The 57011-nt window shown below is 66.7% G+C and carries 51 protein-coding genes and 1 rRNA gene (1 of these 52 running past the window's edge); 18 read left to right on the top strand and 34 right to left on the bottom strand.

Annotation, left to right across the window (positions count from 1 at the left end):
• The 21 genes from ABIE24_RS09310 to rpoB all read right to left on the bottom strand — a co-directional run.
• On the bottom strand, positions 1–3358 hold the 5' portion of the coding sequence (locus tag ABIE24_RS09310; protein ID WP_354498985.1) for a type VII secretion EssC family protein. It extends 1145 nt beyond the left edge of the window; 3358 of the gene's 4503 nt are visible here — the first part of the coding sequence; the start codon lies at positions 3356–3358; the stop codon falls past the left edge of the window.
• A 55-nt stretch (positions 3359–3413) separates the two neighbouring features.
• On the bottom strand, positions 3414–3851 hold the full coding sequence (locus ABIE24_RS09305; RefSeq protein WP_354498983.1) for a hypothetical protein: 438 nt from the start codon (positions 3849–3851) through the stop codon (positions 3414–3416).
• 1 nt (position 3852) lies between these two features.
• Positions 3853–4986, bottom strand: coding sequence for a hypothetical protein (locus tag ABIE24_RS09300; RefSeq protein WP_354498982.1), 1134 nt, complete (start codon positions 4984–4986; stop codon positions 3853–3855).
• A 110-nt stretch (positions 4987–5096) separates the two neighbouring features.
• Positions 5097–5885, bottom strand: coding sequence for an amino acid ABC transporter ATP-binding protein (locus tag ABIE24_RS09295; protein ID WP_354498980.1), 789 nt, complete (start codon positions 5883–5885; stop codon positions 5097–5099).
• Positions 5872–6612: an amino acid ABC transporter permease gene (locus tag ABIE24_RS09290; protein ID WP_354498978.1), complete on the bottom strand. Its 741-nt coding sequence runs from the start codon at positions 6610–6612 to the stop codon at positions 5872–5874. Before ABIE24_RS09290 ends, ABIE24_RS09295 begins: the two co-directional genes overlap by 14 nt.
• 25 nt (positions 6613–6637) lie before the next feature.
• Complete coding sequence (locus ABIE24_RS09285; protein ID WP_354498976.1) at positions 6638–7477, bottom strand: amino acid ABC transporter substrate-binding protein; 840 nt, start codon at positions 7475–7477, stop codon at positions 6638–6640.
• A 376-nt stretch (positions 7478–7853) separates the two neighbouring features.
• On the bottom strand, positions 7854–9680 hold the full coding sequence (locus tag ABIE24_RS09280) for a DUF222 domain-containing protein (protein ID WP_354498975.1): 1827 nt from the start codon (positions 9678–9680) through the stop codon (positions 7854–7856).
• 196 nt (positions 9681–9876) lie between these two features.
• Positions 9877–10545, bottom strand: coding sequence for a hypothetical protein (locus ABIE24_RS09275; protein WP_354498973.1), 669 nt, complete (start codon positions 10543–10545; stop codon positions 9877–9879).
• A gap of 2 nt (positions 10546–10547) precedes the next feature.
• Entirely contained in the window at positions 10548–11267 is a 720-nt protein-coding gene (locus tag ABIE24_RS09270; protein ID WP_354498971.1) for a hypothetical protein, read from the bottom strand.
• Positions 11264–12313 (bottom strand): type IV pilus assembly protein PilM, encoded by a 1050-nt coding sequence (pilM, locus tag ABIE24_RS09265; protein WP_354498969.1) that lies wholly within the window; start codon positions 12311–12313, stop codon positions 11264–11266. The genes ABIE24_RS09270 and pilM overlap by 4 nt, the downstream gene beginning before the upstream one ends.
• A gap of 22 nt (positions 12314–12335) precedes the next feature.
• Positions 12336–13187 carry a prepilin peptidase gene (locus tag ABIE24_RS09260; RefSeq protein WP_354498967.1) on the bottom strand — a complete coding sequence of 284 codons (852 nt, stop codon included), beginning with the start codon at positions 13185–13187 and terminating at the stop codon, positions 12336–12338.
• An 8-nt stretch (positions 13188–13195) separates the two neighbouring features.
• On the bottom strand, positions 13196–15124 hold the full coding sequence (locus ABIE24_RS09255) for a hypothetical protein (RefSeq protein ID WP_354498965.1): 1929 nt from the start codon (positions 15122–15124) through the stop codon (positions 13196–13198).
• Complete coding sequence (locus ABIE24_RS09250; RefSeq protein ID WP_354498963.1) at positions 15115–15738, bottom strand: PilW family protein; 624 nt, start codon at positions 15736–15738, stop codon at positions 15115–15117. Before ABIE24_RS09250 ends, ABIE24_RS09255 begins: the two co-directional genes overlap by 10 nt.
• A complete protein-coding gene (locus ABIE24_RS09245; RefSeq protein WP_354498961.1) occupies positions 15735–16181 on the bottom strand; it encodes a type IV pilus modification PilV family protein in 447 nt (148 codons plus the stop codon). Before ABIE24_RS09245 ends, ABIE24_RS09250 begins: the two co-directional genes overlap by 4 nt.
• 112 nt (positions 16182–16293) lie before the next feature.
• The gene (locus ABIE24_RS09240) at positions 16294–16770 is read right to left on the bottom strand and encodes a type II secretion system protein (protein WP_354498959.1); all 477 of its coding nucleotides are present in this window, start codon (positions 16768–16770) and stop codon (positions 16294–16296) included.
• 174 nt (positions 16771–16944) lie between these two features.
• Entirely contained in the window at positions 16945–18174 is a 1230-nt protein-coding gene (locus tag ABIE24_RS09235; protein WP_354498956.1) for a type II secretion system F family protein, read from the bottom strand.
• Positions 18174–19838 (bottom strand): type IV pilus twitching motility protein PilT, encoded by a 1665-nt coding sequence (locus tag ABIE24_RS09230; RefSeq protein WP_354498954.1) that lies wholly within the window; start codon positions 19836–19838, stop codon positions 18174–18176. The genes ABIE24_RS09235 and ABIE24_RS09230 overlap by 1 nt, the downstream gene beginning before the upstream one ends.
• A gap of 60 nt (positions 19839–19898) precedes the next feature.
• Positions 19899–21569, bottom strand: a complete 1671-nt coding sequence (locus tag ABIE24_RS09225) for a GspE/PulE family protein (protein WP_354498952.1) — start codon at positions 21567–21569, stop codon at positions 19899–19901.
• Positions 21570–21779: 210 nt separating this feature from the next.
• The gene (locus ABIE24_RS09220; RefSeq protein ID WP_354498950.1) at positions 21780–22424 is read right to left on the bottom strand and encodes a hypothetical protein; all 645 of its coding nucleotides are present in this window, start codon (positions 22422–22424) and stop codon (positions 21780–21782) included.
• A 254-nt stretch (positions 22425–22678) separates the two neighbouring features.
• A complete protein-coding gene (locus tag ABIE24_RS09215; protein WP_354498948.1) occupies positions 22679–26560 on the bottom strand; it encodes a DNA-directed RNA polymerase subunit beta' in 3882 nt (1293 codons plus the stop codon).
• A gap of 46 nt (positions 26561–26606) precedes the next feature.
• Entirely contained in the window at positions 26607–30098 is a 3492-nt protein-coding gene (gene rpoB / locus ABIE24_RS09210; RefSeq protein WP_354498946.1) for a DNA-directed RNA polymerase subunit beta, read from the bottom strand.
• 403 nt (positions 30099–30501) lie between these two features.
• On the opposite strand from rpoB, the gene ABIE24_RS09205 reads away from it, so the two are divergent.
• On the top strand, positions 30502–31464 hold the full coding sequence (locus ABIE24_RS09205; RefSeq protein ID WP_354498944.1) for an endonuclease domain-containing protein: 963 nt from the start codon (positions 30502–30504) through the stop codon (positions 31462–31464).
• A 74-nt stretch (positions 31465–31538) separates the two neighbouring features.
• On the opposite strand, the gene ABIE24_RS09200 is transcribed toward ABIE24_RS09205, so the two are convergent.
• Genes ABIE24_RS09200 through ABIE24_RS09190 form a run of 3 tightly spaced genes read right to left on the bottom strand, consistent with a single transcriptional unit; the run spans position 31539 to position 33774 of the window.
• Positions 31539–32408, bottom strand: coding sequence for a 5-oxoprolinase subunit C family protein (locus ABIE24_RS09200; protein WP_354498942.1), 870 nt, complete (start codon positions 32406–32408; stop codon positions 31539–31541).
• On the bottom strand, positions 32405–33022 hold the full coding sequence (locus ABIE24_RS09195; protein WP_354498940.1) for a 5-oxoprolinase subunit B family protein: 618 nt from the start codon (positions 33020–33022) through the stop codon (positions 32405–32407). Before ABIE24_RS09195 ends, ABIE24_RS09200 begins: the two co-directional genes overlap by 4 nt.
• On the bottom strand, positions 33019–33774 hold the full coding sequence (locus ABIE24_RS09190; RefSeq protein WP_354498938.1) for a LamB/YcsF family protein: 756 nt from the start codon (positions 33772–33774) through the stop codon (positions 33019–33021). The genes ABIE24_RS09195 and ABIE24_RS09190 overlap by 4 nt, the downstream gene beginning before the upstream one ends.
• Before the next feature lie 142 nt (positions 33775–33916).
• Between ABIE24_RS09190 and ABIE24_RS09185 the strand changes: the two genes are divergently transcribed.
• From ABIE24_RS09185 to ABIE24_RS09160, 6 genes are all read left to right on the top strand, one after another.
• Positions 33917–34792, top strand: a complete 876-nt coding sequence (locus tag ABIE24_RS09185; protein ID WP_354498936.1) for a spermidine synthase — start codon at positions 33917–33919, stop codon at positions 34790–34792.
• Position 34793: 1 nt separating this feature from the next.
• On the top strand, positions 34794–35987 hold the full coding sequence (locus ABIE24_RS09180) for a PQQ-dependent sugar dehydrogenase (RefSeq protein ID WP_354498935.1): 1194 nt from the start codon (positions 34794–34796) through the stop codon (positions 35985–35987).
• Positions 35988–36062: 75 nt separating this feature from the next.
• Positions 36063–36587: a hypothetical protein gene (locus ABIE24_RS09175; RefSeq protein ID WP_354498933.1), complete on the top strand. Its 525-nt coding sequence runs from the start codon at positions 36063–36065 to the stop codon at positions 36585–36587.
• A 43-nt stretch (positions 36588–36630) separates the two neighbouring features.
• Positions 36631–37125 carry a SprT-like domain-containing protein gene (locus ABIE24_RS09170; protein ID WP_354498931.1) on the top strand — a complete coding sequence of 165 codons (495 nt, stop codon included), beginning with the start codon at positions 36631–36633 and terminating at the stop codon, positions 37123–37125.
• The gene (locus ABIE24_RS09165; protein ID WP_354498929.1) at positions 37122–37667 is read left to right on the top strand and encodes a DUF1697 domain-containing protein; all 546 of its coding nucleotides are present in this window, start codon (positions 37122–37124) and stop codon (positions 37665–37667) included. Before ABIE24_RS09170 ends, ABIE24_RS09165 begins: the two co-directional genes overlap by 4 nt.
• Positions 37668–37758: 91 nt before the next feature.
• Positions 37759–38379 carry a CGNR zinc finger domain-containing protein gene (locus tag ABIE24_RS09160; RefSeq protein ID WP_354498927.1) on the top strand — a complete coding sequence of 207 codons (621 nt, stop codon included), beginning with the start codon at positions 37759–37761 and terminating at the stop codon, positions 38377–38379.
• Between the two features lie 6 nt (positions 38380–38385).
• On the opposite strand, the gene ABIE24_RS09155 is transcribed toward ABIE24_RS09160, so the two are convergent.
• Genes ABIE24_RS09155 through ABIE24_RS09145 form a run of 3 tightly spaced genes read right to left on the bottom strand, consistent with a single transcriptional unit; the run spans position 38386 to position 39787 of the window.
• On the bottom strand, positions 38386–38688 hold the full coding sequence (locus ABIE24_RS09155) for a DUF427 domain-containing protein (protein ID WP_354498925.1): 303 nt from the start codon (positions 38686–38688) through the stop codon (positions 38386–38388).
• 54 nt (positions 38689–38742) lie between these two features.
• The gene (locus tag ABIE24_RS09150; RefSeq protein WP_354498923.1) at positions 38743–39285 is read right to left on the bottom strand and encodes a 2-phosphosulfolactate phosphatase; all 543 of its coding nucleotides are present in this window, start codon (positions 39283–39285) and stop codon (positions 38743–38745) included.
• A 40-nt stretch (positions 39286–39325) separates the two neighbouring features.
• Positions 39326–39787 (bottom strand): EVE domain-containing protein, encoded by a 462-nt coding sequence (locus ABIE24_RS09145; RefSeq protein WP_354498921.1) that lies wholly within the window; start codon positions 39785–39787, stop codon positions 39326–39328.
• A gap of 141 nt (positions 39788–39928) precedes the next feature.
• Here ABIE24_RS09145 and ABIE24_RS09140 point away from each other — a divergent pair, with 141 nt between their 5' ends.
• The gene (locus tag ABIE24_RS09140; RefSeq protein WP_354498919.1) at positions 39929–40432 is read left to right on the top strand and encodes a hypothetical protein; all 504 of its coding nucleotides are present in this window, start codon (positions 39929–39931) and stop codon (positions 40430–40432) included.
• Between the two features lie 8 nt (positions 40433–40440).
• On the opposite strand, the gene ABIE24_RS09135 is transcribed toward ABIE24_RS09140, so the two are convergent.
• Complete coding sequence (locus ABIE24_RS09135) at positions 40441–41061, bottom strand: TetR/AcrR family transcriptional regulator C-terminal domain-containing protein (RefSeq protein ID WP_354498917.1); 621 nt, start codon at positions 41059–41061, stop codon at positions 40441–40443.
• A 69-nt stretch (positions 41062–41130) separates the two neighbouring features.
• Between ABIE24_RS09135 and ABIE24_RS09130 the strand changes: the two genes are divergently transcribed.
• The 7 genes from ABIE24_RS09130 (at position 41131) to ABIE24_RS09100 (ending at position 46295) form a co-directional block, all read left to right on the top strand.
• Entirely contained in the window at positions 41131–41757 is a 627-nt protein-coding gene (locus tag ABIE24_RS09130) for a biotin transporter BioY (RefSeq protein ID WP_354498915.1), read from the top strand.
• 40 nt (positions 41758–41797) lie between these two features.
• Positions 41798–42484 (top strand): energy-coupling factor ABC transporter ATP-binding protein, encoded by a 687-nt coding sequence (locus ABIE24_RS09125; protein ID WP_354498913.1) that lies wholly within the window; start codon positions 41798–41800, stop codon positions 42482–42484.
• Complete coding sequence (locus tag ABIE24_RS09120; protein ID WP_354498911.1) at positions 42478–43074, top strand: CbiQ family ECF transporter T component; 597 nt, start codon at positions 42478–42480, stop codon at positions 43072–43074. Before ABIE24_RS09125 ends, ABIE24_RS09120 begins: the two co-directional genes overlap by 7 nt.
• Positions 43071–43394 (top strand): CHY zinc finger protein, encoded by a 324-nt coding sequence (locus ABIE24_RS09115; RefSeq protein WP_354498909.1) that lies wholly within the window; start codon positions 43071–43073, stop codon positions 43392–43394. The genes ABIE24_RS09120 and ABIE24_RS09115 overlap by 4 nt, the downstream gene beginning before the upstream one ends.
• Before the next feature lie 273 nt (positions 43395–43667).
• Positions 43668–45152: a DEAD/DEAH box helicase gene (locus ABIE24_RS09110; protein WP_354498907.1), complete on the top strand. Its 1485-nt coding sequence runs from the start codon at positions 43668–43670 to the stop codon at positions 45150–45152.
• 103 nt (positions 45153–45255) lie between these two features.
• Entirely contained in the window at positions 45256–45717 is a 462-nt protein-coding gene (locus ABIE24_RS09105) for a DUF3052 domain-containing protein (RefSeq protein WP_354498905.1), read from the top strand.
• A 62-nt stretch (positions 45718–45779) separates the two neighbouring features.
• Positions 45780–46295 (top strand): GNAT family N-acetyltransferase, encoded by a 516-nt coding sequence (locus ABIE24_RS09100; protein ID WP_354498903.1) that lies wholly within the window; start codon positions 45780–45782, stop codon positions 46293–46295.
• 115 nt (positions 46296–46410) lie between these two features.
• Here the strand turns inward: ABIE24_RS09100 and ABIE24_RS09095 are convergent, their stop codons facing one another.
• A complete protein-coding gene (locus ABIE24_RS09095) occupies positions 46411–46980 on the bottom strand; it encodes an NUDIX hydrolase family protein (RefSeq protein WP_354498902.1) in 570 nt (189 codons plus the stop codon).
• Positions 46981–47080: 100 nt separating this feature from the next.
• Here ABIE24_RS09095 and ABIE24_RS09090 point away from each other — a divergent pair, with 100 nt between their 5' ends.
• The 3 genes from ABIE24_RS09090 to ABIE24_RS09080 all read left to right on the top strand — a co-directional run bounded on the left by ABIE24_RS09090 (position 47081) and on the right by ABIE24_RS09080 (position 53162).
• On the top strand, positions 47081–47716 hold the full coding sequence (locus tag ABIE24_RS09090; RefSeq protein ID WP_354498900.1) for an alpha/beta hydrolase: 636 nt from the start codon (positions 47081–47083) through the stop codon (positions 47714–47716).
• Positions 47717–47779: 63 nt separating this feature from the next.
• Complete coding sequence (locus ABIE24_RS09085; RefSeq protein ID WP_354498898.1) at positions 47780–52393, top strand: ATP-dependent helicase; 4614 nt, start codon at positions 47780–47782, stop codon at positions 52391–52393.
• On the top strand, positions 52386–53162 hold the full coding sequence (locus ABIE24_RS09080) for a DNA-formamidopyrimidine glycosylase family protein (RefSeq protein ID WP_354498896.1): 777 nt from the start codon (positions 52386–52388) through the stop codon (positions 53160–53162). Before ABIE24_RS09085 ends, ABIE24_RS09080 begins: the two co-directional genes overlap by 8 nt.
• A 4-nt stretch (positions 53163–53166) precedes the next feature.
• On the opposite strand, the gene ABIE24_RS09075 is transcribed toward ABIE24_RS09080, so the two are convergent.
• From ABIE24_RS09075 to rrf, 5 genes are all read right to left on the bottom strand, one after another.
• Positions 53167–53664, bottom strand: a complete 498-nt coding sequence (locus ABIE24_RS09075; RefSeq protein WP_354498894.1) for an FBP domain-containing protein — start codon at positions 53662–53664, stop codon at positions 53167–53169.
• A gap of 63 nt (positions 53665–53727) precedes the next feature.
• A complete protein-coding gene (locus tag ABIE24_RS09070) occupies positions 53728–55107 on the bottom strand; it encodes an NAD(P)(+) transhydrogenase (Re/Si-specific) subunit beta (protein WP_354498892.1) in 1380 nt (459 codons plus the stop codon).
• Positions 55104–55412, bottom strand: a complete 309-nt coding sequence (locus ABIE24_RS09065; RefSeq protein ID WP_354498890.1) for an NAD(P) transhydrogenase subunit alpha part 2 — start codon at positions 55410–55412, stop codon at positions 55104–55106. The genes ABIE24_RS09070 and ABIE24_RS09065 overlap by 4 nt, the downstream gene beginning before the upstream one ends.
• Positions 55412–56560, bottom strand: coding sequence for an NAD(P) transhydrogenase subunit alpha (locus ABIE24_RS09060; RefSeq protein ID WP_354498888.1), 1149 nt, complete (start codon positions 56558–56560; stop codon positions 55412–55414). The genes ABIE24_RS09065 and ABIE24_RS09060 overlap by 1 nt, the downstream gene beginning before the upstream one ends.
• A 102-nt stretch (positions 56561–56662) precedes the next feature.
• Positions 56663–56779: ribosomal RNA gene (rrf, locus tag ABIE24_RS09055) — 5S ribosomal RNA — on the bottom strand.
• Positions 56780–57011 lie beyond the last annotated feature (232 nt).

The following is a 57011-nucleotide window of genomic DNA, read 5'->3' as shown; positions in this document are numbered from 1 at the left end:
ACGCGTTGGCTTCGGCGTAGCGGGGTCCGCGGCTCTCGAGCTCCTGCTTGAGCTGCCGCATCAGGCGGATCACCCGCTCGGAGTCGTCACCGTGGATGATGGCTCCGACGTGCGGGAGGTCCTGCAGCATCCGCAGGCTTCCGCCGCCGAAGTCGAGACCGTACACCTCGACCGGGCCGCCGCGGGGGGTGATCGCCGCCGCGGTGGCGAGGGTACGCAGGACGGTGCTCTTGCCGGAACCGCCGGTGCCGTAGATGACGAGGTGACCGTCGACATCCGGGTTGAAGTACACCGGCAGCTGCAGTTGCTGCTCGGGCAGGTCGGACACCCCGAGCAGAAGCTGGGCGTCGGTTCGCTGCCGCAGCTTTCCGAGGTCGTACGCGGGCGCGAGCTCGTCCTGCCAGGGCCGGCGCGGTGCCGGGATGTGCACCGAATCGGATGCCGCAATGATGGATGCCACGAGGCGCTGCTGGTCGGTCGGGCCGAGATCGCGCGACTCGTCGACGCCGGCGCGGCCGGGCTCCTCCCAGCGGGCTTCGGCCCCGAACCGCAGTTCGGTGACCTCGATGCCCGGGCGGTCGGGCTCACGGGAGGTCCAGCCGCCGGCGTAGGCGGACTGGAAGGTCTGGAGCCGGCCCGGGCCGGTCTTCGCGAGCCCGCGACCGGGGATGGCCGGGTCGAAATGTGCCGCGTCCTTGACGCCCACGACGTCGAGGCTGTCGCTCTCGTCGGCCATCCGCAGCGCGATCCGCAGGTTCGTGTTCGCGCGCAGGTTGTCCTTGATCACGCCGGCGGGTCGCTGGGTCGCCATGATCAGGTGGATGCCGAGCGACCGGCCTCGCTGGGCGATGTCGACGACACCGTCGACGAACTCCGGCACCTCACTGGCGAGTGCGGCGAACTCGTCGATGACGAGCACGAGCGCCGGCGGGCTGTCGGGGTCGCCGCGCTTCTCCAGTTCGAGCAGGTCCTTGGCCTTCTTGCGGTTGAGCAGGTGCTCCCGGAAGTGCAGTTCGGCGCGGAGGCTGGTGAGCGCACGGCGTACGAGGTGCGGGCTGAGGTCGGTGACGAGGCCGACGCAGTGCGGCAGGTTCACGCAGTCGGCGAACGCCGAGCCGCCCTTGTAGTCGACGAAGAGGAACGTAACCCGGTCGGGGCTGTACTCCGCGGCCATGCCGAGCACCCAGGCCTGCAGGAACTCGCTCTTGCCCGAGCCGGTGGTTCCGCCGACGAGGGCGTGCGGGCCCTGGGTCCGGAGGTCGAGGTGCATGGCGTCGACCCCGGCGGATCCGACGGTGGCACGCAGTTTGCCTGCGCGCCGCTTCTTCGGCGGGATGCCGGGGGTGCGGTCGTGGATGGACGTGTTCTGTCGCCAGCGGTCGACGACGGCGTCGCTGTGCTCGACGAGGTCATGGCCGAGGAGCGCCACCATGGAGACGGAGCGGGGAAGGTCGCTGGAGTCAGACACGAGGGCGCCGGCGTCGATCACCGGCGCCATCCGGCGGGCGTAGTCGAGGGCGGTCTGCGGGTCGATCAGTTCGGTCACGACGTCGGTGATGGTCTCACCGATGCGCACGTACCCGACCGACGCGAAGCCGTCGTCGTCGGGCACAGACAGCCAGGTGCGGCAGACGGCGGGGAGCGCGGGAACGTCGCGGGCCATCCAGATCGGGTAGACGCCGGCATCCGCTGCCATCTCGGCGAGCTGAACGAGCCGGGCCCGGTCGACCGAGACGTCGTCGGCGATGAGGACGACGATCGCGGGCAGCGGCGCCTGGAAGCCTTCATCCTGCTTGTCGCCGACGACAGCGCCCCGCTCGAGGGCGGCGTTCTTCTGCTTCATGGCACCGCGACGCTGGGCTTTCGCTTTCTGGGTGGCGATGCGGGTCTCGATGATGTCCTCGAGGGACGACATCAGGTTCGCCGAACTGGCGGCGCTGTCGGCGAGGTGCACGCCGTCGATCGGCGAGTGCGGTGACGACGTGTGCGGGATCCACTTGAGCCAGGCGAGCTCGTCTGACCACTGCGGTGTGACCATGGCGGCGACGGCCAGCTCTGCCGGGGAGTGGAGGGCGGTGAGCTGCACGAGGATCGAGTTGAGGGAGCCGATGGCCGCCGACGGGGAGCCGGCGATGCCGAGGGCTCCGGAGTCGTGGAGGTTGTCGATGATCGGCACGCCGGCGACGTAGGCGTTCTTCTCGATCAGGGCTTCGAGGCGTTCCTGGAACTTGGGCAGGAGGTCGCCGTGTTCGCTCGTCTTGACGGTGTTGCGGGTGGTCATCGAGCCGACGCCGAGTCGCACGTTGAGGAAGGACCAGTGCTCGGGCCGCCGGGTCCAGAGGAGCGGCCCCCGTCGCATCGCCCCGTCGAGCGCTTCGGCGGTGGAGGGTGCCTCGGCGAGCCGCAGGTCGTGTTCGGTGACGCTCTCTTTCTGCAGCCGTTCGTCGAGGTCGGCGAGACGGGTGTCGAACTTCGCGATCGCCTTCTTGAGTGCCCGCTTCTCGCGGCGTTTGCCGGTGATGTAGTTGCCGATGAGCATCATCGGGGTCATCGCGATGAACAGCAGCGACATCGGGTTCTGGGTGAGCATGAACAACGCACCGCCCATGAGCATGGGGGTGAGCATGGCGAGCAGCGGGAACGGCTGGGGTTCCTTCTCGGCGGGAACCTCGGGTGCCGTGAACTCCTGCCCGGAGTACCGCTGTTCGACCTTCGGTGACCGGTTGAAGAAGATCGGGCCCGCCTTGGGGGCGACGCCCGCTTCGGCGACCGACTCGTGCAGGGCGATCCTCAGGTCGGTGTCGCCCAGCCGGACCGTCTCGGTTTCAGTGATGTGCAGCCGGGCGACGATGCCTCCGTCGACCTCCACGCCGTTGGCGGAGCCGAGGTCGACGACGTCGACGCCGTTGGCGACCTCCAGCCGCGCGTGCTTCTTCGAGACCAGTTTGTCGTCGACGACGATGTCGCACGAGCTGTCCCGTCCGACGGTGTAGCTTCCGGCGGTGAGCGGGATGCTGCGACCCACCTCGGGCCCGCTGAGCACGGTGATCGTCGCGAGAGTGGGTGCGTGCCCTGTCTTCGCCTGCGAGAAGTAGCGGCCGGCGTCGGAGAGGTGCACGGTGGCGCCTGAGCCGATCCACGCTTCTCCGACCGGGGCGTCCGGCGGCAGGGCGAGCCACTCGGTATGGCCGGGCAGCGCGGCCTGCAGCGTGTAGTTGCCGTCCGGCGCAACCGACTGGGTCGGGTCGACCCGTGCGATCGTCGACGCGACTTCGGTGATGGTGGCACCGGCATCCGTCGTGATGATGATGTCGTCGCGACTGCCCGAAGGGCGGGCCAGGGTCAGTTTGAGGCGCATGTCCGTCCTTCGTCACAGGTCGGTCCCGGCGAAGAACTTCGCCAGGACCGTCGCTCTAACCTACCGGGCGGTCAACCCTGTCGCGATGTGGAGAAGTCCCCATCCGGAATGCCACCGCCGCGGCGAGGCCGAGCGCCGCCACCGCCCAGACGCCGGGGTACCCGAACTGAGCGAGGGCGAATGCGGGTCCTTTCAGGGGCTCGCCGCCGCCGAGGCCGTAGAGCACTCCCCCGGCGAGCAGGAAGCCTGCGCACGCGGCGGCGGTCGGCAGGACGATCCCGGTCGGCGCCGGCGTCGCATCGGTCAGCCGGAGCAGCGCGGCGAGGAAGCCTGCCGCAGCGGCGACGATCATGGCGCCGGCGAGCCAGCCGGAGGCATCCGGACCGGCAAACGGTGCGACCGGCCAGAACAGATAACAGGCGACGCCGAGGGCGACTCCGAGGCCGAGCGTCGTGAGCAGGGCGACCCGGAGCCGTCGCGGAACGGGCGCCACCTCAGGAGAGGACGGGGCCCTGGTCGAGGACGCGCTGGTACTCGGCACGTGCCTCGCGGTTGCGCTCGGTGACCTTGCGGCCGCGCGAGGCAGCCCAGGCGCCGAACCAGATCGGCACCTCGCGGGCGAGAACGAAGGCGACGACCGCGGCCGGTGACAGCAGGGCGCGCTGGACCACTCCGCCGACCTCGCTCGGGCTGATGTTCGCGGCCTGCTCGATCAGGAGGCCACCGAGGTAGGAGCCGTAGACCAGTGCGGCGACGACGAAGCCGCCGAGGACGTATGCCCACCAGCCGCCACGGTTGACGATGGTGACGAGGAGCACCATGCCGATGAAGAAGAAGATGACCGGGACCCAGAACGGCGCCTTCACGAGCACGTCGGTCACGGTGTTGACGGAGCCGTCGTTGATGACGAGCAGCAGGGCGAGGACGGCAGCGTAGAGGACGGCGAACGTCACGGTCGCCAGCAGGGAGACGAGGATGCCGAAGCCACGGTTGCTCTTGGGCTTGGGTTCGCTCGGGGCCTGGACGTAGACCGGCTGGCGCACCGGGGCGGGAGCGACGGGCTCCGTCCGCTCCTGAGCCGGGGCCGGAACGACCGGGGCGGTCGTGTCGGTGTAGACCCCACTGCGGTCTGCGGAGGACTCTTCGGCGAGGACCTTGTCGGCCTCGAGGTCAGCCTGGGTCAGAACGGTGGGCTCGGATGAGGAGAGCACGTGGGTGTCGACCGGCCCGGCGTAGGCCTGATCGGCGATCTCGGGAGTGTGGTGGTGCACCGGTGCGGCCGGTTCAGCGGGAGTGCGGTCGGAATGCGGAGCGACGGATTCGGCCGACTCGTTGTGCGACTCGTCGAGAGGAACGGAGTCGCGGAAGGCGTTCGGGTCGAATTCCTCGGAGACGGCTGCGGCGGCATCCTCGTGCTCGCTCCGCCGTGCGGAGTCGTCATCGGCCGGAACCGCCGGGGTGAGCGGCGCGTCGTACTCGCGGGTCTCGGTGATGTCTTCGTTGCGGGCCTCTTCGACGCGGTGTTCGTCGTCGCGGGGAGCGGCCTCGTTCGCGGCTGGCGCGGAATCGGCGGGCGGTTCAGTACCGTCGCGGTTCGCGTCGCTGAAACCGGGGGTGGTGTTGCTCATGGGGTGCACTCCTCGTCGCACGGGGCCTGATCTGCCCTGTGCGAGTCACTTTACCGGCGCGACGGGGCGTTTCCGCGGAACCGCGCGGGTCATCGCCCCAGTTGCCGCCCTCAGTCGAGCGGAAAGAGGATCCGGTGCAGAAACTGCTTCGTGCGTTCCTGCTTCGGGGCAGTGAAGATGTCTCGGGGTGCACCGCGCTCGACGATCACGCCGCCGTCCATGAAGAGCACCTCGTCGGCGACCTGGCGGGCGAAGGCGAGTTCGTGGGTGACGACGACCATCGTCCAGCCTTCGTCGGCGAGTTCCTTCATGACGGCGAGGACCTCCCCCACGAGTTCCGGGTCGAGGGCGCTCGTCGGCTCGTCGAAGAGGAGCAGCTGCGGCTTCAGCGCGAGAGCGCGGACGATGCCGACCCGCTGGGCCTGTCCACCCGAGAGCTGGAACGGGTACACGTCACGCTTCTCGGCCAGGCCGACCCGGTCGAGCAGGGCGACGGCCTCCGCCGTGGCGACGGCCCTGCTCACCTTCTTCACCTGCACCGGACCCTCGATGATGTTCTCGAGCACGGTCATGTGCGGGAACAGGTTGTTGTGCTGGAACACCATGGCGGTGCGGTCCCGCATCGCGAGGATGTCTTTCCGGGGCGGCTTGGCGGCATAATCGACGCGGATGCCGTCCGGCGCGGTGACGACACCGGCATCCGGAATTTCGAGGCCGTTGATCGACCGCAACACCGTGGTTTTGCCGGAGCCGGAGGGTCCGATGAGCACGAGGACCTTGCCCCGGCGGACGGACAGGTCGATGCCGCGGAGCACTTCGTGTGCGCCGAACGCTTTGTGCAGGCCGGTGACGGTGAGGAGGGCGCCGGGGTCGGCCGCGGTGGGGTCAGTGGGCGACATAGCGGTCCAGCCTCTTCTCGATCACGCTCTGGCCCGACGACAGCACGAGGCAGATCACCCAGTAGATCAGGGCGGCTTCGATGTAGACGAGCATGAATTCCTGGCTGAATGCCGCGATCCGCTGGGCCACGCGGAACATCTCCGTGACCAGGATGACCGACGCCAGCGACGTGTCTTTGACGAGGCTGATGAAGGTGTTCGACAGCGGGGGCACCGAGACCCGGGCGGCCTGCGGCAGGATGATCCGGCGGAGGGCGCGGGTGCGCGACATGCCGATCGTGTACGCCGCCTCCCACTGGCCTTTGTGCACGGAGAGGATCGCCGCGCGGATCACTTCGGCGGCATACCCGCCGACGTTGAGTGAGAACGCGATGATGGCGCTCGGCCAGGGGTCGATCGTGAGGCCGATCGAGGGCAGGCCGTAGAAGATGATGAACAGCTGGACCAACAAGGGCGTGCCGCGGATCACCGAGATGTAGCCGCGCGCGATCGACGAGACGACCTTGTGGCGTGACAGGCGCATCAGGGCGACGAGAAGCGCAATGACGAGCCCCAGCGCGAACGAGATCAGCGCGAGCGGGATCGTTCCGGTGATGGCCCCGGAGACGAGCGGCCAGAGTGAGCTCAGAAAGAGGTCCCACGCGGCGCCCGAGTCGTCGACGGCGGTCGGTGCGCTCGCCACCGCATTCGCTGGTGGCGAGCCGGCAAGCAGGTGCCACTCAGTCATGAGGGCAGTATCGCAGGTACCGCTCCTACTTGCTCACGTCTTCGCCGAAGTACTTCTCCGAGAGCTCGGCAAGCGTGCCGTCTTCGCTGAGTTCGGCAAGCGCCTTGTTGATCTCCTCGACCAGGTCATCGCTGCCCTTCTTCAGGGCGAAAGCGCTGTGGGATGCGTCTTCGGTTTCGGCGACGACCTTGATGCCGGCATCCGGCTTGGTCTTGAGGTAGTCGAGGTAGGTGAGCTTGTCGTTGACGGTGGCGTCGATGCGGCCCTGTTCGAGAAGCTCGACGGCCTGCGCCCAGCCCTCAACGGCTTCGACGGTGGCGCCTGCTTCTTCGGCGACGGCGTACCAGTTGCTCGTGTTGGACTGCGCGGTGGTCTTGCCCTCGAGGTCGTCGAGCGACGTGATGTCGGTGTTGTCCTTGGCGACGATGAGCACACCGGGTGAGACCGTGTACGGCTCGCTCAGGGTGTACTTCTCTTCGCGCTCTTCGTTGATGGAGACCTGGTTGGCGATGATGTCGAACCGGCCGGCTTCGAGGCCGGCGAAGATGCCGTCCCACTGGGTCTCTTCGAATTTGACGTCGAGGTCGAGCTTCTCGGCGACGGCGGTGACGACGTCGATGTCGTAGCCGGTGAGGTCGCCTGCTCCGCCTTCGTGGTAGCTGAACGGCTTGTAGGTGCCTTCGGTTCCGACGACGAGGACGCCCGCTTCGGTGACGCGGTCGAGCGCGCTGTCGGTTGCGCTCTCTGCGCCGCTTTCTGGGGCGCTCCCTCCCCCGGATGCCGTGGCGCAGCCCACGAGGGTCACGGCGAGGCCTGCTGCAACGGTGGCAGCGGCGATCCTTGAGAAGACGGAGCGTGAAGACATAGTGGTGGGTTTCCCTTTTTCGAAGTGGATCTGGCATCCGGGTCTGTGCAAACCTCGCGGACGCCTCAGCAGCGAGCGTAAACCTGTGTCGCCCCCAACCAAAGTCGGGTGACGCACGGTTACGGGTGGGGTAACGCACTGTGTCGCCCGTTTATGCCCGCCGCGCTCTATAAGCTCGCCATGCCCCACTCGCCATACCCCACTCGCCCCACGCCGCTCGCCCTGTTCGCCCCCGCCCCGCCCGCCCCGTTCGCCCCCGCCCCACGCGGAACGAGCGCCGCGTATCGAAACCTTCCATTCTTCGGTGGTCGAGTAGCGACCGAGCGAAGCGAGGCCGCGTATCGAGACCAAGCACCGACAAGCGCCCACTCGACACTCACGGCGGGCCGGCAGAGCTCTCCCCCAGCGCCGGTTCGTCCGGTTCCCGGAGGCCTTCTCCGGCGGCATCCGCGAGAGCTCGTGCCGCGGCGTCTCCGGCGGCATCCCGCGTCTCAATCGCCCGGAGGCGCAACCGTTCCTTCTCCAACGGAGACTTCGACGGCATCGGGATCGGTATTCGTTCACCGTCGACACCCGGCGGCGGGATCAAGAAGTAGTCGCCTTCGATCCGCACGACCCGATAACCCAGATTGTGCACGAGATGGTGGTGGTACGGGCAGAGCAATATCCCGTCGGCCAGGTCGGTGCACCCGTCGTGCGCTACCCACTCATCGATGTGATGCGCTTCACACTGCGACGGTGGCACATCGCAGCCGTCGATGCGGCAGCCTCCGTCGCGGACAGCCATCGCTATTCGTGCTTTCGTCCCGAACAGCCGCTCCTCCCGGCCCACGTCGAGCGCGGTGCCCGAAGCGTCCATCAGGACAGGACGGATGCCGCTGACGCAGATCTGCTTTTCGACCATCCCGCGAGGAACTGCGTCTTTGCTGTCCTCGAGATATCCCGTGCCGGTGGAGGGTCCGTCGCCACTCTCGCCTGTCAGTTGCTCCTGGGTGATGATCAGTCGCACTCCCGGCTGCCTCGACCCATATGTTTCAGTCGGGTCAGCTTGCACTCCTGTGCGCATAGCGCCCATCAGCACGTCATAAACGATCTGGTCGTTCGTCCGCGGATCGAGCCGAAGCTTCTCGGCCCGTTCCGCCTCAGCGGGGTCCACCATTCTGGGACCTCCCCGACGGGCGCGCATGGCAGCCCCGACGATGGATTCCATCCACGCCGCTCCTTCATCTTCGAAGGTGACGTATGCGGTCTTTGTGCCGTCTTCGGAACGGCCAAACCGCCACTTCCGGTTCTCGTAACGTTCGTTCCACCTCAGTTGCACGCCGGCTGGATCGATCCGGTCGCGGATCTGACGCGCACGAAACCCGAGCTCGTCGGCGTTGACTCCGGCCGCATCCTGAACGATCTCCTCGGCTGCCGACCGCAACATCTCCGTATCCACGCGGTCGTTCGGGGCGCCGAGCCCGCGCATGATGATCGTCACAGCCTCGGATCTAATGAGGCCGTCACGCGCCGCCCGCGTCAGCGGCTCATGCCAGGGGATCACCGGCGCGGGACGCATGGCCTCCACGACGTTCCTGGGCTGGCCTTCTGGCTTGTCCGGATCGGGACCGATCTCGAGCAACCCGTCTGGGTCGATCACGGGATCATTGCCCGGAGTTGACGGAGGGAATGCAACCGGGTGAGTCGCAGCATCCGCTTCGCCCATCGCCTCACCCAGCCGCACTTGCCGGAAGGCCTCGTTTTTCGTCGACCCGGTCAGCCGCGCAATGAGGTTGACGGCCGTGCGATCACCCGTGGACTGTGCCCACCCGGCGTAGCCGAGGTCGCGCGTAGAACGCTTCGCCGCAACACCGGCACCCGCCGCGATCACCTCGTCGAACTCAGACTTCGCACGGGCTGCGTCGCGCAGCAACGCTTCGAGATCGACGTTGGACGCCTGATCCAGCACCATCGATAACGGCGCAATGCCAGCGGGCTGGATGGTGCATGTTTCAACCGGCGTTAACGACGAACCGGCACCGCTGGAATCAGCGATACCGGTGGGAGAAGCCTCAGGAGACTCATGGGCCGGCTCCGGCCCGGCAGCCGCTCCGGCTGAATCAGCAGCGGCGGCAGCGGCGGCGATGGCATCTTCGTACCGAGCGAGTTGGTCGACCACCCGAAGGGCGACCTCTCGAATCTGCTCGGATACTTTAGCCATGCTTCATTCTACCAAAACGTTCGAATCTCGTGAGAGTTATCCACAGTCTCAATAGAACACTTCTTCACCGGCGCCCGGGAATCAGCAAGTGTTCCCCGCCCATAGATCGCTGCCTTGTTCATGCCTCAAGTCAACACCTGACCACCGACATTCAGTCGCCCGTGCGAGCGACCCCACCCAAGGCAGCGATTCGGACCTAATCCTTCAGCAGCACGTAGACATACCCCGAGACGGTGGCTGTGAACTCGACTCCATCGTCACCCACCGGCCCGGTCGAAACCTGTGTCGCCATGAAGAGCCGCGGACCGTGCTGAAGCTTGTCAAGAAAGCTGCGCGTGCCCGCCTTGTCTCCGTTCACCGTGACGGTGATCGGGATGGCGATGAAATTTGCGGATGTGATCCGGCTGTCGGTGATAACACTGGGAGTCTCTGGCTCAGCCTCGACCGGCGCGGGAGCAGGAGCTTCTGAATCTGGAGCCGGTTCAGCCGCTGGCGGTTCCTCCACTGCGGTGGAGGGCGCCGTGTACTCGATGGCCTCAGAGACGCTCAGCGACTTCACGGTGGTGTTGCTCTCGCGGGCGAGCGTGTCGAGCTGGGTGAGGAACGCCGGCATGCTTCCGGCGGCCGGTACGGATGTGCGCAACTCGACGAGTTCCGCCTTGAGTGCGTCGATGTTCTCGAAGTCACCCTTAAGCCGCGCGATGGCGAGTTGCGTGGCCTCGTTCTGGGCTTCCACAGACACCCGTTGCTCCTCGGTTGCCGCCCGAGCCTTGAGCAGAGGATCGATACCCGCGAACCAGCCGAGGGCGAGCACACCGATCATGACGATCACGGAGGCCAGGCTCCAGATTTTGTTCTTGTCCATGATCAGTCCACCTCCTTCGTGGGGACTGCGTCATCCTCTTCTTCCGGTTCAGCCTCAGTCTTTTCGTCTTCAGGCACGAACCGCTCAGACCAGGCGTCTTCGCCGATGTGCATCGTGACCAAGGTCAGGTACGTCCCCGTCTCTTCGTCGATTGCGACGGAGTCAGGGTTGGCGTCGGTGAAACCGGGAAGATCGGCGAGCGCCACCAGCCAGGCATCCGTGTCGGGGAGTGTCTCAGTGGTGGCACTGAACGTGAGCGTCGCGACGCGAAGGCCCTGCAACGGAGCGCTTGGCTGGGCGTAGTCGATCAGTGGCGATGCTCCTTCGACCTCGACGTTTCCGAGGACAGCTCCGCCCGGCAGGCTGGCCTCGACTCTGTCGATGTACGCCTTCCAGTCGATCTCGGTTCCGGCACCAACCTTCTGAGCTGCTTCGACGTCGGCCAATTCGTCCTGAACGACCCGAACCTCGCTGTACTTCTGTTGCTCGATCAACAGTTCATTGGTGCGATTCTGCGCTGCCAGCAGCGACAGCTGCGAGGTGAAGGCGAAGTAGTAGCTTGCCCCGGTTCCGATGAAGACCAGGACGACGACCGCGACGACGCCCCAGAGGAGATTGGTACGAGTCTTGCGGCCCTTGTGTTCTCGCCGGATTTCAAGGGGCAAGAGGTCAGCGCGAGGCACCCCGCCGACAGCTGCGAACTCCGCTGGCTTCTTGCTCATGATGCCGCTCCCATCGCCAGCCCGAGCGCGACCAGCATCGACGACGAGTCGTTGTGGGCGCTCTCGGGTTTGAAGCCCCGTGGGAGTTCGATGCCCGAAAAAGTCTCCGGAGCGAATACCGGCGTGCGGGTCAATTCCGCAAGAGCTTCAGGCAGTCCGGTCAGATGGGCTCCCCCACCCGTTAGAAGGATCCGCTCCACCGGCGCGTCGGGACGCGACTGGCTGAAGTAATCGAGGGTGTTGCGTGCACTGCCGAGAAGCTCACTGATCACCTCATGGATGATCGTCATGGGTCGCTCGAACTGCGGGTCGTCGACCCGGGTGCGAAGGCCGATCCCCCGTTTGAGACCCTCGGCTTCGACGGCGTCGATCTCGAGCCGTTGTGCTAGCGCCGTGGTGAGGTCATCGCCTCCCGCCGGGATGATGCGAAGGAATTGGGGAACCCCGTTGCTGGCAATCACCACGGTTGTCGCGGTCGCCCCGATGTCGACAATGGCAACCGTGCCCGTCCCGTGCTCGCCTCGGAGAAGCGCTCTTGCGAGGGCGAACGGGATGAGGTCGACGCCTGCGGCCCTCAAGCCTGACTTCTCGACAGCCCTCACGTTCCCGAGCACCGCCTCCTTGATCGCGGCGATCAACAGTCCATGCAGCATCGGGCCGCTGTCGGTCACCGATTCCGAAACCGGGTAGAAGTCCAGCATCGCCTCAGTTACAGGCACGGGAAGCATCTCCTGCACCTGGTAGGGCAGCGTCTCCCGGATTCTCGCCTGCGACATCCGCGGCATCGTGAGGTCGCGCGCAAGTACTCGCTGGTTGCCCATTCCGATTACGACGTTCTTGTTTTTGAAGCCGCCGGTCGACCACAGCCGCTTCAGAACGGACGAGACGGTGTTCGGCTCGATCACCTCGCCGCGGCTGACGGCGCCGGGAGGAAGCGGGAGCGCGCTGTACCGCACCAGCGTCGGTTTCGCCTTGTCACCATCCCGAAGTTCAACCGCCCGGATCGCGGCACTGCCGATATCGATTCCCACAACACTCGTTGACATGCTTTCCCCCTACTTCCTGAACTTAGGCCACGCCGAGCAGCGACAGGTACGAAGTGAACAGTGTGTTGCCCGCGAAGATGCCCGTCCAGGCGCCCACAAGCATCCAGGGGCCGAACGGGATGCCACCCTTCCGATTCACCTTTTTCAGTACGAGGAGAACGATGGCGAAGAGACCGCCGAGAAAAAACGCGGCAAAAGCGCCCACGACGAGGGCATCCCAGCCGACGAAGCCAAGGTAGAGGCCGAGCACACCAGCGAGCTTGACGTCGCCGAAACCCATCCCGCCCGGGTACAGCATCGCGAGCAGGAAGTATGCAGTCCACAGAGCGGCCATTCCGATCCCGGCACGAATCAGCGCGTCGAGGTCCCCGTTCAGGATGCCGGCGGTCGCCAGCAAAGCACCGCCGACGACGTAGCTCGGCAGGACGATCGCGTTGGGAAGCTTGTGGGTGTCGAGATCGATGAGGGCGAGCGAAACGCTGATCCCGGCCAGCCAAAGAAACGCGAGGAGCACCAGGACGCTCGCCAGAATCTCGCCACGGTCGATGCTCGAGTCGGCCGCCAGCGGCCGCATCGAGGTGACCCACCACCAGACTCCGACGACCCCGAAGAATACGGCGACGCCCGCCTCGACGAGGGGGTACCGGGCGGAGATCGGTTCGCGGCACGACCGGCACTTACCGCCCAGTACGAGCCACGACAGCACAGGAACGTTGTCGTACGCCTTGATTCCAGAACCACAGCCGGGGCACGCGCTCGGAGGCGACACGACGGACATTCCGTTGGGAACGCGGTACACAACGACATTGAGAAACGAGCCAACGAGGAGACCGAACGCACCCAGAGCGACTGCGGCGACGAGAATAGGAGTCATGGCATCCATCAGCCACCACCCCGCACGTCGAATCGAGCGGTGGGGGTGACATCGACGAGCGACGTGGACGTCGGGGCCGCGGTTGCGCCCGGTACTTCCAGTTTTGCGAACTCGAAAACGCTCTCGCTCGGAAGTTTGGTGACGCCGGCATACATCTGGCCCTTGAACCCCGTCAGGTGAGTCGACATAGCGATCTCGCACGGCGTGTAGATGAACCATTTGGTATCGACGAGATTCAGTTTTGTGCTGATGCTGACGTTGCCGAAGGAGCCGCCAGCGTTGCAGGTCGGCTTCGTGTAGTCGGGATCGGTGAGGAAGGGCGCCGTCCAGGTGGCGAGATCGGTTCCGGCAGGAAGCTTCGCGTCGGACGGCACGATCCACATCATGGTGTGTTCGACTCCGGCAGTTGACGACTTCACCTGCACGTCGGCTTGAGTGTCAAAGCCCGAGGGATTCATGATGGCAAGATCGCCGGGCAGGACGATCGGGCTCTCGCCGGGCGTCGACGTCTTCCATTGGATCGGCGCGATGCACCCGTCAGCGATGAGGAGGAGCTTGCCGGTCCACCCAGCAGCAATCGTGCTCTTGACGGCATCGCAGGCAACATGCTGGATCGTCCAGCCGGGCCATTTCGATGCGAGGCCGGCATCCGGGTACATGTTGACGCGAGGCAGGCTCTCGCGAGGTGGCGCCACGACACGGGTATTGGTGGGAAAGTTGAGTTCCGACGGAACATGCGCGATGGGAAAGACCGGGTTGCTCGGGTTGCAGAGTGAGAATCCCGACGAGGCAGCGCACGACGACGACGGGTTGCCGATGTTCGATTTGGGGATGCTCGATGCCCCGTTCACGGCAACGAATCCGCCAATTCCGGTTGCGATGCCGTTTCTCAATGTCCCGCTCAGGCCACCGTGCGAAGAGACGATGCTGCCGCCGATGGCTCGGTCTGTCTCCGCTTTCCCGATGTCGATGTTGCCGCGAGCGTAGATCCCGCCTCCGACGACGGTGCCGTCGTTGAGGCTCACCGTCCCGTCGATCGAGATGATCGATCCGCAGACACGCGCGGCCGAACCGCTCAATGCGCAGCGACCTTGGTTGTCCTTGGTGGTGGTCGTGACGTTCCCATTGGCGACGACCGTTCCGCCGATGAACACCTTGCCGATGGCGATTCCCGTCGGCGACGGGCCGGTGCCCCCAGCTGAGAACACGTCTCCGGTGATGCTGACATCACTACTGACGTTGACGCTGCCACCGACCCACACGCTGCCATCGATGCTGCACGTGTTCAGCCCATTGAAGTCACCCTGGGCGAGGATCCAGCCCTCGACTGTCGGCACCCTCGCACCGCACGAAACACTGCCGTTGCTATAGATGTTGGCGTTCGAGTGTCCGCTGAGGTCCAGGACGTCGAATGCGTTCGTCAGGGCGAAGCTGCCATCGCTGAAGACGGCGTCATCCAGTTTGAAGTCGCCCGGATCCACAACAATGTCGAAAAGAGCGGCGACCGTGCGCTGGCTTCCGTCTGCGCCGCTCGAGATTCCGGCGTGCTCGGCCGTGCCAACGGATGTCACGACGGCTCTGACCGGCGTGCCCGCCAGACTGGATGTTCCGGTGCAGGCTATTGGGCCCGCCGCGTCGAAGTATTCGACCGTCGTTTCATAGGTCAATCCGTCTGCCTGCGGGACGGTGCAGAAGAAGGTTCCTTTTGTCATCCCAGCCCAGGCCGCGTCTATGCCGGCATCTGCCGCTGCGCGAGCTTGAACGTTCCCGCGGGTTCCGGAAGTGAATGTTGCCGACGAAATCGCCGCAGTGGCTATGGACAGAGCCACGACAGCGAGCACTGCCATGATCCCGATGACAGCAATGAGCGCGACACCCTCGTCGTCACCGCCGCGAAGCATCCGTTTGATCGTCAACCGCCGGAGTGTCAGAAACATGTGGCCGGCCCCGTTCCGCCGGTGGCCGGCAATCGTCGAACAACCGTGTTCGGGATGAGCACAAGGTCAGTGCCTTTGGATGAAACTTTGAATCGCAGCACGACGCGCCCGCTGTTGCCGGCCGTCTCGCCGACCCAGCCGAAGAACGCGCTCTCCCCGTCTGCGCGGTGAATGCCCTTGCCGAGGAACGTCCAGGGCGAGGATTTGAGGTCGTTCAGACTGGTGGGTGCGGCGATTGCACCCGAGTCGTCGCGTGCCGAGTAGAACGAACCGGTCGATGGCGCGAAGTACCACGCCTGGCACTCCCATTTCACCGCACCGGCTGAGGCGCCGATCGCCACTCGTGCTCGCAAAAGTTCGCCGTTGACGTCGCTTTCATTTGGCGGGTCGATGCTCGACGCGTTCCGGATGCCTTCCTCCACAGAGCGCGAGACAAGCTGTCCGAGAGACGTTGCCTCAGAGAGGCTTCGCACCTGCTGCTCCGAGCGGAGCGCCGCGGTCAGGACCGAGCCGACCAGCGTAAGAACCACGATTGACAGCACGGAGTAGACGAGAAGTTCGACCAAGCTCATGCCGCTTTCGCGGTCGCTGTCCGCCGGTTTGATCGCGATCATGGCGCGACCGTCCCGAGTTTGCTTTCGACGAAGACTCGGGTCGTCGCCTGGGAGAGCACATCGTTGGAGCCCTGAACAGTGACGGAAGTAGTGAAAATCACGGTGCCTGGATACGTCGGTGGGCAGATAACCGACTCCATGTGTATCTCGAGCACGGTTCCACGCGGATCCTCAACGAGGTTTCCGAGCGTGCCGCTGGCGAGTTCCTGGATCGCGGCGCACGACGGCTTGAGGCTGCGGGCCTTGTCCATCTGGGCGTTGACGAGCTGGGTCGCCGTAGCGCTGGTGACATTCTTCGATGCGAGCCTCAGCGACGTCTGGAGGAGCGGGAGAAAGGCAATGGCGATGAGGCCGAGGAGGAACATGGCAATGACGACCTCGATGATCCCGAAACCGGATTCGCGCGACGGCGACTCAACGGTTCTCGGGGTCCGGTCGGTCATTGCTGGCCTCTCCAATCAGGAGCGGAGTCGTGCAGGTATGCGGGATGTGTGCGGCGAGCCGGGTCATTGTCCACTGGCGTGGACAATGACCCGGCCGCTTCTATCTGGAGTGCTACGGCGTTTCTGGCCGGGCTCCGGCCGTAAAGACACCATCGCCGGGGCAATAGCCCTCTGCCACACCGCCCTGATCGCTTGCACCAAATTCCTTCGTCGTCACGCTCGTTGCACAGATCGCAAAAGCGGAGTCGTCATCACTGAAGGTAATCGCGGGCAGACCAGTCGCTCCATAGTTGCCCGTGCTGGCTGTCGGCTCTGTATAGCCATAGTCCTCAAGATCGCCGAGTCCTTCAGGGAGCTCCCCCTCCTCGGCCTGGTACGCAATAACTGCAGTCTTGGCGTTGGCAATGTCCGACTTCACTCCGCTGTCCTTGGCGTTGTTCTGGACACCGAGGTAGACGGGGATCGCGATGGCGGCGAGGACGCCGATGATGATGACGACAACGAGAAGCTCGATCAGGGTGAAGCCCTTTTCTTTCTCCTGGATCGCCTTGTAACGAGCTGCGATTGCAGCGGTGATGCGAGAGACCATGGGGTGTCCATTTCGTGATTGTGATTCTGACCAATGCCCGGGTGACCGGGACCCCGGTCGGCTATTTGACTCTATGGCCAATCCTGAGATTCAAAGACACACCTATGGGGGTAAATTGAGCAGAAATTAACCCCCAGAGTAGGGCAGATCAGCAATTTGCTGAGCTTCTCTCAGCTATTCCATCAAAGTGGCGATGTTGAACACCGGGAGATAGAGCGCGACGATCATTCCGCCGACCACGATGCCGAGGAACGCGATGAGCAGCGGCTCGATCAGGGACGTGAGCTGGTCGGTCATGGTCTTCACCTCTTGGTCGTAGAAGTCGGCGATCTTGTCGAGCATCTGCTGCAGCGCTCCGGAGTCCTCACCGACTGCGACCATCTGGATGACCATGGGCGGGAACACCGACTCTTCTGCGAGCGGTGCGGCGATCGACTTGCCCTGCCGGACCGAGTCGGCGACCTTCTTGAGCGCCTCCTCAATGACATAGTTGCCAGAGGTCTCCCCCACGATGTGGAGCGCCTGGAGGATGGGCACACCTGCGCCGATCATGTCGGCGAAGTTGCGGGAGAAACGGGCGACGGCAAGCTTGGTCATCAGCATGCCGAACACAGGCAGCTTCAGCTTGAGCGGGTCGACGGCCTTGCGGACCTGCTGGGTGTTCTTGTTCTTCTTCCACCAGATCCGCCCGACGATCGAACCGATCAAAAGAAGCGGCCCGAGCCACACCATCTGCTCTGACATGGTGACGAGGATCTGCGTCGGGATCGGCAGGGTGCCGCCCATGCCCTCGAACATGCTCTTGAACACCGGAACGATGAAGATCAGCATGCCAGCGACAGCCAGCACCACCATTCCGACGACGACGATCGGGTAGGTCATCGCGCTCTTGATGGTGTTGGTGAGTTCCGCTTCCTTCTCGAAGTTCTTCGCCACCGTGTCGAGTGCCTTGTCGAGGAATCCACCGGTCTCGCCCGCCTTGACCATGTTGATCATGATCGGCGGGAAGTCCTTCTCGTGCTTGCGCATGGCCTCTGAAAGCGACGTCCCGGTTTCTACGTCATCGCGCACGACGACGAGGATCTTCGCAAGCGCCTTGGACTCGGTCTGCTCAGCGAGGATCGACAGCGTCCGCATGAGCGACAGCCCGGCGCTGGTCATGGTCGACATCTGCCGGCTCATGATCGCCAGGTCCTTGAGACCGACGCCCTTCGAGAACCCCGGGATCGTGATTTCTTTGCTCAGGCCGGTGCCGTCCGGCGCAGCATCGATTGATACCGGCGACAGTCCCATCGTGCGGAGGCGCGCAGCAACGGCGCCTTCCGAGGTGGCATCCACTTTGCCCTTGACGATTTTGCCCGCTGCGTCACGGCCCTTGTAGGTGTAGCCGACGGTTCCCGCCATCAGCGGTCCAGCCTCGAAGAGTACGAGTCGCCGTAGTCGATGTCGGACGCCTGCATGGCGCGGGCCGCCGCCTCAGTGGGCGATTGGGAGCCGTGCAGCATCCGCTGGAAGCCCTCGGGGTCGTGCGACTTCGCTTTTGCCGCCTGTGCGGTGATCTTGCCCGAGTTCACCAGTTCGGCGAGGTGCTGGTCCATGGTGTGCATGCCGAGGTCGCGGCCGGCCTGCATCGCCGACAGGATCTGGTAGGTCTTGCCCTCACGGATGAGGTTCGACAGTGCCGGTGTGATCACCATGACCTCGGTCGCCACGACACGGCCGGAGCCACTCGCCTTCGGCACGAGGGTCTGGCTGACGACTCCCTGCAACGTGCCGGCCAGCTGTGTACGCACCTGGTCCTGCTGGTGCGACGGGAACACGTCGATGACACGGTCGATCGTCTGCGCGGCATCCTGCGTGTGCAGGGTGGCGAAGACGAGGTGCCCGGTCTCCGCGGCGGTGAGGGCGACGGAGATCGTCTCCAGGTCACGGAGCTCACCGATGAGGATGACGTCCGGGTCCTGCCGCAGCACATGCTTGAGCGCGTTCGCAAAGCTGTGCGTGTCTGCACCGACCTCGCGCTGGTTGACGATCGACTTCTGGTTCTTGTGCATGAACTCGATCGGGTCCTCGACCGTCACGATGTGGTCAGCACGGGTCCGGTTCACGAGGTCGATCAGGCCGGCCAACGTCGTCGACTTGCCGGAACCGGTCGGGCCGGTGACGAGCACGAGTCCACGCGGCAGGGTGGCGAAGTGGCTGACCGACTCCGGCACACCGAGGTCGCTCAGCCGCTTGATCTCGGTCGGAATGAGACGGAAGGCCGCGCCGATCGCCCCGCGCTGCAGGTAGTAGTTCACACGGAAGCGGCTCTCCTCCGTCAGCGTGTGCGCGAAGTCGAGCTCGAGGTTGTCCTCGAACATGGCCAGCTGCCGGTCGTTCGCGATGGCCCGCAGCTCGGCGTTGATCTTCTCGCGCGACCACGCCGACGCACCCTCGATCGCCCTCAGTCCGCCGTTCACGCGGATCATGGGCGGAGCATCCGCCGTCACGTGGAGGTCGGACGCTTTGAGCGCTACAACGGTGTGCAGCGCGTCGGCGAGGCTGATCTCACGCAGCACGACGGGCTCCGGTTCGGCATCGGCCTGGGCGTAGCCGAAGTGGCCAGCGGCTGCTGCCGCCTCCTGCATCGCGCGGACCAGTTCGCTCTGCCCGGATGCTGGACCGGCGGGCGCCGGGTAGGTCGCGCTCTGATATGACGGCGGAGCCTGCTGCGTGAAGTACGACTCGGCCGGCTGCTCCGCCGGGTAGGACGCGGAGGCCGCGGTCGGCGCCTCAGCGGGCGCGGAGTACAGGGGTGAAGTGGATGCCGTCAGAGACTCGTACGCCCCCGCACGCCGGTCCTCAGGCTCAGCGGGTGCCGGTTCGGCGCTCAGGGACGACCCGAAGCCATACTGCTCAGACGGATCGTAAGACGACTCGGAACGACGACCCTGCTCAGATTCCGACGGGAGGCCCGAGCCGTCGACGGAGCTCTCCCCCCGGCTCCGACGACGGATCCCCGGTGTCCAGCCGTCGACATTCGCTCCCGGCGGCAGAACCGGAATCTCGTAGATTGGGTCGCTCAAGCGTCACTCCCTCTGTGTGCTTTTTGCATGTATGCAGTGCTATTGAAATACAGAAAATGGCTAAACGACGACCCGGAGGATCTCTTCGAGCGACGTGAGCCCCATGGTCGCTTTGGTGAACCCGTCCTCGCGCAGAGTGAGCATCCCCTGCTCACGGGCGAGGCGGCCGATCTCGGCGCTCGAGGCCCGGGCGACGGCGAGCCGCTCGATCTCCTCGGTCACGGTCATCACCTCGTGCAGCGCCAGCCGCCCGCGGTATCCGGTGTTCGAGCACTGCTGGCAGCCGACCGGCCTGAACAGTCCAGGCGTCCGCCTGCTGACCTCGTTCTGCGGAAAGCGGAGCCGTGCCAGGTCCTCATCGGAATACTCCGCCGGCGCCTTGCAGCGGTCGCAGAGGCGCCGCGCGAGCCGCTGGGCGACCACACAGTCGAGCGCCGAGCCGACGAGGAACGGTTCGATGTCCATCTCGGTCAGCCGCACGACAGCGCTGGGCGCATCGTTGGTATGCAGGGTGGAGAGAACGAGGTGGCCCGTCAGCGACGCTTCGATCGCGATCTGCGCGGTCTCGTGGTCACGGATCTCACCGAGCAGAACGACATCCGGGTCGGATCGCAGGATGCTTCGCAAGGCGCTGGCGAACGTCAGCCCCGCCTTCGGGTTCACCTGAACCTGGTTGATGCCCTTCATGCGGTACTCGACCGGGTCCTCGACCGTGATCACGTTGATTTCAGGCCGGGCGACGGTGTTGAGCGTCGTGTACAGCGTCGTCGACTTGCCGGAGCCGGTGGGCCCGGTGACGAGGATCATGCCGTAGGGCTTGGAGTACGAGGCCTTGTACGCCTCGAAGTTGCGGTCGAGTAGTTGCAGGTCACGCAGGTCGAGGCTCGTGTTCGAGTTGTCGAGGATTCGCATGACGACTTTTTCGCCCCACACCGTCGGCAGCGTCGCGACGCGGAGGTCGATCTTGCGGCCGCCGTGCATGACCGACATGCGGCCGTCCTGCGGTTTCCGCCGCTCGGCGATGTCGATCTCGGCCATGATCTTGAGCCGGGAGATGACACCGTTCTGGATGCTCTTCGGTGCGCTCTGCATTTCGTGCAGCACGCCGTCGATCCGGTACCGCACCCGGAGTTCATACTCCCCCGGTTCGATGTGGATGTCGGACGCATTGTCCTGGATGGCCTGCGACACGAGCAGGTTCACGAAGCGCACGATCGGCGCCTCATCGTCGTGCACATCGCCGATGGCGAGGTCGGCCTCCTGCTGGCCGGACTCTTCCTCGAGCGTCGTGGTGAGGTCGCTCAGTTCACCGTCGGCGCGGAGGTAGCGGTCGATGGCGGCGAGGAGGTCCGCGCGCTCAGCGAGCACCGGCTCCACCTGCAGGTGTGTCGCCGCACGGACGTCGTCGATGGCGAAAACATTGCCGGGGTCGACCATGGCGAGCTTGAGCACCTTGCCGTCGAGTCCGATCGGCAAAACGTTGTGTCGACGGCACAGAACGGATGACACGAGGGCGACGGCGGTGCGATCGACGGGGTACTCGAGGAGTTCGACGAAACCGATGCGGGCCTGGGTCGCGCGCGCGCGGGCCAGCTGCACCGGCGTGATGGCACCCTGGGTCACAAGACCGTTGAGCGCCGATTCGTCGTCGGTCTGCGTCCGCGAAACACGGTCGAGCTGGTCGAACGGCAGGATGCCCTGAAGAATCAGAGTTTCCATGATGGATGCCATGCCGATCCCCCTCCGATAAGGCAGTCTTGCCAAAGTAGCCGCGAAGTGGCCGTCTGTCACAGTCCCCCGTTGGGGATGCGCTAGCCCCCGTTCGCGGTGCGCGGGATGAAACGGTTGCACTCGACGGCATCCGCGGGCCTTTTCGCGACGCGCCGGTGCCCGTGCACGCACGCGCCGCATTTCGGCCCGCGCGAGCGTCGAGGCCCCACACTACCCCCAGATCGCCTCGACGATGTTCTCGGTGTAGCCGCGAATCGGGGCGTTCAGCCAGAACGTCGACACCCAGACGTCTTCACGCAAAAAGTGCGATTCGCCGAGCGCGTTGCCCTCGGTCTCCTCGCGGATCACGCAGCGCGTGCCCTGGAGCTGGCTGTAGCAGTCGAAGCCGTTCGACTCCAGAATGTCGAGAACCGCGTCGGACTGTTCTTCCGAGACCCGAGCAACCGCCGTGACGATGCCGGCCTCGCTGGCGCGGCCCCACGTGCACTGGAGGTATTCGAGCGAGCGAAGCGTTTCTTCGAGTTCGTCGGTGTTCGAGAAGTTCGGGTCTGACATCGACGGGTCGTTGAGCGGCGGCAGGTCCTCCTGGAGGGCCTCGAACATGGCCGGCCCGTAGATCTCCTCGCACGAGCCGGGCAGCACGAGGCCGACCTCGTCTGGCGTGGCTTCGGCGGACGGTGTGGGACGCGGCTCCTCGCTCGGTGCGGGCGAGGCCGCCGTGGTGCCCTCCGTCGTGTCCTCAGGAGCCGGTGTGCCGGAGCATCCCGAAACGAGCGCGGCCGTCAGAAGGGCCGCCGTCCCGAGCGCTGCCAGCCGACGGATCGACCGTCGTGGTGCTGTTCCGTGTGACGGCATCCCGCGCATGGTTCTCCTGCTTTCACTACTGGTGCTCGCCCGGAAGCCTACCGGGGCCCCAGTGCAAGCGCGAAGCGGGGCACGGGCGCGATTCTGTAACGATCCTCCGCGGCTCGAAAGCGAAGCTTTCGAACCGAGGAGATTGTCCTTCGACAAGCTCAGGAACCAGGCGCGGCACGCTTGCCGCGACAGTCGAAATCAACGCCGAAAGGCCCCGACCGAAGCCGGGGCCTTTCGTGGATCAACCTGGAGACCTAGTTGTAGGTTCCCGGGGTGAAATCGTCGTTCGAGAAGGTGTCGAAGTCGACGAAGCCGAGGTCGGCCTCGTCGAACACACCATCCGTTGCGAAGATGCGGTTCGGGTAACGCTCAGCCTTCGCTTCTTCCGTCGCCTCAACGGTGACGTTGCGGTACTTGGCGAGGCCGGTACCAGCGGGGATGAGCTTACCGATGATGACGTTCTCCTTGAGGCCGAGCAGAGGATCGCTCTTGCCTTCCATGGCGGCCTGCGTCAGAACGCGGGTCGTCTCCTGGAACGAGGCGGCGGAGAGCCACGACTCGGTCGCAAGAGAAGCCTTGGTGATACCCATGACTTCCTGGCGGGCGGATGCGGTCTTCTTGCCCTCGGTGAGAGCGGCGCGGTTCAGCTCGTTGTACTTCATCCGGTCGACGAGCTCACCCGGCAGGAGTCCGGTGTCACCGTGGTCAACCACGGTCACCTTGCGGAGCATCTGACGAACGATGACTTCGATGTGCTTGTCGTGGATCGGCACGCCCTGTGAACGGTAGACGCCCTGGACGCCACCGACGAGGTGCTTCTGCACTTCACGCACACCGAGAACCCGCAGAACTTCCTTCGGGTCGACGGCACCGAGGTGCAGCGGCTGACCGAGCTCGACGTGCTGCCCGTCCTCGATGAGGAGGACGGCACGCTTGAGCACCGGGTAGATCACGGGCTCATCGCCGTTGTCCGGCGTGAGGATGATCTTGCGGCTGCGGTCGGTGTCTTCGATGTTGACGCGGCCGGCTGCCTCGACGATCGGCGTCGCACCCTTGGGGGTGCGGGCCTCGAAGAGCTCCTGCACGCGGGGAAGACCCTGCGTGATGTCATCAGCGGATGCCGAACCACCGGTGTGGAACGTACGCATCGTGAGCTGCGTTCCAGGCTCACCGATCGACTGGGCCGCGATGATGCCGACGGCCTCTCCGATGTCGACGAGCTGTCCGGTGGCGAGCGAGCGGCCGTAGCAGGCAGCACACACACCGACGGCGGACTCACAGGTCAGGACCGAGCGCACCTTGATGCTCTCGACACCGGCCTCGACCAGCTGGTCGATGAGAACGTCTCCGACGTCTGCACCGGCCTCGGCGACAACCGTGCCCTTCGGGTCGATGGCATCCGCGGCGAGCGAACGGGCGAACACGGAGTTCTCCACGTTGGCGTCACGCACGAGCGTTCCGGTCGAGTCGACAGCGGCGATCGCGAGCTCGAGGCCCTTGGTCGTTCCACAGTCGTCCTCGCGGATGATGACATCCTGCGACACGTCGACGAGACGACGCGTGAGGTACCCGGAGTCTGCGGTACGCAGAGCCGTGTCAGCCAGTCCCTTACGAGCACCGTGGGTTGCGATGAAGTACTCCGCAACACTCAGGCCTTCGCGGTAGGACGAGATGATCGGGCGAGGGATGATCTCACCCTTCGGGTTGTTCACCAGGCCACGCATACCCGCGATGTTGCGGATCTGCAGCCAGTTACCACGAGCACCCGATGTCACCATGCGGTTGATCGTGTTGTTCTCGGGGAAGTTAGCCCGCATGGCCTCTGCGACCTTTTCGGTGGCTTCGGTCCAGATCTTGATGAGCTCCTGGCGACGCTCGGCGTCGGTCGTGAGGCCCTTCTCGAACTGGCCCTGAACCTTCGCGGCCTGCTTCTCGTAGGTCTGGACGATCTCGCGCTTGTTCGGCGGGGTGAGAACGTCGCTCAGTGCAACGGTGACGCCGGAACGGGTTGCCCAGTGGAAACCGGCATCCTTGATGTTGTCCAGCGTTGCTGCCACGACGGTCTTCGGGTACCGCTCGGCGAGGTCGTTGACGATCGACGAGAGCTTGCCCTTGTCGGCGACGTCTTCCACGTACGGGTAGTCGTCCGGAAGCGCCTCGTTGAAGAGGGCGCGACCGAGCGTCGTGGTGACGAGGGAGACTCCGCTGCCTTCATAACCTTCAGGGGCTTCACCCTTGGCGAAGGAGATGTCGACGAGGCGGATCCGCACCTTGGCGTTGAGGTCGAGCGTCTTCTGGTCGAACGCGAGAATTGCTTCCGCGATCGAGGAGAACGCACGGCCTTCGCCCACGACACCCTCCTTGAGGGTGGTCAGGTGGTGCAGGCCGATGATCATGTCCTGCGTGGGCAGGGTGACCGGGCGGCCGTCGGACGGCTTGAGGATGTTGTTCGAGGCAAGCATCAGGATGCGAGCCTCGGCCTGGGCCTCGACCGAGAGCGGCAGGTGGACAGCCATCTGGTCGCCGTCGAAGTCTGCGTTGAACGCAGCACAGACGAGCGGGTGCAGCTGGATGGCCTTACCTTCGACGAGCTGAGGCTCGAAGGCCTGGATGCCCAGACGGTGCAGCGTGGGTGCACGGTTCAGCATGACCGGACGCTCGCGGATGATCTCTTCGAGAACGTCCCAGACCTCGGGACGGCTGCGCTCGACCATACGCTTCGCGGCCTTGATGTTCTGAGCGTGGCTCAGGTCGATCAGGCGCTTGATCACGAACGGCTTGAACAGCTCGAGAGCCATCTGCTTGGGCAGACCACACTGGTGCAGCTTCAGCTGGGGACCGACGATGATGACCGAACGGCCCGAGTAGTCGACGCGCTTTCCGAGCAGGTTCTGACGGAAGCGACCCTGCTTGCCCTTGAGCATGTCGCTCAGGGACTTGAGGGCGCGGTTACCGGTACCGGTGACCGGACGACCACGGCGACCGTTGTCGAACAGTGCGTCGACGGCCTCCTGAAGCATGCGCTTCTCGTTGTTGACGATGATCTCGGGGGCACCGAGGTCAAGCAGCCGACGCAGACGGTTGTTGCGGTTGATCACACGACGGTAGAGGTCGTTGAGGTCAGAGGTCGCGAAGCGGCCACCGTCGAGCTGCACCATCGGGCGCAGTTCGGGCGGGATCACCGGGACGACATCGAGAACCATGGCGGCCGGCGAGTTGCCGGTCGACAGGAACGAGTTGACGACACGGAGGCGCTTGATGGCGCGGATCTTCTTCTGGCCCTTGCCCTCGGCGATCTGCGTGTGCAGCAGTTCGCTCTCGGCGGCCAGGTCGAAGCTCAGCAGACGCTTCTTGATCGCCTCTGCACCCATGAACGCTTCGAAGTACATGCCGAAACGGTCCTGCAGTTCGTGGAAGACGGCATCCTCAGGCTTGAGGTCGCCGACCTTCAGGCTGCGGAAGTCGTCCCAGACACGCTCGAGGTGAGCGATCTGCTCGTCGTACGACTTACGGGACTGGCTCATCTCCTTCTCAGCGGCGTCCTTGGTGCGACGCTTCTGGTCGGCCTTGGCACCTTCGGCTTCGAGGGCGACGAGGTCGTCTTCGAGCTTCTTCAGGCGGTCGGCGATGCGGGAGTCCCGCTGGTCGCCGAGCGTCTTGATCTCAAGGCGGATCTCGTTCTCGAGTCCGGGCATGTCCTGGTGACGAGCATCCTCGTCGACAGAGATGACCATGTATGCGGCGAAGTAGATGACCTTTTCGAGGTCCTTCGGCGCCATGTCGAGCAGGTAACCCAAGCGCGAGGGGACGCCCTTGAAGTACCAGATGTGGGTGACGGGCGCAGCCAGCTCAATGTGCCCCATGCGCTCACGGCGCACGGAGGACTTGGTGACCTCAACGCCACAGCGCTCGCACACGATGCCCTTGAAGCGGACACGCTTGTACTTGCCACAGGAGCATTCCCAGTCACGGCTCGGGCCGAAGATCTGTTCACCGAACAGACCATCCTTCTCGGGCTTCAGGGTTCGGTAGTTGATGGTTTCGGGCTTCTTGACCTCACCGTACGACCAACGACGGATGTCGTCAGCGGTAGCCAGGCCAATGCGAAGCTCATCAAAAGTTGTTACGTCGAGCAATTTCTCTCCTAAAGAAAGATCTGAAGAATACTTCTCTTGGCCAGGCTTAGATCTCGTCGATGGACGACGACTCGAACCTGGAGGAAATGTTGATGCCGAGCTCTTCCGCAGCGCGGAAGGCGTCGTCGTCGGTGTCCTTGAGGCTGACCGCGGTGCCGTCGGCAGACAGCACTTCCACGTTCAGGCAGAGGGACTGCATTTCCTTGATCAGAACCTTGAAGGACTCGGGAATACCGGGCTCCTGGATGTTCTCACCCTTGACGATGGCCTCGTACACCTTCACGCGGCCGAGGATGTCGTCGCTCTTGATGGTGAGGAGTTCCTGGAGCGCGTATGCCGCACCGTAAGCCTCGAGGGCCCACACTTCCATCTCTCCGAAACGCTGGCCACCGAACTGCGCCTTACCACCCAGCGGCTGCTGCGTGATCATCGAGTACGGCCCGGTCGAACGAGCGTGGATCTTGTCGTCGACGAGGTGGTGCAGCTTGAGGATGTACATGTAACCGACCGAGATCGGCTCCGGGAACGGCTCGCCGGAACGGCCGTCGAACAGGTTGGCCTTTCCGCTGGAGCCGATGAGGCGGTCGCCGTCACGGGTGACGGTGGTCGAGTCGAGAAGACCTGCGATCTCTTCCTCGGATGCACCGTCGAACACCGGCGTTGCAACCTTGGTTCCGGCAGGAGCCTCGTGTGCTTCGGCCGGGAGGTGCTTCGCCCAGGTCGGCTTGCCTTCGACCTTCCAACCCTGCTGGGCAATCCAGCCGAGGTGGAGTTCGAGGACCTGGCCGAAGTTCATTCGACCCGGGATACCGAGCGGGTTGAGGATGATGTCGACAGGAGTTCCGTCTTCGAGGAACGGCATGTCCTCGATCGGCAGGATCTTCGAGATGACGCCCTTGTTGCCGTGACGACCGGAGAGCTTGTCACCCTCGGTGATCTTGCGCTTCTGGGCGATGTAGACCACGACGCGGCGGTTGACGCCCGAGCCGAGCTCGTCGTCACCGTCTTCGGCGTTGAACTCCTTGACGGCGATGATCGTGCCGCGCTCACCGTGGGGAACCTTGAGCGAGGTGTCGCGCACTTCGCGGCTCTTCTCGTTGAAGATCGCGCGGAGCAGACGCTCCTCGGCGGAGAGCTCGGTCTCGCCCTTCGGCGTGACCTTTCCGACGAGGATGTCACCGGGGCGGACTTCGGCGCCGATGCGGATGATGCCGCGCTCGTCGAGGTCCTTCAGGAGCTCAGGGCTGACGTTCGGAAGGTCACGGGTGATCTCTTCCTTGCCCAGCTTGGTGTCGCGCGAGTCGACCTCGTACTCCTCGATGTGAATCGAGGAGAGGGTGTCGTCCTTGACCAGGTTCTGGCTCAGGATGATCGCGTCCTCGAAGTTGTGGCCTTCCCATGACATGAATGCCACGAGGAGGTTCTTTCCGAGGGCGAGCTCGCCGTTCTCCGTTGCAGGGCCGTCTGCGATGACCTCGCCGGCCTCGATGCGGTCACCCGCGGAGACGATGACGCGGTTGTTGAAGCTCGTGCCCTGGTTAGAGCGGTCGAACTTGCGCAGGTAGTAGTCCTGTGTTCCACCCTCGTCGAGCTGGACGGTGACGACCTCGGCCGAAACCTCCATCACAACACCCGGCTTGTCGGCGGTGATCACGTCGCCGGCGTCGATGGCTGCGTAGCCCTCCATACCGGTTCCGACGATCGGCGACTCCGAGCGGAGCAGCGGAACTGCCTGACGCTGCATGTTGGCACCCATGAGTGCGCGGTTCGCGTCGTCGTGCTCGAGGAACGGGATGAGGCTCGTCGCGACCGACACCATCTGGCGCGGCGAGACATCCATGTAGCCGATGTCTTCTGCGGGGAAGAGGTCGACCTCTCCGCCCTTACGACGGGCGAGGACGCGGTCCTCGGTGAAGCGGCCGTCTGCCCTCAGCGGGGCGTTGGCCTGGGCGACGATGTAGTCGTCCTCTTCCATTGCCGTGAGGTAGTCGATGTCCTTCGTGACCAGGCCGTCGACGACGCGACGGTACGGGGTCTCGATGAAACCGAATGCGTTGATGCGGGCGAACGACGCGAGCGAACCGATCAGGCCGATGTTCGGGCCTTCAGGAGTCTCGATCGGGCACATGCGGCCGTAGTGGGACGGGTGAACGTCTCGCACCTCGACGCCTGCACGCTCACGCGACAGACCACCGGGGCCAAGAGCCGACAGGCGGCGCTTGTGGGTGAGGCCCGCGAGCGGGTTGTTCTGGTCCATGAACTGCGACAGCTGCGAGGTACCGAAGAACTCCTTGATCGCGGCGACGACGGGGCGCACGTTGATCAGGGTCTGCGGGGTGATCGCTTCGATGTCCTGCGTGGTCATGCGCTCGCGGACGACGCGCTCCATGCGGGACAGACCGGTGCGGACCTGGTTCTGGATGAGCTCGCCGACGGCGCGGATACGACGGTTACCGAAGTTGTCGATGTCGTCGATGTCGAGGCGGATGTCCGCCTTCTTGCCGTCGCGGAGGCCGACGAAGCTGGTCTCACCCGAGTGCAGGCGAACGAGGTACTTGATCGTCTCGACGATGTCGTCGACGGTCAGGACCGAGTCGCTGAGGGGGGCGTCAAGACCGAGCTTCTTGTTGATCTTGTAACGGCCGACCTTCGCGAGGTCGTAGCGCTTGCCGTTGAAGTAGAAGTTGTCGAGGAGCGCGCGGGCAGCCTCAGCGGCAACCTGCTCTCCCGGACGGAGCTTGCGGTAGATGTCGCGGAGCGCGTCTTCCTTGGTGAGGATCGTGTCCTTCTCCAGGGTGAGCTCGATCGACTCGAAGCCCTTGAACTTCTCCATGATGTCTTCGCTCGTCAGGCCGAGGGCCTTGAGGAAGACGGTGACCGACTGCTTGCGCTTGCGGTCGATGCGAACGCCGACCTGGTCGCGCTTGTCGATCTCGAACTCGAGCCATGCGCCACGGCTCGGGATGATGCGGGCAGAGAAGATGTCCTTGTCGGACGTTTTCTCCTGGTTGCGGTCGAAGTAGACACCGGGGCTGCGGACGAGCTGAGACACGACGACACGCTCGGTGCCGTTGATGATGAACGTGCCCTTTTCGGTCATGAGCGGGAAGTCGCCCATGAACACGGTCTGAGTCTTGATCTCACCGGTGAGGTGGTTCATGAACTCGGCCTCGACGTAGAGAGGAGCGGCGTAGGTCTTGCCACGCTCCTTGCACTCGTCGATCGAATACTTCTCCGGCTCCAGGAAGGGGCTGGTGAAGCTCAGCTGCATGGTCTCGCCGAGGTCCTCGATGGGCGAGATCTCCTCGAAGATCTCATCGAGGCCGGAGTGAGTCGGCAGGTCCTGGCGGCCGGACTTCGTGGCTTCGTCGATGCGTGATTTCCACACATCGTTGCCCACGAGCCAGTCAAAGCTCTCGGTCTGCAAAGCAAGCAGATCCGGAACCGTCAGGGTGTCGGTGATCTTCGCGAACGACAGACGCGATGCGTCGCGGCCGTTCTTGGGTGAGTTGGTGGATGCGTTGCGCGCAGCAGCCAAGGAAATAACCTCCGTGGGCCCTCGTACAGGCTCTAGTTACTGGTAGTAATGGAGAACTCGTCAAACGCCATCAAAGAATGGTGCACTTTTCAGGGGAAAAGGACACTAGGCCGACCGCAATATGAAGGCATGGGAAACGTCTGGGAGCGCAAGGATCTACTATATGCCTCCTGACGCGCCGTGTCCAGCGAATTCCTTGACGGACCCCGCCGCCTGCGGTATAACCGCGGCCCGGCCCTCCCCCGAGTTGCTACGTTTGCAGTGGTCCTGAGCCGTCCGAACCCCGGCAAACCCAGCAACTCGCGGGGGTTGAGGGCCCTCCACAGGTTCCGTTACGCGAGCCAAAATTCACAGAAGTCATTCAGGCGCGACCTGCGGGTCCGGCGTCGACGACGCTGCCAGAATGACCAGACGGAAACCACTTCCCGGCGAACTCGGACCGGGCCCCTTCACCGTCGCCGACGCTGTGGCGCTGGGGGTGACGCGCGACCGCCTCGCCGCCTCCGACCTCATGAAGCCGTTCGCCGGCATCCGCATGCCCGCGCAACCGGAGACACCTCCCCCGCAGTCCGACGCTGAATGGCTGCAGATCTTCGCCGCCCATCAGCGTGACAATCGAGACCTGTGCGCCGCGTACCGGTTGCGGATGCCGCCTGCCGCCTTTTTCTGCGGACCGACCGCGGCGCTGCTGCACGGAGCTCCGCTGCCGTACTGGCTGTCGGCCGACCGTCGTCTTCACGTCGGGCTGCCCGAGGACTGCCGCGCCGTGCAGGTGGTCGGCGCGATCGGCCACAGTTACACCATCGATCCGGCACAGGTGATGACCGGGGTCGTCGGGCGCCTCACGACACCAGAGAGGACCTGGTGCGACCTTGCGCGGACGATCCGCCTTCCCGAGCTCGTTGCCGTCGGCGATTACCTCATCCACTGGAACAGCCCCCTGTCCTCGCGCGACCGGCTGGCCGTCACCGTCCACCTGCAGAAAGGCCAGCGGGGCGTGAAGAACCTGCGCACAGCCCTGACCCTCCTCAACGAGCGTGCGGAGTCGCCAAAGGAATCGATCCTGCGGGTTCAACTCATCCTGGGCGGGCTCCCCGCACCGGAGGTCAACGCGGACGTCTTCGACACGCAGGGGCGCTTCATCGGACGCGTGGACATGATGTACCGCCAGTACGGACTCATCCTCGAGTACGAGGGCCTGCAACACCTGATGGATCCGGATCAGTGGCAGCGAGACATCGAGCGTGTCCAAAAGCTCGAGGATGAAGGGTGGCGGGTGATCCGGGTGACCAGGGCCGACCTGGCCAACACGCGCGACCTCATCGCGCGGATCCGTGCCCACATCCGCACCCGACGCCTCGCATGATCCGCGAACTGCTGGGTTTGCAGGGGTCCGGGCCGCCCCGAACCCCCTCAAGGTCAGCAACTCGCGAAGAGAGGTTACGGCCGGGCGTGCCGAAAGGCGAGCTGCTGGCCGGGGCGCAGCTGCGCAAACACATCGAGGGCCCCGGATGCCACGACCGCGATCACCGGATACCCACCGGTCGTCGGGTGGTCGGCCAGCAGCACCGTGGGGAGCCCGGACGGCGGCACCTGCAACGCCCCCGCGACCATCCCTTCGCTGGGCAGTTCGCCACGGGCATCCGCTCGCTCGAGCGGCTGCCCCTCCAGCCGCGCCCCGACGCGGTTCGACGCCGAACCGAGCGTCCAGGTTCCGGTGAACAGCCGCTCGAGCGCCCCGGACGTGAACCAGTCCGCACGCGGTCCGACGGAGAGCGGCACGGTCACCGGGCCGGGGTCCGGCGGGCTCCACGGTGCGACATCGAGCGCCGGGATGCCGGCCGTGTGCGGCGAACCGATCGGAAGCACGTCACCGTCGCGCACCGGCGCCGGGCCGATGCCCGAGAGGAGGTCCGTCGACCGCGACCCCAAAACCGGCGGCACGTCCCATCCACCGCTCACCGCCAGGTAGTACCGCAGCCCGGACGACGCGGGCCCGATCTCCACAGCCGCACCGGCAGCGACGAACACCGGATGGTTCGGGTCGACCGGGCGACCGCCGACCGACACCGGTCCCCACGCTCCGGTCACGGCGATCCACGCGTCCTGGTCGGCGACACCCGAGAACGGGCCGACGGTGATCTCCAGCACGGCCGAGCCTTCGGCGTTTCCGACGAGCCGGTTGCCGAGGGTCAGCGCCCGGCGGTCGAGCGCACCGGATCCGCTCACCCCGAGTGCCGCGTACCCCGGCCGGCCCAGGTCCTGGACGGTGGTGAGCGGCCCGGCGGCGAGCACGGTCAGCGCGCTCATGACACCGCCCGGAACCGGACGACCCGACCCGGTGTGAGCAGGGCGGGCGGCGTGGCATCCGGGTTCCACAGCTCGGCGTCGGTCCGGCCGATGATCTGCCAGCCACCGGGAGACGACCGCGGATACACGCCGGTGTACTCCCCGGCGAGACCCACCGCACCGGCCGGAACGCTCGTGCGCGGGCTCGACCGCCGCGGCACGACGAGCCGGTTCGAGTCGGACACGAGGTAACCGAAACCGGGGGCGAACCCGACGAAGGCGACCCGCCAGACGGATGCCGTGTGCGCGTGCACGACCTCCCGCTCGGGTATCGACAGGAGGGCGGCGACCTCGGCGAGGTCCTCCCCCGAATACTCCACGTCGATCTCGACGGCGTCGCTCTCCCCCCACACCTCCGGCGGCAGCGGCGGGGTGGACCGGATCCAGCCCGCTACGCGGTCGGCCGGCAGGATCGCCGGGTCGAAGGTGACGAGCACGGTGCGGGCTGCGGGCACGATGTCGACGATCCCGGCCGGCGGGCGAGCCGAGAGCCCGGCATGCAGCGCGAGGACCGCGTCGAGGTCGTCGCAGTCGATGAGCATGGCCCGGTCGCCGGCGGCGTGCAACACACTCATACGGCGGCCCGCACCTCGACGCCGGCTTCGGCGAGCGCCCGCCGCACCGCGCGGGCCATGGCGACGGCATCCGGGGTGTCGCCGTGCACGCAGAGCGAGTCGACCTCGATCGACAGCAGGGTGCCGTCGAGCGCACGCACCGTGCCCTCGGTGACCATCGTGAGGGCCCGCGCGGCGATCTCATCCTCGCCGTGCAGCACGGCGCCGGGCCACTTGCGCGGCGCGAGCGACCCGTTGCGCTGATAGGCGCGGTCGACGAAGGCCTCCCGCAGGAACGGAAGCCCGTGGGCGGCGGCCGCCGCCTCGACGCGGGATCCGGACAGGCCCATCAGCGGAAGCCCGGGCGAGAACTGCGCGACCGCGCTCGCGACGGCATCCGCCTTGCGATCGTCATGGACGATGCGGTTGTAGAGCGCACCGTGCGGCTTCACATAGCGGATGTCGGTGCCCGCCTTCTCGGCGGCCCCGGCGAGCGCCGCGAGCTGTTCGAGGATCTCGTCGATGAGCACGGCGGGGAGCACTTCGAGGTCGGCGCGGCCGAAATGGGCCCGGTCACGGTAGGAGACGTGCGCCCCGACCCTGACGTCGTGTTCGATCGCGAGGAGGCAGGACGCGTACATCGAGTCGGCGTCTCCGGCGTGGAATCCGCAGGCGATGCTGGCGCTCGTAATGAGCGGGAACAGGGCGGCGTCGTCCGCGGTGGCGCGGCCGTCCACCGTCTCACCGAGGTCGCAGTTGAGGTCGACGCGCATGACTTCAGGCTATCTGCGCGGGGGCGGCTCCTGCAGCGCGTGTTCGCAACTTCGCCAGATTCTCGCCGTAACTCACCCGGACGGTGGGCCAGGCCCCGCAGACGCCGGGATTCCCCGAGGTTACGAAAGGTAGGCTCGACGCATGGCAGCGAGAGAGACCGACAACCCCCAGATCCGTCTCGCGTCGAGCGGCCAGCTGGCCGTCATCGAGGCGGACAAGTGGGTTCCGGGCAGCTTCCAGCTCGTGGTCGACGGCACACCGCAGTCGCACGTGAACCTCGACGACCCGACGAACCTGTTCTTCGAGTACATCCAGCGCATCGGCCACGTCATCGACGAGGTGCGCACGCCGGGTGCGCCGATCACCGCCGTGCACCTCGGCGCCGGCGCGCTGACGCTGCCCCGCTACATCGAAGCGACCCGGCCCGGCAGCAGGCAGCAGGTCGTCGAACTGGAACAGGACCTGATCGACTTCGTGCGCGAGCACCTGCCCTGGTCGAAGCGCGCGGCCATCCGGATTCGTTACGGCGACGCCCGGGAGGTGCTCGGCCGGCTGCCCAAGGGCCTCGCCGGCAGCGTCGACCTCGTCATCGTCGACATCTTCTCCGGCGCCAGGACCCCCGCGCACGTGACCAGCATCGAGTTCTACCGTGAAGCGGCCGCCCTGCTCGCGCCCGACGGCATCCTCGTCATCAACATCGCCGACGGCCCCGGCCTCGCCTTCGCCCGCGGGCAGGCCGCCACCGTGCAGGAGGCCGTCGGGCACGTCGCCGTGCTCGCCGAAGCGCAGATCCTCAAGGGCCGGCGGTTCGGCAACGTCGTCCTGATCGGCTCGAACACCGAGCTGCCGATGCACTTCATTCCCCGCCTCCTCGCCGGCGGACCCCACCCGGCGAAGGCCGTCGCGGGGGCCGAGCTCCGCCAGTTCTTCGCCGGCGCCTCGGTGGTGACGGACGAGACTGCCGTGCCGTCGCCGACCCCCGCGCAGACCATCTTCCAGGTGCGGTCGGGCAACTGACATGCGCAGGCGAAGGGCGACGGTCGCGGCCCTGGCCGCGGTTCTGCTCGCCGTTCCGATCCTGGCCGGCTGCACGACAGCGACGCCCGCACCGAGTGCTCGGCCCACCGGGCCGGACACGCCCGCGCCTTCCCCGACCGGAACCCCACCCGTCTCCCCGACGGGCGTGACGACAGTGCTCGCGACCGGACTCGACGCGCCCTGGTCGATCCTCCGGCTCGGCGACAGCACCCTGCTCAGCTACCGCGACACCGGGCAGATCATGGAGCTGACCCCGACCGGCGAGCTTCGCGAAGCGGCCGTGGTTCCCGGCGTCGACCCTGGCGGCGAAGGCGGGCTGCTCGGCCTCGCCGCGCGCACGCAGGACGAACAACACTGGATCTACGCCTACCTCACCGCCGCACGAGACAACCGCGTCGTGCGGATGCCGCTCGGCGGCTCCCCCGGCAGCCTCACGCTCGGGGCTGTTGAGGTCGTGCTCGAGGGGTTGGCGAAGGCCGGCAACCACAACGGCGGTCGGATCGCCTTCGGCCCGGACGGGATGTTGTACGTGACGGTCGGCGACGCGGGGAACGGCAACCTCGCCCAGGACCCCGCCTCGCTCAACGGCAAGATCCTGCGGGTCACCCCGACCGGCGAGGTGCCGCAGGACAACCCGATCGACGGCTCAGAAGTCTGGTCGCTCGGGCACCGCAACCCGCAGGGACTCGCCTGGGACGCGGACGGCAGGCTCTGGGCGAGCGAGTTCGGCCAGAACACGTGGGACGAACTCAACCTCATCGAACCGGGCAAGAACTACGGCTGGCCGAGGGTCGAAGGGCAGGCGGGCGACCCCGAGTTCGTCGACCCCGCCTACCAGTGGTCGACAGACGAGGCCAGCCCGAGCGGCCTCACCGTCGTCGACAACACCCTGTTCATGGCCGCGCTCCGGGGTCAGCGCCTGTGGGGGATCCTCGACGGCGTCCACGTCCCAGAGGGTAGCCGCGGACTCGAGGGTGTGGTGACGGCATCCGCGTATTTCGATCGGGAATTCGGCCGGATCCGCGACGTGGCGCCGGGCCCGGACGGCACCCTCTGGCTGATCACGAACAACACCGACGGGCGCGGCACGCCGGGGCCCGACGACGACCGGCTGATCGAAGTCGCCCTCGCGCCTCTCGTCGAGGGGCGCGCCACCAAATCCGAGTCCGAATGACGACAGGCGCACCGCCTGACTCGCAAAGCGAGCACCCCGGGTTAACCTCGACTGAGAGACCGTACGATCCGATCGTTGGAGCACACCCTGAGCATCATCCTTGGCTATGACGCCTCAACCCTGCGTGAGAAGGTCGACCTCAAGGCTGTTGGGGATCGACTGCTCGAACTGGGCGACATGCGCAGCCTGAGCGCACTCTGCGAGAAGGCCTGGCTGCTGAAAGTCGCCGGCCAGCTCGACGAGGCCCTCGACGTGGCCAACCAGTGCGTGCGGCTCGCGCGCTTCACCGGCGACCGCAAGGGACTGATGCAGCCCCGGATGCTCCGCGCCCAGGTCCTCCAGTTCCGTGGCGCCTACGAGGAGGCGCTGCACGAACTGTCGTCGCTCATCAATGAAGCGCACACCCACGACTGGAAGATGCTCGAGGCACTCGCGCTGCAGCACCGCGGCAAGGTGTACTTCGACCAGGGCGAGTTCAAACCGGCGCTCGCCGATTTCAAAGCCTCCGTCCGCCTGCGCACCGACCTGGGCGCCACGGACGACGAGCTGGAATCCCCGCAGATCGCCGTCGCCATCACGGAGTCGTTCCTCGGCCGCTGAACGCGGTCGAGCGAATGTCAGCGGCCCGCGCTAGCGTATTGCCATGTCCGATCTGGTCCGGGTCCGATTGTGGGCCGACTCGCTGATAAAGCTGCACCTCGATCCGGCCGTGTGGTCGTTCGGGTTCGACAACGCCAAACGCCGTGCCGGGCTGTGCAACTTCACCACGAAGCGGATCACCGTCTCCCGCTACCTCGCCACGCGGTTCGACGACGACGAGATCCACCAGATCCTGCTGCACGAAGTCGCCCATGCCCTCGCCGGGCCGCGGGCCGGTCACGGTGCGGCGTGGAAGCGGATCGCCGCCGACCTCGGCTACGAGGGCTCGCGGCTGCACCACGGCGAAACCGCCGACGAGCTGGCCCCCTGGGTCGGCTCGTGCCCCAACGGCCACACCCTGTACCGCTACCGGCAACCCAAACACCACACGTCGTGCGGGGTCTGCTCGCGCCGGTTCGACCCCCGCTTCGCGATCGACTGGCATCACCGGGTCATCACGCCGGCGATGCGGCAGCGCGCCGCAGCCCAGGCGACATGACGCCAGTCAGGTCCGACGCGGGCGCCCGCAACCTCCGGATCGCCCTCCTTCGCGGTGTCAACGTCGGCGGCGTCACCGTGAAATCAGCGGCGCTGGCCGACGTGTTCCGCGACCTGGGCTGCACCGACGTGCGCACCGTGCTGGCCAGCGGCAACGTGCTGTTTTCTCCCGACGACAGCACCCCTGTCACTGCGGAGGCGGTCGAGAAGGCACTGTCCTCCGCCTTCGGCTACTCCGCCCGGGTGATCCTCACCGACCAGGCCGCGGTGCGCGAGATCGTCGAGGCGTATCCCTTCGACGAGGTCGACGACCGGCAGCCGTACGTGGTGTTCGTGTCGCAACCGGGTGACATCCGCGCCCTTCTCGACCTGGCCGGCGACCTCGACACCGACGTGGAACGTGTGCAGGCCGGCGACGGCGTTCTCTACTGGGAGGTGCGCAAGGGGATGTCGACCGACAGTCCCTTCTCGAAGCGGACGGCGCGGATGCCGGGCGTCCTCACGACCACGCGCAACCTGCGCACGCTGCGCAAGCTGCTCTGAATCGTCCGCGCCGCCGCGGCCCGCCTAACCGGTGTCGCCAAACCGGTGCGGCCACACCGGCGTTGACCGAGTAACCGGATAGCGTGGTTCCATGAGCGACGGAACCGAGGCCCCCACCGGCCAATGGTTCACGTCGCTCGACGGGACCCGCTGGTGGTTCGACTCGGGCTCGCTCGCCCTGGACTTCACGTACACCGGTCCCCTCGGCGTCGCGGAGGCGGCGACCGACTCGCCGGATGAGACCCTGCGGTCGCCGGCAGACCTCACCTCCTGGCTGGCGGGCCGACTCCCGGGCACCGAGGCCGGCGACCGTGACCTGGCCGATGCCGTCACCCTCCGCGGGGCGATCGGTCGGCTGGCGCTCGCGTCCAGCGCCGACGACCCGGCGAACGCCCGCGACATCGACCTGCTCAACCTGTACGCCGCGACCCCCGACATCCCGCCGCGCCTTGCCGGGGGCACGCTGCAGGCCGGCCGGACCGAACCGCGCGCCGCTCAGGCCCTGTCGACGATCGCCCGGGATGCCGTGGCGCTGCTCTCGGGAAGCACCCCTGGACGTATCCGCGGGTGCGACGCCGAGGACTGCGACATGATCTACCTCGACACCTCGCGGGCAGGGAACCGCCGCTGGTGCTCGATGCAGCGGTGCGGCAACCGGCACAAGGTGCGCGCCCACCGTGCGAGGACTGCGGGCCAGGCCGCTCCTCGCTGATCGTCGCTATTCGCTGATGATCACCGAGCGGTCGAACGCGACAAACCCTGAGTAGTCCTGACCCACACGGCCGAACGAGCTCGGGTACGGCTGCGGATAACTCCAGGCCAGGTCTTTCCGCGGCTGCCCGCCGGTGGTCACCGTGAAGTACTGCGCCTCACCCTTCCAGCCGCAGGTGTACGGGGTCGGGCTCTCGACGAACAGCTCGGCGACGAGGCTCGTGGGCGGGAAGTACCAGTTGCCCTCGATCTTGACGAGCTCGCTGGTCGGGGCCTCGGCGAGGACGGTGTCGCGGTGGGTGGCTTTCATGGCTGCAGCATACGCCTGCCGGCTGCCCGGCAACCCAGGCCGGCAACCAGCGGCTCAGTCGCGGAGGACCGCGACCTCAGCCGACGAGTCCACCCGAGCGGCGGCGACCACGCGCTCACGCTCGCCGTCGGCGATCAGCGCCTGCCCGTCGACGGATGCCGTGAACAGGTGCCCGACGGCGTTCCGGAGGTTGTCGAAGGCGGCGGAGGCCACTGCGGCCTCCGGTGAGGTGAAGTCGATGCCGCGGGTGATCAGGGCGTCGATCACGGCGCCCGCCGCGAGAAGGTCGGGAGCCGAGGCGGTTCCGTCCCGGCCGGCCGCCACGACGGCGATCGACACCCGGCGGCCGAGGCGCACCTGGTGGTCGAGCGCCCAGGTGGCGACAGCGCTCCGGTTGGTCAGATTTGCGGCGATCACCGTCGCAGCGGGAGTGTCGAGGGCGACGCCGGCATCGGCGAGCGCGAGGGGGTCGACCCAGATCAGCAGGTCGGCGTCCGCGACACGGTCGAGTCCTCCCTGGCCGGCGTCGAACCGGACCTGGTACTTCGACTGGGCGGCGAACGGCACGGTGACCTGCGGGAGCGTGGAGTCGGGCATGACTCCAGCGTAACGACGGCCGCCCGGCGCCTCGGCTGTGTTACAGCCAGTGACGTTCCTCCGGGTAACGGCGGTCGTCCGGCGACGGGCGACGCGTGGCATCCCGGATGACCTCGAAATCGTGCCGGGAAAGCTCGATCAGCCCCGCACGCAACTGGTATCCCCAGTTCGGCGCGTTGCGGGTGAAGTCGAGGGCGCCGAGCAGGGGACGGATCGGCGCGGGCTCGGCCGCGAGGTCCCAGTCGACCCGGCGCCGCCACGGTTTCCAGTCCAGCGACAGTGCCTGGTAGATCTCGGTGCCGGCGATGCGCCCGATCGCCGTGAACTGCTTCAGGGGGTCACCCTCCTGCTCGGTCTTCGGCGAGTAATAGACGATGCCGTCTGCCTCGCCCATCCGCTCGAGGTTCGGGCGGGTGCCGTGGCTGACCTGGGCGATGCCGAGGTCGACGGCGGTGCGAACATGGTCGCGCGACGCCACCGCCAGCCAGTATCGAATCGCCATGCTCCCTGTTTAGCGCACCCGCGGTGGCGCGCTTCGCCAGTTGCCGGTGCCGACGGCCGGGTTTTGCCGGTTTGCTGGGATTTGGGGGCAAATTCCCGCAGTTCGCACCGCCGAGCCGAACGGACAGGTGAGACTGGGCAGATGCGAGTCCAACTCAAGATGATCCTCGACTGCGATCCGTTCGACGCCTGGCGCGCGGTCCGTTCCCCGGCTGTGCTCCGTGAGCTCTACTCCCCGCTGCTCGAACTCGACCCGGGCGGACCGGTCCCCACCCTCTGGGAACCGGGCAGCATGGATGTCGCCATTCGCGGCGCCGGCGTCCTCCCGGTCGGGCGCCAGCGGATCGACATCGATTTCGACCTGACCCGGATGCCGGGGGTGCGGATCCTCGTCGACTCCGGTCGGCCGCTCAGCGGCCCGTTGAGCCTGCTCGAGGGCTGGCGGCACCAGATGGCCATCGCTCCGGCACCGGGCGACCCGACGAGGACGCTCTACCGTGACCGTCTCGACTTCGGCGGGCCCGCCGCCGTGCCGCTCTGGATGCCGCTGTGGACGATGTGGCAGTGGCGTGGCATCCGCATGAAGGAGATGGCGCCGAACTGGGCCTACGAGCCGGTGCAGCCGGACAAAGACGAGGCTGCCTGACGGCGCGCTCAGCCTGCGATGGAGCGCGCCCGCAACCCGGCGGTGAGCAGGTCGATGCCGAACGCAAACGCTGCGCGCTGCTCCCCGGCCTCATCGAGGGCAACAGGCCGGGCGCCGTCGGCGAGGACGCCCAGGCTGTCGTACTGCAGCCGTTGCTGCTCATGGGAGACGTGCCCGAGGATGAAGTGCAGCATCGCCGCGGCGGCGCGGCGCGTGGTGTCCTCGTCGAAACCGCCACGGCCGATTGCGGCGACCAGGCGCTCGAGGGCCGAGGACGACCCGATCCTCAGCACGTACGTGCTTGACACCACTTCGGCGCCGTCCCGGTACGCGAGCATGGCGTCCCGGAGACCGGCGGCCTCAGCCGCCACCCTCTCGACCCAGTCCGATCCGGCGGGAGAATCAGCCCGGCGGCCGTCGACGATTCGTTCGGCCAACTCGGCGAGCAAGGACTGCTTGTTCGGGAAGTGCCAGTAGAGCGCGCTGGCCTGGACGTTCAACGCGGCGGCGAGGCGGCGCATGGTCAGGTCGGGCAGGCCATACTCATCGAGGATGCCCAACGCCGCGCGCGCGACATCGTCGCGCGTCAGCCGAGGGCCCCGCGCGACGAAGTTTTCTGGTCCGGCCATGGGACCAGTATAGTGAACGCTGTTCAAGTGAACAGTGTTCAGTACTTCCGCCGGACCGTGGAGCAGCTCATGACATCTCGACTCACCCCCTCCGATATCGCGCGCGTCGCGGTCTTCGCCGCCATCATCGCCGTTCTCGGTCTTCCGGGGGGCCTCACGCTCTTCGGCGCTGTGCCGATCACCGCACAGACCCTTGGCGTCATGCTCGCCGGCGCCATCCTCGGCCCCTGGCGAGGCGCGCTGTCCGTCCTCGTTCTGCTTGCGCTCGTCGCCCTTGGCTTGCCGCTCCTCGCCGGTGGAAAGGGAGGCGCCGCGGTGTTCGTCGGACCGACGGCCGGCTATCTCGTGGGCTGGGTGCTCGGCGCGTTCGTCATCGGGGCGATCGTGCACGCCGGCAAACGCATCACCGCGTGGCGCACCATCGTCGGGCTGATCACCGGTGGCATCGTCGCGATCTACCTGATCGGCATCCCCGTCTCCGCCGCTGTGACCCGGCTGCCCCTGCTCGAGACGGCTGTCCTGAGCCTCGGCTTCCTGCCCGGCGACCTTCTCAAAGTCGGCATTGCCACTGCTGTTGTGCTGACCCTCTCCCGGGCATACCCGCGGGCGTTCCAGGGCGCTCGCCCGTCACGGACCGGGTCGGAGAAGACACCGGTCACGTCCGCGGCCGAGTCCGCGCCGGCTGGCCGCCCGTGACCGTGATCGCCGTCGAGCTCGAGCAGGTCGGGGTGCCCAGGTGAGCGCCATCGAGTTGCGCGACGCGAGCGTTCGCCTCGGCGACCAGCTCGCGCTGGAGGCGGTCCGGGTCGATCTTGACGCGCGGCGGATCGCGGTGATCGGCTCGAACGGGTCAGGTAAGTCGACCTTCGCCCGCCTGGTCGGGGGGCTCGTCGGTGCCAGTTCCGGGTCGGTGCGGGTCGAAGGCCTCGACCCGATCAAACAGGCATCGGCCCTGCGCCGCCGCGTGGGCTTCGTCTTCAGCAACCCGGACGCGCAGATTCTCATGCCGACCGTTGCCGAAGACGCCGCGTTCTCCCTCCGCGCCGAGCGGCTGCCGCGAGCCGAGGTCGCCGACCGCGTCCGGTCGGCGCTGCTCGACGTCGGGCTCGGCGCACTCGCAGACCGCTCGGCGCACGAACTCTCCGGCGGCCAGAAACAGTTGCTCGCCCTGTGCGGCGCACTCATCCGGCGCCCGTCGCTCCTGATCGCCGACGAACCGACGGCGTTTCTCGATGCCCGGAACAGCCGCATGATCGCCGACCGGCTGTTCGCGGATGCCGATCGCCGGCTTCTCCTCGTCACGCACGACCTCGCCCTCGCCGCACGCTGCGATGTCGCTCTGCTCTTCATCGACGGAAGGCTCGACGAGGTGGGCGACCCTCTGCAGGTCATCGACCGATACGAGGCGAGCCTGTCATGTTGACGCTGTACCGGCCGGGCACCAGTGTGTTGCACCGGGCGCCGGCAGGACCGAAGAGCCTCGTCCTGCTCCTGGTCGTCTGCGCCGTCTCCCTGTTGCCGTCGACCTTGTGGGCTGCGGGGGCGGTGACGGTCGTCACCGGAGCCGCGTACCTGGTGGCCGGTTTCGGCCTGGCCGACCTCGGCAGGCAGGTCGTCGCCCTGCGCTGGCTCATCCTCATCACCATGTCCGGCCAGTTGCTGTTCCTGGGGCCGGAGCCCGCGATCGCCAATACCTTCCGGGTGCTCGCCACCATCCTGCTCGCTGCCCTCCTGTCCCGGACGACGCGCCTGTCAGACCTTCTCGACGCGCTCGAACGCGGCTTGCGCCCGCTCGCCCGGCTCGGCGTCGATTCCGAGCGGGTCGCCCTCATCCTGACCGTGGCGATGGCGACGGTCCCGGTGCTCGGGCGCCTCGCCGGCGGCGTCCGGGAGGCGCAGCGAGCCAGGGGCGCACCGGCGAACCTGGCCGTGTTCGTCGTGCCGTTCCTCGTCGTCGCGCTCAAGCACGCGGACGAGCTCGGCGACGCCCTCAGCGCCCGAGGCGTCCAGTGACCGGGATTCCGGTCCTGGGCAGGGTCGTCGACGACGAGACCCGCTGCGTTCACTACTCGACCCCCGAAGACGTGATCGCCATCCGGTTCCGGTGCTGCGGCGACTACTACCCGTGCCACCTGTGCCATGAGGAGACCGCGGGCCACCCCGCCGAGCAATGGCCGCTGGACGAGCGCGAGCGCCTCGCGGTGCTGTGCGGCGTCTGCCGAAACGAGTTGAGCATCGCCTCCTATCTGACGGTGTCGGCCTGTCCGAGCTGCAACTCGACCTTCAACCCGGGCTGCCGCCTCCACACGCACCTCTACTTCACGACGTCGTGAGCCCCGCGGCCGGCGTGCGCGGACCGCTCAGGGGCCGCTGTCAGACAGCACACGGCTCGATCCGCTAAGGTGAAGGTACTTGCGGGCCCATCATTGTGCCCCTTGCGTCGTAGAACGCTTCCTCTCTCCCCGCCGGATTCGCATGAATCCCGGGTCGATGACTCTTCATACGGCGAACGATTGTGGCTCTCGCCACCTTCGCCACTGCTCCCGCTCCAGCGATTTCGCCTGTCGAGATCCGTACGGGACGCTGATGCTGTGAAAGGCACCACCTTGTCAGAAACTGTCCCCGAAACCACCTTCGCCGAACTCGGCGTCCCCGCAGCGCTCGTCGCGGCTCTCGCCGCCGACGGCAAGACCCTCGCCTTCCCGATCCAGGTCGACACCCTCCCGGACACCCTCGGTGGCCGCGACGTGCTCGGCCGCGGAAAGACCGGCTCGGGCAAGACGCTCGCGTTCAGCATCCCGATGGCGGCACGCCTGGGCGGCAAGCTCGCCGGCGGCAAGCGACGCCCGGGCCGTCCGCTCGGCCTCGTCCTCGCCCCGACCCGTGAGCTCGCCACCCAGATCTCGGCCGTGCTCACCCCGCTCGCCGCGGCATACGGGCTCAACACGACCACCATCTTCGGCGGCGTGAACCAGACCCGCCAGGTCACCGCTCTGAAGGCCGGCGTCGACATCGTCGTGGCCTGCCCCGGCCGACTCGAAGACCTCATGAAGCAGGGCTTCGTCAACCTCGACGCCGTCGAGATCACCGTGCTCGACGAGGCCGACCACATGGCTGACCTCGGCTTCCTGCCCGTCGTCACCCGCATCCTCGACAAGACGCCGTCCAACGGACAGCGCCTGCTCTTCTCGGCTACGCTCGACAACGGTGTGGACAAGCTCGTCCGCAAGTTCCTGCACAACGAGGTCCTCCACTCCGTCGACGAGGCCACCAGCCACGTCTCCGCCATGACCCACCACGTGTTCGAGGTCAACGGCCCCGACACCAAGAAGGACCTCATCGAGGCCCTCGCGTCCGGGACCGGCCGTCGCATCCTCTTCATGCGCACCAAGCACCACGCGAAGAAGCTCGCCAAGCAGCTCACCGACTCGGGCATCCCCTCCGTCGACCTGCACGGCAACCTCTCGCAGCCGCAGCGTGACCGCAACCTCGCCGCGTTCAGCGACGGCAGCGCCCGCGTTCTCGTCGCGACGGATGTCGCGGCGCGCGGCGTTCACGTCGATGACGTCGAACTCGTCATCCACGTCGACCCGCCCATGGAGCACAAGGCGTACCTGCACCGCTCCGGCCGCACCGCCCGTGCCGGCAGCGCCGGTGACGTCGTCACGATCTGCCTGCCGACCCAGAAGAAGGACCTCGCGCAGCTGCTGAAGAAGGCGGCCATCACGGTCACCCCGGTTCCGGTCACCGCCAAGTCCGCCGAAGTCACCGCCCTCGTCGGTGAGGTCGCCGCGTACGTCAAGCCGGTCCCCCGCGTCGTCCAGGCGCAGGGTGGCGGACGGTCCCAGGGCGCCAACGCCCAGCGCAAGCGCTCGGTCCGCGAAGGCGGACAGGGTGGCGGACGCTCACGCTCCGGTTCCGGCTCGCGCGACTACTCCACCTCCACGGCAGGCAGCTCCGCTCGCCGCCACGAAGGCGCAGCGGCTCGTCCGGCCCAGGCACGCCCCGAGCGTTCCGCTCGCCCCGCAACCTCCGGCGGCGCAGCAACCGGCGGACCGCGCACCAACCGCCGGGTCTCCAGCGGCCGCTAAGCCACACCACTCCGGAAGCCATCGCCGCCGGTCGTCGCATCCCGAATGCCACGACCGCGGGGGTGGCTTCCTTGCGTTCACCGGAGCGCGTTATCGTCGGCTCATGGCCGGATACTCGCCCTCGTCCCAGTCCCGCAAGCTGGGCCTCAAACCTGGGCTCCTCCTCGTCCTCGACTCCGCGCCGCCCGACTGGCGGTTCGACGATCTCCCCCACGGCGTCACGGTTGTCACGGATGCCGTGGTCACGGATGCCATGGTTACGGATGCCGCGGTGACGGATGCCGCGAGCGCCGACATCGTGCTGTCCTTCGTGACCGAGGCGGCCGGCATCCGAAACACGATCGAGGCCCACGGCGAGCGCATCTTCCCGGCAGGTGCCCTCTGGGTCGCCTGGCCCCGGAAGGCGGCCGGGCACGTGAGCGACGTCGACGAGAATCTCATCCGGGACACCGCGATCACGCTCGGGCTCGTCGATGTCAAGGTGGCAGCTCTCACCGACGACTGGTCAGGGCTGAAACTCGTCTGGCGGGTCGAGAACCGCACCCGCCCACGTCCCCTCTCCTGATTTTGTCAACGGGGGTTTCGGCCGATTTCACGCCCCGCCGCACAGCGGGGTATGGTCACGGTATGGACACCGACGTTGCAGTTCCCACCGTTTCAGACATCATTGTCCGCCCTGTGCGCGACGTCGACGCCGAGTCACTCGGGCGCGTTCATGCGAAGTGCTGGCACGAGAGCTACGACGAGCTCATCAGCAAGGCCACGCTCGAAAACCTGTCCCCGCGGCGCATCGCCGAGCTGTGGACGCACTGGATGAACCAGGGATCCGCGTACCGGCAGTTCGTCGCCGTCCGCAATGGTGACATCATCGGATTCGTCGGCTCGGGACCGGCCCGCGAAGTCGATGCGCCCCGCGACCGGGAGCTGTACTTCATCTACATGCTCGCCGAGTTCCAGAGAACAGGAACCGGCCAGCGGCTCTTCGATGCGGCGATCGGAGATGAGCCCGCCTACCTCTGGGTTCCGACGGGGAACATCCACGCACGCCACTTCTACGAGAAGAACGGTTTCGTCGCCGACGGCGCCGAGCACACCGAGCCGTTCCTCGGCGAAGAGATCCAGGAAGTCCGGTACGTCCGCTAGTCCCTGCTCCGTCACAAACGGCTGAAGCACCCTCGCTTGGTCACCAACGGCTGAAGTCCGGCCCAGAACCCAGCCCTTTCCGACCGAGCACGCACACCCCGAGACAGAACGCCGCCTACGACAACCGGCCCACGGATGCGAGCGCCAGCCGCACGAGCGTGCCGCGACCGCCTTCCATCTCGGCGCTGACGGCATCCGACTGGGCTTCTTCCGGGGCCATCCAGGTCAGCTCGAGGGCGTCCTGACGCGGATCACAGGTGCCGGTCACCGGAACGACATAGGCGAGCGACACGGCATGCTGCCGGTCGTCCGTGTAGGCCGAGATTCCCGGCATCGGAAAGTATTCGGCCACGTGGAACGGGGTCGGCGACGCCGGAAGCAGCGGGAACGCCATCGGCCCGAGGTCCTTCTCCAGGTGACGGAACAGGGCGTCGCGGAGCGTCTCGCCGTACATCACCCGGCCAGAGACGAGCGTGCGGGTCATCTGCCCCGTCGCGGTCGCCCGCAGCAGGATGCCCACCTCGGTGACGATGCCGAGGCCGTCGACCCGAACCGGGATCGCCTCCACGTAGAGCAGGGGAAGGCGTCGTCGCACTTCCTCCAGTTCGATGTCGCTCAGCCAGCCGGGAGTCGGGCTCGACGAGGGGTCCTGCGGCTGGTCAGGATCTGGGGTGCGAACGCTCATGCTCCATTCTTACCCGCTTACCTGAACCGCGGGCGGCAGACACCCGGTCCGGCGTGGGTAGGCTTGTTTCCTGCCCGAAACTTTGGAGAACTTCGAACCCATGTACACGATCGACGACGATGCCGTCCTGTGGTCAGCGGCGGGCGAAGACCGGGAGGATCGTTCGCTCCTGCTCGTGCTCCACGGCTACGGCTCGAACGAAGCCGACCTGTTCTCGCTCGCGCCGTTCCTGCCCCTCGAACCCGTCATCGCCTCGCTTCGCGCCCCGCTCGTCGCCCCGTTCCCGATCGACGGCTGGTCCTGGTACCCGGTCGACCAGCCAGGCCAGCCGGAACGGGCCGGCCTGGTGGCATCCACGGCAGCGGTGCTCGACTGGCTCGACGCACTTCGGTACACCCCCGAGTCGATCGGGTTGCTCGGGTTCTCGCAGGGCGGCGCGATGGCGATCGAGTTGCTGCGCGCCGCGCCGCAACGGTTCGCCTTCGCGGTCAACCTGTCCGGCTATGCCGCGGGCGGGTCGGAGCCCGGTGATGCGGCGCTGGCCGAACGGCGTCCGCCGGTGTTCTGGGGCCGGGGAACCCTCGACGACGTCATCCCGGCGGAAACCGTCGCGCACACGACCGAGTGGCTCCCCGCTCACACCAGCCTGGTCGGACGCATCTACGAGGGCCTTCCCCATGCGATCTCCCAACAGGAACTGGCCGACGTCCGCGGCTTCATCGAACGCCAGCTCTGACCCCGGCGCGCAACCCCTTCTCTCCACGAGACCGATGTCAGTGGTGTCAGGCAGGATGGGAGCGTGAGCAACGTGCTTGAGCGATTCTCCCCCGCGACCCGCGACTGGTTCAGCGGAGCGTTCGCCGCGCCCACCGACGCCCAGATCGGGGCGTGGGATGCCATCTCCCGCGGCTCACACGCGCTCGTCGTCGCCCCGACCGGGTCGGGCAAGACCCTCTCGGCGTTCCTCTGGTCCATCGACAGGCTCATGTCCCAGCCGCGCACCGAGGACGCCGGCACCCGGGTGCTGTACATCTCGCCGCTCAAGGCGCTCGGCGTCGACGTCGAACGGAACCTCCGGGCACCACTCATCGGCATCACTCAGACCGCCATCCGGCTGGGAACAACCGCCCCGAACGTCACCGTCGGGGTCCGCTCGGGCGACACCCCCGCCGCGGACCGGCGCACCCTGGCGAAGAACCCGCCGGACATCCTCATCACCACCCCCGAGTCCCTGTTCCTCATGCTGACCTCGGCGGCCCGCGAGACGCTGCGCTCGGTCGAGACGGTGATCATCGATGAAGTGCACGCCGTCGCGGCGACCAAGCGTGGCGCCCACCTGGCGCTGTCGCTCGAACGGCTCGACGCGCTGCTCGACAAACCGGCCCAGCGCATCGGCCTCTCAGCGACGGTGCGGCCCCGCGAAGAGGTCGCCCGGTTCCTCGGCGGCACGGCCCCGGTCGAGATCGTCGCGCCTCCCGCCTCCAAACGCTTCGACCTCCGCGTGATCGTGCCGGTCGACGACATGACGAACCTCGCCGCTGCGGCCCAGCCGAGGGAGGGTTCAGCCGCCGGAGCCATCCTCGAAGAAGGCGAACGCGCCGGGTCGATCTGGCCGCACGTCGAAGAGGCGATCGTCGACCGCATCCTTGACCACCGCTCCACGATCGTGTTCAGCAACTCCAGGCGCCTCGCCGAACGGCTCACCGCCCGGTTCAACGAGATCTACGACGAACGCACAGCCGCCGCGGATCTCGTCGGCGCCGTCGCCGAGTCGGGCGCCCGGCCGCCCGCCGCCCTGCTGGGAGCGAGCGGGCAGACCGCCGCCCGCGACGCCAACGCACCACAGCTGGCCCGAGCGCACCACGGCTCGGTGTCGAAGGAGCAGCGGGCGTTCATCGAAGACGACCTCAAGTCCGGGCGGCTGCGCTGTGTCGTCGCGACGTCGAGCCTCGAGCTGGGCATCGACATGGGCGAGGTCGACCTCGTCGTGCAGGTGGAGTCCCCTCCCTCCGTCGCCAGCGGGCTCCAGCGGGTCGGCCGGGCCGGGCACCAGGTGGGTGAGATTTCCCGTGGGGTGCTGTTTCCGAAACACCGGGCCGACCTCGTCAACTCCGCCGTGGCATCCGAACGCATGGTCTCCGGTCAGATCGAGTCCCTCGCCGTGCCGTCGAACCCGCTCGACATCCTCGCCCAGCAGACCGTCGCCGCGACCGCCCTTGAACCGATCGACGTCGAGGTGTGGTTCGAGCAGGTGAAACGCAGCGCACCGTTCACCCGCCTGCCCCGCTCCGCGTTCGAGGCGACCCTCGACCTCCTCGCCGGCCGGTACCCCAGTGACGAGTTCGCCGAACTGCGCCCCCGCATCGTCTGGGATCGCGACGCCGGCACTCTCACTGGCCGCCCCGGTGCGCAACGCCTCGCGGTGACGAGCGGCGGCACGATCCCCGACCGCGGCCTCTTCGCCGTCTACATGGTGTCTGGCACCGCGGAGGGGGCAGGCTCCCGCGTCGGCGAACTCGACGAGGAGATGGTGTACGAATCCCGGGTCGGCGACGTGTTCGCGCTCGGCGCCACGAGCTGGAAGATCCAGGAGATCACCCACGACCGTGTCCTCGTCACCCCCGCCTACGGCCAGCCCGGGCGCCTGCCGTTCTGGAAGGGCGACGGACTCGGCCGTCCCGCAGAGCTCGGCGAGGCGGTCGGTGCGTTCATGCGCGACATCGACGCGGCCAGCGAAACGGATGCCGCCGAGCGGCTCACCGGGGCGGGTCTCGATTCGCGGGCGGCCACCAACCTCGTCGCCTACCTGACCGAGCAGCGCACGGCGACCGGCCACATCCCGAGCGACAAGACGCTCGTCGTCGAGCGCTCCCGCGACGAGCTCGGCGACTGGCGGGTGATACTCCACTCCCCGTACGGCATGCAGGTGCACGCGCCGTGGGCGCTGGCGGTCGGCGCACGGGTGCAGGAACGGTTCGGCATCGACGGCGCCTCGATCGCCAGCGACGACGGCATCATCGTGCGTATCCCCGACACCGAGGTCGAACCGCCCGGCGCCGAACTGTTCGTCTTCGACGCCGACGAACTCGAAGCCGTCGTGACCGAGCAGGTCGGAGGCTCCGCGCTGTTCGCGTCCCGCTTCCGCGAGTGCGCCGCGCGGGCTCTGCTCCTGCCCAACTACTCCCCCGGCAAACGCGCGCCGCTGTGGCAGCAACGGCAGCGGTCGGCCCAGCTCCTCGATGTGGCCCGCAAGTACCCGGCGTTCCCGATCATCCTCGAAACCGTGCGCGAGTGCCTGCAGGATGCCTACGACCTGCCCGCCCTCCTCGGCATCGCGAAGAAGCTGGCGAGCCGCGGGATCCGGATCGTGGAGACCACGACCGACACACCGTCGCCGTTCGCGAAGTCGCTCCTGTTCGGCTACGTCGGCGCGTTCATGTACGAGGGCGACAGCCCGATCGCCGAGCGCAAGGCGGCCGCCCTGACCATCGACTCGGCCTTGCTCGCCGAGCTGCTCGGCCAGGTGGAGCTGCGCGAACTGCTCGACCCGGGCGTCATCGCCCAGACCGAAAGCGAACTGCAGCGGCTCGCCGAGTCCCGCAAGGCCAAAGGCGTCGAAGGCGTCGCCGACCTGCTCCGGATGCTCGGGCCGCTCACCCTCGACGAAGTGGCCGCGCGGCTGGAATCGGACCATGCGCTCGAGGATGCCACGGTGCACCTGGCCGAGCTGGCCCGCGCCAAACGTGTCATCGGGGTCAGCTTCGCCGGCACCGCTTGGTGGGCGGCCATCGAGGACTCCGCCCGCCTCCGCGACGCCCTTGGCGTGCCGCTGCCGATCGGGGTCCCCGACGCGTTCATCGAACCCGTCGCCGACCCCGTCGGCGACCTGATCGCCCGGTACGCCCGCACGCACGGACCGTTCACCACCCAGGAGGTCGCCGACCGCTTCGGCCTCGGCAGCGCGGTCGCCCAGCACACCCTTGTCCGCCTGGCCGACTCCCGCCGGGTGATGCGCGGGGAGTTCCTCGCAACGGGGCGCGAGTCGATCGGCGACAACACCGAATGGTGCGACTCCGAGGTACTTCGCCGGCTCCGGGTGCGTTCCCTCGCCGCGCTGCGGCATGAGGTCGAGCCCGTCGAACAGCAGGCTTTCGCGCGATTCCTGCCGGCCTGGCAGAACGTGGGCGGCCGCCTGCGCGGCGTCGACGGGGTGGCATCCGTCATCGACCAGCTCGCCGGTGTGAACATTCCCGCATCGGCGTGGGAGTCGCTGATCCTGCCCCAGCGGGTGATCGATTACTCCCCCGCCATGCTCGACGAGCTCACCGCAACCGGCGAAGTCCTCTGGTCGGGAGCGGGTTCGCTGCCGGGCAACGACGGTTGGGTCGCGCTCCATCTCGCTGAGACCGCGCACCTCACCCTCCCCCTCGTGCCCGAGCACCAGCCGGACGCCCTCCAGCGCGAGGTCCTGCTCGCGCTCGGCGGCGGAGGCGCGTTCTTCTTCCCCCAGCTCGCTGAGGCGACCGGCGCGGCCGACGATAAGACCCTCGTCGCGGCGCTCTGGGAACTGGTCTGGGCCGGCCTGATCACCAACGACACGCTCGCTCCGCTGCGCACCCTCACCGGCCACGGCGGCGGGGCTCATCGCACCCAGCGCGCGGTCCCCCGGTCCCGGATGTACCGCGGTCGCCCGCTCAGCCGGCCGAGCATGTCGACACGCGTGGCTCCGACCCTCGGCGGGCGCTGGTCGATCCTCCCCCTCGCCGAGCAGGACCCTACGGTCCGCACGGCCGCGACCGCCGAAACCCTCCTCGAACGCTACGGCGTCGTCACCCGCGGCTCGGTGATGAGCGAAGGTGTGCCCGGCGGGTTCGCCCTGACCTACCGCGTGCTCTCGACCTTCGAAGACACCGGCCGGGCGCGACGGGGCTACTTCATCGACGGCCTCGGCGCCGCCCAGTTCGCGACGGCAGGCACGGTGGACCGGTTGCGGTCCTTCGCCCGCACCGACGCGAACGACGTTCCGGATGCCGCCGACCGCGACGTCGTGACCCTCGCGGCCACCGACCCCGCCAACCCCTATGGGGCCGCCCTGGCCTGGCCGACCGTCGACAGTCCCGAGACGAAACACCGGCCGGGGCGCAAGGCGGGGAGCCTCGTCACTCTCGTCGACGGTTTCCTCACCCTCTACGTCGAGCGGGGAGGAAAAACCCTCCTCACGTTCACCGACGACGAATCCGTGCTCACCGTCGCCGCGGCATCCGTCGCCGACCTGGTCCGCCGCGGCCGGATCGACAAGCTCGCCATCGAAAAGGTGAACGGCGCGTTCGTGCTCGGCACACCGGCCGGCGCTGCGCTCCGGGAGGCGGGATTCACCGAGACACCACGGGGGCTGAGGATGCGGCATGCCTGAGGGCGACACCGTCTACCGGGCGGCCCGCCACCTCAACGACGTCCTGCAGGGAGCGACCGTGACGACCTGGGACCTCCGGGTTCCGGCCTTCGCGACGAGCGACCTCACCGGCGAACGGATCGAGGGGGTCGTGAGCCGGGGCAAGCACCTGCTGCACCGGGTCGGCGACTACAGCCTGCACAGCCACCTCAAAATGGAGGGCACCTGGCATCTCTACCGGCCGGGGTCGCCGTGGAAGCGGCCGGCATTCCAGGCTCGCGCCCTGGTCGGTTCCACCGACTGGCTCAGCGTCGGCTTCGAACTCGGAGTCGTCGAGCTGATCGCCCGCAGCGACGAGCACACCGTCGTTGGCCACCTCGGTCCTGACCTCCTCGGCGACGACTGGGATGCGGCCGAGGCGATCGCCCGGCTCGAGCGTGCCCCTGAGCGGCCCGTCGCCGTGGCGCTCCTCGACCAGCGCAACCTGGCGGGGCTCGGCAATGTGTACGCCAACGAGCTCTGCTTCCTGCGCGGGGTCCTGCCGACGCATCCGATCGGCGATACGGACGCCGACGCCGTCGTGGCGCTCGCCCATCGCCTGATTCTCGCGAACCGCGACCGCGTGGAACGGACGACGACCGGTGACACCCGCCCGGGGCGACAGACCTGGGTCTATGGCCGCGGCGGCAAGCCGTGCCGTCGCTGCGGAACGCGGATCCGCTCAGGCTCTCTCGGCCCCGCCCAGACCCAGGAGCGGGTCACCTACTGGTGCCCCCGCTGCCAGACCTGAGTCCTCAGCGCGGTCGCTCGATGTCGGCGACGAAGCGGTCGACGCGTTCCAGAAGCCGTGCCCGGTTGGCGCGCATGACCGTGGACGGGTAGGGCTGGATCGGCACCGCGAGCGGCTGCAGGCGCACATGCGCGGAGCAGATGAGCTCAGCGCAGATGTACGTGCCGACGGTGCTCCCGTTCCGCCCGGCCTCTCCAGCCAGCGGCGCGGCGAACAGGGCGACGTCGTTCGCCGGCTGCGAAGTGTGGCAGAAGCTGCACAGGTGGATCTGCGTGCGGGATGCCAGCCGGTCGGCGCGACGCAGGACGATCCCCGCCGGTCCGTCCCCCCGCCAGTAGACGAGAAAATACCGCCCGGGACTCTTGGGGTCGCTCCAGCCGAAATAGTCGAGTTCGTCCCAGGGCGCGTAGCCCAGGCCTGACGGAACGAACAGCCGGGACGCCTCGTCCGGAGCACAGTTCACGAACGACCCCCGGATCTGGACTTCCGTCAGTTCTTCCATTCGGCCTCCCTCGTCGGCTCCCCAGCATAGGTTCCGACGCAGGAAGCTTCAATCCTTGGCCGGTTACGCCGTCGCCTTCACCGCGGTCAGGAGCTGGGACAGCGTCGCCTTGGCGTCGCCCAGGGCGATCGACACCTTCGGGTCGTAGAACAGTTCGTTTTCGATGCCGGCGAACCCGGGGTTGAGGCTGCGCTTGAGGAAGATGACCTGCTTGGCCTCGGAGACGTTGAGGATCGGCATCCCGTAGATCGGCGACCCCGGAGAGGATTTCGCCGCCGGGTTGACGACGTCGTTGGCGCCGATGACGAGTACGAGGTCGGTGGACTTGAACTGCCCGTTGACCACGTCCATCTCGACGAGCGATTCGTATGGCACGTTCGCCTCTGCGAGCAGCACGTTCATGTGGCCGGGCATCCGGCCGGCCACGGGGTGGATCCCGAAGACCACGTCCGCTCCCTTCGCGGTCAGGTACTCGGCGAGTTCCGCTGCCGCATGGTGGGCTTGCGCGACGGCGAGGCCGTAGCCGGGAACGATGACGATCCGGCTCGAGTATTCGAGGAGGATGGCGACGTCTTCTGCCGTGACGGTGCGGACCGGCCGGTCGATCGCTGCGGCATCCGACCCGCCCTTCCCTACCCGACGGAACGCGCCGAAGACGATGCCGGTCACGCTCCGGCCCATGGCCGTGGCCATCGACATGGTCAGGATGGTACCGCTTGCTCCGACGAGCGTTCCCGCGATGAGCAGGAGCACGTTGGAGAGCACGATACCGGAGCCGGCAACGGCAAGCCCGGTGAACGCGTTGAGCAGGGAAATGACGATGGGAACGTCGGCGCCACCGATGGGGAGCACGAAGAGCACGCCGATGATCAGGCCCAACGCCAGCAGTATCGCCGCGTACAGGAGGTTTCCGGTGGCAACCATCACGACGGCGGTCACGATCGAGGCGAGAGCGAGCAGCCCCAGCAGCACGCCGAGCCCCGGGAAGACGACGGCCCTTGACGTGATGATCCCCTGCAGTTTGCCGAAGGTGACGAACGATCCGGTCAGCGAGAGGCCGCCGATGAAGACCGTGAAAGCGATGACCGTGCCGGCCCACGCGTCGGGGCCGTGGGTGAACTCGACGACGGCGACGAGTGCGGCCGCTCCGCCGCCCACCCCGTTGAACGCCGCGACGAGTTGGGGCATCTGGGTCATCTGCACCCGGCGAGCCGCGGGCACGGCGATGGCCGTACCGACCAGCACGGCGAGGGCGATCCACAAACCGTTCTGGATGTCATGGCCGAGCACGTAGACGAGGATGGCGACCACGGCTCCCGCGGCGCCCAGCCGGTTGGCCCGCCGGGCCTTGCGCGGTGAGCTCAGGCCTTTGAGCGCGAGGATGAACAGGACGGCGGCGATGAGATAGCCGACGAGCACGACGGATTCGTCGAGAAGTTTCACTTCGAGCCTCCCTTCCGGGCAGCGCGACGCGGCTTGGCAGCGAACATCACGAGCATACGGTCGGTGACGACGAATCCGCCGACGATGTTGATGGTCGCGAGAAGGACCGCAACCAGAGAGAGGGTGAGCGAAAGCGGCTCGGTCGCCTGGCCGGCCACCATGATGGCGCCGAGCAGGATGATGCCGTGGATGGCGTTGGCCTCAGACATCAGCGGTGTGTGCAGCGTGCTCGACACCTTTGAGACCACCTCGAAGCCGAGGAAAATGGCCAGGACCGTGATGGTGACCAGCGCGAAGACGTCCATCAGCGCGCCACCTCCTCGGTGAGCAGTTCCGTGATGCGCGGGTGAACGATGGCGCCGTCGTGGGTGAGGCATGACCCGCTCACGATTTCGTCGGAGAAATCGGGAACCACGACGCCGTCCACAGTGAGAGCGGTGAGAAAGTTGGCGAAATTCATTGCCAGAAGTTTCGACGAGTCGACGGCGAGCTCCGAGTGGATGTCCTTGACACCGATGACCGTCACGTCTCCGGCCGACGCGGAGAACCGGGTCCGTTCGCCGGGCACAGACGCTTCGACGTTGCCTCCGGTCTCAGCGGCCAGGTCGACCACGACTGAGCCTGCCTTCATCCCGGCCATCATGGCCGAGGTGATGAGTCGTGGCGCCGGCCTGCCGGGCACGGCCGCCGTCGTGATGATGATGTCCGCGGCCTCCACGTAGGGCGTGAGCAGTTCGCGCTGTCGCTGCGCTCGCGCCTCGCCCAGTTCCCTGGCATAGCCCCCGCTCGCATCGGCGGCTTCAAGATCCAGCGAGATGAAGGTCCCCCCGACGGAGCGCACCTCTTCCGCCGACGACGAACGGACGTCATACGCACTGACGACTCCGCCGAGCCGTTTCGAAGTGGCAATCGCCTGCAGGCCGGCGACTCCGGCGCCGAGGACCAGGACGCGAGCAGGCGCCAGCGTGCCGGCGGCCGTCATGGTCATCGGGAAGATCCGATCGAATGCGTCGGCCGCGAGGAGCACGCATTTATAGCCCGCGATCAACGCCTGCGACGACAGCACGTCCATCGACTGCGCCCGCGAGATCCGGGGAAGGAAGTCCAGGGCGAATGACGTATGCCCTGCACTCGCCAAGGCCCGGAGAACGTCGATGTTGTTGAACGGGTCCACCGTGCCGACGGTGATCGTCCCGGCCGGGAGGGCTTGAACGTCTGACACCGACAGAGGACGGACGTGAAACAGGACATCGGCCGGCGATCGGTCCCCGTCGGCAACATGGGCCCCGGCCGAGCGATAGGAGGCGTCATCGATGCCGGCGAACCGGCCGGCACCCGCCTCCACCTGGATCTCGAGCCCTGCCGCCTTCAGCTTCCTGATGCTGTCGGGCGTCGCAGCGACGCGTTTTTCGCCTGCCGCAGGTTCAGCGCGGACGAGAACTGTGCTTGACACGGAACTCCTTCGTTCGTGGTGGCGAGCGGTGATTCCTTCGAGAGTAGCCGTTAACGCAGAAAAGCCACCCCGAAGGGTGGCTTTTCTGTTTTCTCAAGTTAAGTCCGGCGGTGTCCTACTCTCCCACAGGGTCCCCCCTGCAGTACCATCGGCGCAAAGAGTCTTAGCTTCCGGGTTCGGAATGTGACCGGGCGTTTCCCTCTTGCTATGGCCGCCGAAACAATTAGTGACATAAGTCAAAACTGAATCGAACAAACATAAGTCTGTTCGGTTCTCGACCGTACATCGAGAACCACATAGTGGACGCAAGCAGTTATTTCACGAAACTTCGATACAAAGTTCATGCTCCCACCTCGAGGGTGGGTTTGATTATCAAGTTATCGGCTTATTAGTACCGGTCAGCTCCGAGAGTCGTTAGTCCTCTCTTCCACATCCGGCCTATCAACCCAGT

It is taken from the genome of Mycetocola sp. 2940 (genome assembly GCF_040548835.1).
GTDB lineage: Bacteria > Actinomycetota > Actinomycetes > Actinomycetales > Microbacteriaceae > Mycetocola_A.
This window is presented reverse-complemented; position numbering and strand designations above follow the sequence as displayed.

Excerpts from the sequence above, each read along its gene's own strand:
- ABIE24_RS09300 (WP_354498982.1), bottom strand. The coding sequence starts at position 4,986 with ATGAGCAACACCACCCCCGGTTTCAGCGACGCGAACCGCGACGGTACT.
- ABIE24_RS09295 (WP_354498980.1), bottom strand. The coding sequence starts at position 5,885 with ATGTCGCCCACTGACCCCACCGCGGCCGACCCCGGCGCCCTCCTCACC.
- ABIE24_RS09290 (WP_354498978.1), bottom strand. The coding sequence starts at position 6,612 with ATGACTGAGTGGCACCTGCTTGCCGGCTCGCCACCAGCGAATGCGGTG.
- ABIE24_RS09285 (WP_354498976.1), bottom strand. The coding sequence starts at position 7,477 with ATGTCTTCACGCTCCGTCTTCTCAAGGATCGCCGCTGCCACCGTTGCA.
- ABIE24_RS09280 (WP_354498975.1), bottom strand. The coding sequence starts at position 9,680 with ATGGCTAAAGTATCCGAGCAGATTCGAGAGGTCGCCCTTCGGGTGGTC.
- ABIE24_RS09275 (WP_354498973.1), bottom strand. The coding sequence starts at position 10,545 with ATGGACAAGAACAAAATCTGGAGCCTGGCCTCCGTGATCGTCATGATC.
- ABIE24_RS09270 (WP_354498971.1), bottom strand. The coding sequence starts at position 11,267 with ATGAGCAAGAAGCCAGCGGAGTTCGCAGCTGTCGGCGGGGTGCCTCGC.
- pilM (WP_354498969.1), bottom strand. The coding sequence starts at position 12,313 with ATGTCAACGAGTGTTGTGGGAATCGATATCGGCAGTGCCGCGATCCGG.
- ABIE24_RS09260 (WP_354498967.1), bottom strand. The coding sequence starts at position 13,187 with ATGACTCCTATTCTCGTCGCCGCAGTCGCTCTGGGTGCGTTCGGTCTC.
- ABIE24_RS09255 (WP_354498965.1), bottom strand. The coding sequence starts at position 15,124 with ATGTTTCTGACACTCCGGCGGTTGACGATCAAACGGATGCTTCGCGGC.
- ABIE24_RS09250 (WP_354498963.1), bottom strand. The coding sequence starts at position 15,738 with ATGATCGCGATCAAACCGGCGGACAGCGACCGCGAAAGCGGCATGAGC.
- ABIE24_RS09245 (WP_354498961.1), bottom strand. The coding sequence starts at position 16,181 with ATGACCGACCGGACCCCGAGAACCGTTGAGTCGCCGTCGCGCGAATCC.
- ABIE24_RS09240 (WP_354498959.1), bottom strand. The coding sequence starts at position 16,770 with ATGGTCTCTCGCATCACCGCTGCAATCGCAGCTCGTTACAAGGCGATC.
- ABIE24_RS09235 (WP_354498956.1), bottom strand. The coding sequence starts at position 18,174 with ATGGCGGGAACCGTCGGCTACACCTACAAGGGCCGTGACGCAGCGGGC.
- ABIE24_RS09225 (WP_354498952.1), bottom strand. The coding sequence starts at position 21,569 with ATGGCATCCATCATGGAAACTCTGATTCTTCAGGGCATCCTGCCGTTC.
- ABIE24_RS09220 (WP_354498950.1), bottom strand. The coding sequence starts at position 22,424 with ATGCCGTCACACGGAACAGCACCACGACGGTCGATCCGTCGGCTGGCA.
- ABIE24_RS09205 (WP_354498944.1), top strand. The coding sequence starts at position 30,502 with ATGACCAGACGGAAACCACTTCCCGGCGAACTCGGACCGGGCCCCTTC.
- ABIE24_RS09200 (WP_354498942.1), bottom strand. The coding sequence starts at position 32,408 with ATGAGCGCGCTGACCGTGCTCGCCGCCGGGCCGCTCACCACCGTCCAG.
- ABIE24_RS09195 (WP_354498940.1), bottom strand. The coding sequence starts at position 33,022 with ATGAGTGTGTTGCACGCCGCCGGCGACCGGGCCATGCTCATCGACTGC.
- ABIE24_RS09190 (WP_354498938.1), bottom strand. The coding sequence starts at position 33,774 with ATGCGCGTCGACCTCAACTGCGACCTCGGTGAGACGGTGGACGGCCGC.
- ABIE24_RS09185 (WP_354498936.1), top strand. The coding sequence starts at position 33,917 with ATGGCAGCGAGAGAGACCGACAACCCCCAGATCCGTCTCGCGTCGAGC.
- ABIE24_RS09180 (WP_354498935.1), top strand. The coding sequence starts at position 34,794 with ATGCGCAGGCGAAGGGCGACGGTCGCGGCCCTGGCCGCGGTTCTGCTC.
- ABIE24_RS09170 (WP_354498931.1), top strand. The coding sequence starts at position 36,631 with ATGTCCGATCTGGTCCGGGTCCGATTGTGGGCCGACTCGCTGATAAAG.
- ABIE24_RS09165 (WP_354498929.1), top strand. The coding sequence starts at position 37,122 with ATGACGCCAGTCAGGTCCGACGCGGGCGCCCGCAACCTCCGGATCGCC.
- ABIE24_RS09160 (WP_354498927.1), top strand. The coding sequence starts at position 37,759 with ATGAGCGACGGAACCGAGGCCCCCACCGGCCAATGGTTCACGTCGCTC.
- ABIE24_RS09155 (WP_354498925.1), bottom strand. The coding sequence starts at position 38,688 with ATGAAAGCCACCCACCGCGACACCGTCCTCGCCGAGGCCCCGACCAGC.
- ABIE24_RS09150 (WP_354498923.1), bottom strand. The coding sequence starts at position 39,285 with ATGCCCGACTCCACGCTCCCGCAGGTCACCGTGCCGTTCGCCGCCCAG.
- ABIE24_RS09145 (WP_354498921.1), bottom strand. The coding sequence starts at position 39,787 with ATGGCGATTCGATACTGGCTGGCGGTGGCGTCGCGCGACCATGTTCGC.
- ABIE24_RS09140 (WP_354498919.1), top strand. The coding sequence starts at position 39,929 with ATGCGAGTCCAACTCAAGATGATCCTCGACTGCGATCCGTTCGACGCC.
- ABIE24_RS09135 (WP_354498917.1), bottom strand. The coding sequence starts at position 41,061 with ATGGCCGGACCAGAAAACTTCGTCGCGCGGGGCCCTCGGCTGACGCGC.
- ABIE24_RS09130 (WP_354498915.1), top strand. The coding sequence starts at position 41,131 with ATGACATCTCGACTCACCCCCTCCGATATCGCGCGCGTCGCGGTCTTC.
- ABIE24_RS09120 (WP_354498911.1), top strand. The coding sequence starts at position 42,478 with ATGTTGACGCTGTACCGGCCGGGCACCAGTGTGTTGCACCGGGCGCCG.
- ABIE24_RS09105 (WP_354498905.1), top strand. The coding sequence starts at position 45,256 with ATGGCCGGATACTCGCCCTCGTCCCAGTCCCGCAAGCTGGGCCTCAAA.
- ABIE24_RS09100 (WP_354498903.1), top strand. The coding sequence starts at position 45,780 with ATGGACACCGACGTTGCAGTTCCCACCGTTTCAGACATCATTGTCCGC.
- ABIE24_RS09095 (WP_354498902.1), bottom strand. The coding sequence starts at position 46,980 with ATGAGCGTTCGCACCCCAGATCCTGACCAGCCGCAGGACCCCTCGTCG.
- ABIE24_RS09090 (WP_354498900.1), top strand. The coding sequence starts at position 47,081 with ATGTACACGATCGACGACGATGCCGTCCTGTGGTCAGCGGCGGGCGAA.
- ABIE24_RS09080 (WP_354498896.1), top strand. The coding sequence starts at position 52,386 with ATGCCTGAGGGCGACACCGTCTACCGGGCGGCCCGCCACCTCAACGAC.
- ABIE24_RS09075 (WP_354498894.1), bottom strand. The coding sequence starts at position 53,664 with ATGGAAGAACTGACGGAAGTCCAGATCCGGGGGTCGTTCGTGAACTGT.
- ABIE24_RS09065 (WP_354498890.1), bottom strand. The coding sequence starts at position 55,412 with ATGGACGTCTTCGCGCTGGTCACCATCACGGTCCTGGCCATTTTCCTC.